The organism is Commensalibacter nepenthis (genome assembly GCF_029953305.1).
Taxonomy (GTDB): Bacteria; Pseudomonadota; Alphaproteobacteria; order Acetobacterales; family Acetobacteraceae; genus Commensalibacter; species Commensalibacter nepenthis.
The window spans coordinates 1,020,172-1,072,500 of sequence record NZ_JASBAN010000001.1; the positions used below are offsets into that span (position 1 = coordinate 1,020,172).

At 38.1% G+C, this 52,329-nt stretch carries 44 protein-coding genes, 2 tRNA genes, 2 rRNA genes and 1 riboswitch (2 of these 49 cut by a window edge); of the genes, 16 read left to right on the forward strand and 32 right to left on the reverse strand.

Annotation, left to right across the window (positions count from 1 at the left end):
- A protein-coding gene (gene mtaB, locus QJV33_RS04705) for a tRNA (N(6)-L-threonylcarbamoyladenosine(37)-C(2))-methylthiotransferase MtaB (protein WP_281462229.1) crosses the window boundary here: on the reverse strand, positions 1 to 812 show its 5' portion. 448 nt of this gene lie to the left of the window's left edge; only the first 812 of its 1,260 coding nucleotides appear in the window; it begins with the start codon at positions 810 to 812; its stop codon lies off the left edge, out of view.
- Positions 809 to 1,633, reverse strand: a complete 825-nt coding sequence (dapF, locus tag QJV33_RS04710) for a diaminopimelate epimerase (RefSeq protein ID WP_281462230.1) — start codon at positions 1,631 to 1,633, stop codon at positions 809 to 811. Before dapF ends, mtaB begins: the two co-directional genes overlap by 4 nt.
- Before the next feature lie 75 nt (positions 1,634 to 1,708).
- Between dapF and QJV33_RS04715 the strand changes: the two genes are divergently transcribed.
- Complete coding sequence (locus tag QJV33_RS04715) at positions 1,709 to 2,344, forward strand: class I SAM-dependent methyltransferase (RefSeq protein ID WP_281462231.1); 636 nt, start codon at positions 1,709 to 1,711, stop codon at positions 2,342 to 2,344.
- Positions 2,345 to 2,476: 132 nt separating this feature from the next.
- Here the strand turns inward: QJV33_RS04715 and QJV33_RS04720 are convergent, their stop codons facing one another.
- A complete protein-coding gene (locus QJV33_RS04720) occupies positions 2,477 to 3,160 on the reverse strand; it encodes a D-lyxose/D-mannose family sugar isomerase (protein WP_281462232.1) in 684 nt (227 codons plus the stop codon).
- A 285-nt stretch (positions 3,161 to 3,445) separates the two neighbouring features.
- On the opposite strand from QJV33_RS04720, the gene QJV33_RS04725 reads away from it, so the two are divergent.
- A complete protein-coding gene (locus QJV33_RS04725) occupies positions 3,446 to 5,371 on the forward strand; it encodes a DEAD/DEAH box helicase (RefSeq protein WP_281462233.1) in 1,926 nt (641 codons plus the stop codon).
- A 605-nt stretch (positions 5,372 to 5,976) separates the two neighbouring features.
- Here the strand turns inward: QJV33_RS04725 and QJV33_RS04730 are convergent.
- The 3 genes from QJV33_RS04730 to cobD all read right to left on the reverse strand — a co-directional run bounded on the left by QJV33_RS04730 (position 5,977) and on the right by cobD (position 8,431).
- A complete protein-coding gene (locus QJV33_RS04730) occupies positions 5,977 to 6,429 on the reverse strand; it encodes a hypothetical protein (protein ID WP_281462234.1) in 453 nt (150 codons plus the stop codon).
- Positions 6,430 to 6,552: 123 nt separating this feature from the next.
- Positions 6,553 to 7,047, reverse strand: coding sequence for a BAR domain-containing protein (locus QJV33_RS04735; RefSeq protein WP_281462235.1), 495 nt, complete (start codon positions 7,045 to 7,047; stop codon positions 6,553 to 6,555).
- Between the two features lie 337 nt (positions 7,048 to 7,384).
- On the reverse strand, positions 7,385 to 8,431 hold the full coding sequence (cobD, locus tag QJV33_RS04740; protein ID WP_281462236.1) for a threonine-phosphate decarboxylase CobD: 1,047 nt from the start codon (positions 8,429 to 8,431) through the stop codon (positions 7,385 to 7,387).
- Between the two features lie 37 nt (positions 8,432 to 8,468).
- Here cobD and cbiB point away from each other — a divergent pair, with 37 nt between their 5' ends.
- On the forward strand, positions 8,469 to 9,488 hold the full coding sequence (gene cbiB / locus QJV33_RS04745) for an adenosylcobinamide-phosphate synthase CbiB (RefSeq protein ID WP_281462237.1): 1,020 nt from the start codon (positions 8,469 to 8,471) through the stop codon (positions 9,486 to 9,488).
- Between the two features lie 318 nt (positions 9,489 to 9,806).
- Here cbiB and QJV33_RS04750 read toward each other — a convergent pair whose 3' ends face one another.
- Genes QJV33_RS04750 through cobU form a run of 3 tightly spaced genes read right to left on the reverse strand, consistent with a single transcriptional unit; the run spans position 9,807 to position 12,385 of the window.
- Positions 9,807 to 11,264, reverse strand: coding sequence for a cobyric acid synthase (locus QJV33_RS04750; protein ID WP_281462238.1), 1,458 nt, complete (start codon positions 11,262 to 11,264; stop codon positions 9,807 to 9,809).
- Complete coding sequence (cobO, locus tag QJV33_RS04755) at positions 11,264 to 11,872, reverse strand: cob(I)yrinic acid a,c-diamide adenosyltransferase (protein ID WP_281462239.1); 609 nt, start codon at positions 11,870 to 11,872, stop codon at positions 11,264 to 11,266. Before cobO ends, QJV33_RS04750 begins: the two co-directional genes overlap by 1 nt.
- Before the next feature lie 12 nt (positions 11,873 to 11,884).
- Entirely contained in the window at positions 11,885 to 12,385 is a 501-nt protein-coding gene (gene cobU, locus QJV33_RS04760; RefSeq protein ID WP_281462240.1) for a bifunctional adenosylcobinamide kinase/adenosylcobinamide-phosphate guanylyltransferase, read from the reverse strand.
- A gap of 116 nt (positions 12,386 to 12,501) precedes the next feature.
- On the opposite strand from cobU, the gene QJV33_RS04765 reads away from it, so the two are divergent.
- Positions 12,502 to 13,434, forward strand: coding sequence for a 2-hydroxyacid dehydrogenase (locus QJV33_RS04765; RefSeq protein WP_281462241.1), 933 nt, complete (start codon positions 12,502 to 12,504; stop codon positions 13,432 to 13,434).
- A 199-nt stretch (positions 13,435 to 13,633) separates the two neighbouring features.
- Here the strand turns inward: QJV33_RS04765 and QJV33_RS04770 are convergent, their stop codons facing one another.
- Both QJV33_RS04770 and QJV33_RS04775 read right to left on the reverse strand, forming a co-directional pair.
- Positions 13,634 to 13,801, reverse strand: coding sequence for a hypothetical protein (locus QJV33_RS04770; protein WP_281462242.1), 168 nt, complete (start codon positions 13,799 to 13,801; stop codon positions 13,634 to 13,636).
- A 158-nt stretch (positions 13,802 to 13,959) separates the two neighbouring features.
- Positions 13,960 to 14,349: a hypothetical protein gene (locus QJV33_RS04775; protein ID WP_281462243.1), complete on the reverse strand. Its 390-nt coding sequence runs from the start codon at positions 14,347 to 14,349 to the stop codon at positions 13,960 to 13,962.
- A gap of 90 nt (positions 14,350 to 14,439) precedes the next feature.
- A riboswitch (cobalamin riboswitch) is annotated at positions 14,440 to 14,619 on the forward strand.
- 101 nt (positions 14,620 to 14,720) lie between these two features.
- On the opposite strand from QJV33_RS04775, the gene QJV33_RS04780 reads away from it, so the two are divergent.
- Entirely contained in the window at positions 14,721 to 15,755 is a 1,035-nt protein-coding gene (locus QJV33_RS04780; RefSeq protein WP_281462244.1) for a HoxN/HupN/NixA family nickel/cobalt transporter, read from the forward strand.
- A 51-nt stretch (positions 15,756 to 15,806) separates the two neighbouring features.
- Here QJV33_RS04780 and cobJ read toward each other — a convergent pair whose 3' ends face one another.
- Genes cobJ through cobW form a run of 8 tightly spaced genes read right to left on the reverse strand, consistent with a single transcriptional unit; the run spans position 15,807 to position 24,153 of the window.
- Complete coding sequence (gene cobJ, locus QJV33_RS04785) at positions 15,807 to 16,559, reverse strand: precorrin-3B C(17)-methyltransferase (protein WP_281462245.1); 753 nt, start codon at positions 16,557 to 16,559, stop codon at positions 15,807 to 15,809.
- Between the two features lie 5 nt (positions 16,560 to 16,564).
- A complete protein-coding gene (locus tag QJV33_RS04790) occupies positions 16,565 to 17,278 on the reverse strand; it encodes a precorrin-2 C(20)-methyltransferase (protein WP_281462246.1) in 714 nt (237 codons plus the stop codon).
- Between the two features lie 4 nt (positions 17,279 to 17,282).
- The gene (locus QJV33_RS04795; protein ID WP_281462247.1) at positions 17,283 to 17,918 is read right to left on the reverse strand and encodes a precorrin-8X methylmutase; all 636 of its coding nucleotides are present in this window, start codon (positions 17,916 to 17,918) and stop codon (positions 17,283 to 17,285) included.
- 15 nt (positions 17,919 to 17,933) lie between these two features.
- Positions 17,934 to 19,139: a precorrin-3B synthase gene (cobG, locus tag QJV33_RS04800; protein WP_281462248.1), complete on the reverse strand. Its 1,206-nt coding sequence runs from the start codon at positions 19,137 to 19,139 to the stop codon at positions 17,934 to 17,936.
- A 3-nt stretch (positions 19,140 to 19,142) separates the two neighbouring features.
- On the reverse strand, positions 19,143 to 22,484 hold the full coding sequence (gene cobN / locus QJV33_RS04805; RefSeq protein ID WP_281462249.1) for a cobaltochelatase subunit CobN: 3,342 nt from the start codon (positions 22,482 to 22,484) through the stop codon (positions 19,143 to 19,145).
- Between the two features lie 34 nt (positions 22,485 to 22,518).
- Entirely contained in the window at positions 22,519 to 22,836 is a 318-nt protein-coding gene (locus tag QJV33_RS04810; protein WP_281462250.1) for a hypothetical protein, read from the reverse strand.
- Positions 22,837 to 22,885: 49 nt separating this feature from the next.
- A complete protein-coding gene (locus tag QJV33_RS04815) occupies positions 22,886 to 23,074 on the reverse strand; it encodes a hypothetical protein (RefSeq protein ID WP_281462251.1) in 189 nt (62 codons plus the stop codon).
- Between the two features lie 47 nt (positions 23,075 to 23,121).
- Positions 23,122 to 24,153 (reverse strand): cobalamin biosynthesis protein CobW, encoded by a 1,032-nt coding sequence (gene cobW / locus QJV33_RS04820; protein ID WP_281462252.1) that lies wholly within the window; start codon positions 24,151 to 24,153, stop codon positions 23,122 to 23,124.
- A 755-nt stretch (positions 24,154 to 24,908) separates the two neighbouring features.
- Between cobW and QJV33_RS04825 the strand changes: the two genes are divergently transcribed.
- Positions 24,909 to 26,363, forward strand: a complete 1,455-nt coding sequence (locus QJV33_RS04825; RefSeq protein ID WP_281462253.1) for a carbohydrate porin — start codon at positions 24,909 to 24,911, stop codon at positions 26,361 to 26,363.
- 66 nt (positions 26,364 to 26,429) lie between these two features.
- Here QJV33_RS04825 and QJV33_RS04830 read toward each other — a convergent pair whose 3' ends face one another.
- Positions 26,430 to 26,588: a hypothetical protein gene (locus tag QJV33_RS04830; protein WP_281462254.1), complete on the reverse strand. Its 159-nt coding sequence runs from the start codon at positions 26,586 to 26,588 to the stop codon at positions 26,430 to 26,432.
- 742 nt (positions 26,589 to 27,330) lie between these two features.
- On the opposite strand from QJV33_RS04830, the gene QJV33_RS04835 reads away from it, so the two are divergent.
- Together QJV33_RS04835 and yiaY are read left to right on the forward strand one after the other, a co-directional pair.
- Positions 27,331 to 28,773 (forward strand): catalase, encoded by a 1,443-nt coding sequence (locus QJV33_RS04835; RefSeq protein WP_281462255.1) that lies wholly within the window; start codon positions 27,331 to 27,333, stop codon positions 28,771 to 28,773.
- Positions 28,774 to 28,886: 113 nt separating this feature from the next.
- The gene (gene yiaY, locus QJV33_RS04840; RefSeq protein ID WP_281462256.1) at positions 28,887 to 30,035 is read left to right on the forward strand and encodes an L-threonine dehydrogenase; all 1,149 of its coding nucleotides are present in this window, start codon (positions 28,887 to 28,889) and stop codon (positions 30,033 to 30,035) included.
- A 122-nt stretch (positions 30,036 to 30,157) separates the two neighbouring features.
- Here yiaY and QJV33_RS04845 read toward each other — a convergent pair whose 3' ends face one another.
- Both QJV33_RS04845 and QJV33_RS04850 read right to left on the reverse strand, forming a co-directional pair.
- Positions 30,158 to 31,102, reverse strand: a complete 945-nt coding sequence (locus QJV33_RS04845; RefSeq protein WP_281462257.1) for a 2OG-Fe(II) oxygenase family protein — start codon at positions 31,100 to 31,102, stop codon at positions 30,158 to 30,160.
- Between the two features lie 147 nt (positions 31,103 to 31,249).
- Positions 31,250 to 32,095 (reverse strand): class I SAM-dependent methyltransferase, encoded by an 846-nt coding sequence (locus QJV33_RS04850; protein ID WP_281462258.1) that lies wholly within the window; start codon positions 32,093 to 32,095, stop codon positions 31,250 to 31,252.
- A 113-nt stretch (positions 32,096 to 32,208) separates the two neighbouring features.
- On the opposite strand from QJV33_RS04850, the gene QJV33_RS04855 reads away from it, so the two are divergent.
- Entirely contained in the window at positions 32,209 to 33,003 is a 795-nt protein-coding gene (locus QJV33_RS04855; protein ID WP_281462259.1) for a hypothetical protein, read from the forward strand.
- A gap of 33 nt (positions 33,004 to 33,036) precedes the next feature.
- Here QJV33_RS04855 and pgmG read toward each other — a convergent pair whose 3' ends face one another.
- From pgmG to QJV33_RS04875, 4 genes are all read right to left on the reverse strand, one after another.
- Positions 33,037 to 34,425, reverse strand: a complete 1,389-nt coding sequence (gene pgmG, locus QJV33_RS04860) for a phosphoglucomutase/phosphomannomutase PgmG (protein ID WP_281462260.1) — start codon at positions 34,423 to 34,425, stop codon at positions 33,037 to 33,039.
- Entirely contained in the window at positions 34,425 to 35,309 is an 885-nt protein-coding gene (galU, locus tag QJV33_RS04865; RefSeq protein ID WP_281462261.1) for a UTP--glucose-1-phosphate uridylyltransferase GalU, read from the reverse strand. Before galU ends, pgmG begins: the two co-directional genes overlap by 1 nt.
- A gap of 288 nt (positions 35,310 to 35,597) precedes the next feature.
- Positions 35,598 to 37,868, reverse strand: coding sequence for an NADP-dependent malic enzyme (locus QJV33_RS04870; protein ID WP_281462262.1), 2,271 nt, complete (start codon positions 37,866 to 37,868; stop codon positions 35,598 to 35,600).
- A gap of 95 nt (positions 37,869 to 37,963) precedes the next feature.
- A tRNA-Leu gene (locus QJV33_RS04875) sits at positions 37,964 to 38,049 on the reverse strand.
- Between the two features lie 73 nt (positions 38,050 to 38,122).
- Here QJV33_RS04875 and lipB point away from each other — a divergent pair.
- On the forward strand, positions 38,123 to 38,806 hold the full coding sequence (gene lipB, locus QJV33_RS04880) for a lipoyl(octanoyl) transferase LipB (protein ID WP_281462263.1): 684 nt from the start codon (positions 38,123 to 38,125) through the stop codon (positions 38,804 to 38,806).
- On the opposite strand, the gene QJV33_RS04885 is transcribed toward lipB, so the two are convergent.
- On the reverse strand, positions 38,799 to 39,419 hold the full coding sequence (locus QJV33_RS04885; protein WP_281462264.1) for a LolA family protein: 621 nt from the start codon (positions 39,417 to 39,419) through the stop codon (positions 38,799 to 38,801). The genes lipB and QJV33_RS04885 overlap by 8 nt on opposite strands.
- A 279-nt stretch (positions 39,420 to 39,698) precedes the next feature.
- Here QJV33_RS04885 and QJV33_RS04890 point away from each other — a divergent pair, with 279 nt between their 5' ends.
- From QJV33_RS04890 to QJV33_RS04900, 3 genes are all read left to right on the forward strand, one after another.
- Positions 39,699 to 40,289, forward strand: coding sequence for a J domain-containing protein (locus tag QJV33_RS04890; protein ID WP_281462265.1), 591 nt, complete (start codon positions 39,699 to 39,701; stop codon positions 40,287 to 40,289).
- A gap of 64 nt (positions 40,290 to 40,353) precedes the next feature.
- Entirely contained in the window at positions 40,354 to 41,370 is a 1,017-nt protein-coding gene (locus QJV33_RS04895; protein WP_281462266.1) for an AAA family ATPase, read from the forward strand.
- A 19-nt stretch (positions 41,371 to 41,389) separates the two neighbouring features.
- Complete coding sequence (locus tag QJV33_RS04900; protein ID WP_281462267.1) at positions 41,390 to 43,285, forward strand: cobaltochelatase CobT-related protein; 1,896 nt, start codon at positions 41,390 to 41,392, stop codon at positions 43,283 to 43,285.
- A gap of 121 nt (positions 43,286 to 43,406) precedes the next feature.
- On the opposite strand, the gene QJV33_RS04905 is transcribed toward QJV33_RS04900, so the two are convergent.
- Positions 43,407 to 44,615, reverse strand: a complete 1,209-nt coding sequence (locus QJV33_RS04905; protein ID WP_281462268.1) for an aldose 1-epimerase family protein — start codon at positions 44,613 to 44,615, stop codon at positions 43,407 to 43,409.
- Between the two features lie 28 nt (positions 44,616 to 44,643).
- Positions 44,644 to 46,278: a tetratricopeptide repeat protein gene (locus tag QJV33_RS04910; RefSeq protein ID WP_281462269.1), complete on the reverse strand. Its 1,635-nt coding sequence runs from the start codon at positions 46,276 to 46,278 to the stop codon at positions 44,644 to 44,646.
- Between the two features lie 270 nt (positions 46,279 to 46,548).
- Here QJV33_RS04910 and QJV33_RS04915 point away from each other — a divergent pair, with 270 nt between their 5' ends.
- The 3 genes from QJV33_RS04915 (at position 46,549) to QJV33_RS04925 (ending at position 49,868) form a co-directional block, all read left to right on the forward strand.
- Positions 46,549 to 47,754, forward strand: a complete 1,206-nt coding sequence (locus tag QJV33_RS04915; RefSeq protein ID WP_281462270.1) for a pyridoxal phosphate-dependent aminotransferase — start codon at positions 46,549 to 46,551, stop codon at positions 47,752 to 47,754.
- 18 nt (positions 47,755 to 47,772) lie between these two features.
- Positions 47,773 to 48,999, forward strand: coding sequence for a pyridoxal phosphate-dependent aminotransferase (locus tag QJV33_RS04920; protein WP_281462271.1), 1,227 nt, complete (start codon positions 47,773 to 47,775; stop codon positions 48,997 to 48,999).
- 65 nt (positions 49,000 to 49,064) lie between these two features.
- Positions 49,065 to 49,868: an integrase core domain-containing protein gene (locus tag QJV33_RS04925; RefSeq protein WP_281462272.1), complete on the forward strand. Its 804-nt coding sequence runs from the start codon at positions 49,065 to 49,067 to the stop codon at positions 49,866 to 49,868.
- A gap of 40 nt (positions 49,869 to 49,908) precedes the next feature.
- Here the strand turns inward: QJV33_RS04925 and QJV33_RS04930 are convergent.
- From QJV33_RS04930 to QJV33_RS04940, 3 genes are all read right to left on the reverse strand, one after another.
- Positions 49,909 to 49,985: transfer RNA gene (locus QJV33_RS04930), tRNA-Met, on the reverse strand.
- 281 nt (positions 49,986 to 50,266) lie between these two features.
- Positions 50,267 to 50,382, reverse strand: a 5S ribosomal RNA gene (rrf, locus tag QJV33_RS04935).
- A 107-nt stretch (positions 50,383 to 50,489) separates the two neighbouring features.
- Positions 50,490 to 52,329 (reverse strand): 23S ribosomal RNA (locus tag QJV33_RS04940); it runs 896 nt beyond the window's last position.

Here is a 52,329-nt window from a genome sequence, read left to right on the forward strand (position 1 = left end):
GCGGTCAGATGACGACGTTTCATGCGTTTTAAAATCATATCTGATCCTGCTTGAACAGATAAATGCAAATGAGGCATTAATCGAGGCTCTGTTGCCAACAATTCCCATAATGTCTCATCAAAACCAATAGGATCAATTGAGGATAACCTTAACCGTTGTAACCCTGGCACGGTTTTTAAAACAGCCTTACATAAATCCCCCAGAGCCAATTGATCGTCTTGATCACTTTTCCAAGAGGCAATATCAACCCCAGTTAAGACAACTTCTTTATAATCTTTCTCAACCAACGCTCTGGCTTGATCGATAACACCTGAAATCGTAACAGAACGTGAAGGTCCACGACCAAAAGGAATCACACAAAAAGTACAACGATGATCGCATCCTTGTTGAACTTGCACAAAAGCCCTTGTTCTGCCTGTAAATTCAGTGACAACTTGAGCAGCTGTTTGTTTAACAGACATAATATCGGATACTTGATGACCTGAAGCAATTGCCTCATTTGTCCAATTTTCTGCCTGTAATTTATCTTCATTCCCCAAGACCTGAACCACACCAGGAAGCTCTGACCATTTTTGAGGGTTTAATTGTGCAGCACATCCTGTGACCACAATGCGCTTTTGGTCATCTTGACGATTTAAACGTCGAATGGCTTGTCGTGCTTGGCGTTCTGCCTCGGCAGTTACCGCACACGTATTCACAACAACAACATCCCCCAACCCGTCTGCGTACTGTCCCATTACTTCACTTTCATAACGGTTTAAACGACAGCCAAAGGTCAGAATTTCAGGTTTTTGCGGTGTCTTATCGCTCATAAAGGATAATTACCCAAATCAAATTGACCTGTGAATGAAAAATGAACAGCACCCGTCATAAGCACATTGTTGGTTTCTTCATCCCATTCAATAATGAGGTTACCACCATCCATTTTGACTTCGCAATAACGATCAGCAAACCCACGACGCACGGCATTCACCACAGAAGCACACGCCCCAGACCCACAAGCCAACGTCAATCCAGCCCCACGTTCCCAAACACGCACGCGCATGCTTTGACGATCCAACATTTGCACGAAACCAATATTCGCACCTTCGGCAAACAAAGGATCTTTTTCCAGCATCTTTCCGGAAAATATAGGATCAACAGTTGATAAATCTTCAACAAAGAATGTCGCATGAGGATTTCCCATAGACACTGCTGCTGGGTCACCAGATAAAGGTAAATTCAATGTATCCACATCACGAGATAATGGAATTTCTTGCCATTTCGTTCTGGGGTGTCCCATATTGACTTTCATCGTATGGTCATCAATGATTTCAACTGGCAATAAGCCTGCATTCGTTTGTAAGATAAATTTCTTACGTTGATATTTATGATGCAACCAGCCAGCAACACAACGTGACCCATTGCCACATGCACCAGCTTCATCACCACCCTCGTTAAAAAACTGGACATAAATATCAGCGTTGCTGTCCTTTGGTTTAGAAAGAACGATTAATTGATCACAACCAATCCCATAACGACGATCACATAATATTTTGATTCGACGTTCACTCAATTCAATATTATGAATAGAATTATCGATAATGACAAAATCATTGCCAATACCATGCATTTTATAAAAAGGAATGTTCATTATTCTTCTAAATACAGTTATAGACTATAAATTCAATTTACCAACAAATTATAAAAAGCGCTAACTTTTTACATCATGAACCACTTAAAAGATTTTCATCCGCGATCTTTCGACATTGCAAGCAACGAAAGTGACCTTCAATATTATACAAAGCACTCTGTTCCTCCTATGCTGGATCAAGGTGGTTATAAGGCAGTCGAAGCCTTATATCACACTCTGATACAAGAAAGCGATACTATTCTTGACCTAATGTGTGGTGCGGACAGCCATTTACCAACAAATGCGACCTATCAAAACCTCATTGGTATTGATTTAAATCCGCAAGCATTAAAAGAAAATACTGCCCTAACTCGCAAAATTACACAAGATATTAACGATAAAACAGATCTGCCTTTGAAAGATAATAGCGTTGATTATCTTTGTTTATGCTGTGTATTTGAATATCTGCGTCATCCGTTTGCCACACTAGAGGAATGCTTACGCATCTTAAAACCTAGTGGTCGGATCATTATTTCTTTTACCACCCGATTTTTGCCTTTACGTGCCACGGCTTTGTGGCAAGCGTTAGAGAGTCAAGATCGTCAAGGGTTGGTCAAAGTATTGTTGACCCGCGCAGGCTTTACCGACTGCGACCAAGGTGAAGTCTATCCACCCGAAGATCAAAGCGTGTGGAAAGATCCGATTTATAGTGTGGTGGCGAGGAAAGCTTAAAACTCATATTATGAAAATGTAAGAATTGATCGCGTTGTTTACAGTGATATGGAATATTACTGTAAACAACGCGATCAATTCTTACAAATAAGAAAAGCTCTTTTTAATCAGGGCTTTTCTTTTGTTCAATATTTATTTAGCGTTGGGATATTCTGTGCATAACAAACGATAAGGTGCTTCGTCCTCTTCAATTTTTGGAAAACGCCCCATTTCTTCATAAAAACGATTATCATGTTCATCATCATTACACATGGAAACTTCGCCAAGTAAAACAGGCCCCGTTCCTTTTTTAATCTCAAAATCATGATACATATAAGGATAAACAGTAATGCTTTCCCCTGGTGTTAATTTGACCTGAGAACCTGCTGGAACTTCTCTTTCACGACCATCACAGTGAACTTTGACTGGATTGACTTTATCCAATTCTCCATCTTTGGTAGAATTATACACACGAATTAAGACATTCCCACCACCACGATTAATAATGTCTTCCATCTTGTTCCAATGGAAATGCATAGGGGAATATTGACTTTCTTCTAAATAAAGTAATTTCTCTGCATATGTTTTCGTATATTTTTTATTTTTTAAATTACCATTCCGTAATGTTATTAATGAAAAGCCAATCTTGTTAAAATCCCCTTTGCCATAATCTGTGACATCCCAGCCTAATAAATTATCGCGAATCTCATCATATTCATGGTTTTTATCCGCCCAATCTTTGGGGGTAAAATGACAAAATGGTGGCAAAGAAAAGCCAACTTTTTCAATCATTCCTTCCATTGCTTTGATCGCACGATTAATTTCTGAGCGTTTCATTGGGGTTACTCCTTGATATTTCTTTAAAAAAAACTTATTATGTAGTAATATCTACAAAATAATTTAATCTATCACATTTTGGCAAAATCGATTATACACAAAAAAGCCAAAATATTTCATATGACATCTCAGGTTTTAATGTATTTGACTGCTCCCACCCATAATCCTGCTTTTGCATTTGACGATCACCTCTCCTTGGATCATCACTTTTATCATAGTGACTCATCCACTTATGTCTCTCTTTTCTTAAATTTTAAGAATAAATAAACTTTATCGGATTTTTAGATGCCGTTTACACAAATTAATTCCTCACTTGCTCACGCTCTTGAAAATAAGGGTTACAAATCATTAACCCCCGTTCAGCAAGCTGTTTTAGAACAACAAGATCCTCATCAAGATCTGTTGGTTTCTGCACAAACAGGATCAGGAAAAACCGTAGCTTATGGTATTGCTATGGCCCCAACTCTTTTGGGAAACAAAACACATTTTAATGCACCCAGTGCACCTCAAGCGCTGATTATTGCGCCTACCCGTGAGCTTGCGCTACAAGTTCATCAAGAGCTTACTTGGCTCTATGCAGATACAAATGCAAAAATTATTACTTGTATTGGTGGAATGAACGTTCGCAAAGAATCTTTTGCATTGGAACGTGGATGCCATATTGTGGTTGGAACACCAGGTCGTTTATGTGACCATGTTCGTCGTCGTCACCTAGATTTATCTGACCTAAAAGTGATGGTTCTAGATGAAGCTGATGAAATGCTTGATCTTGGTTTCCGTGACGAGCTAGAGGAATTATTATCTGCTTGTGCGAATGAACACAGAACGTTGTTATTCTCTGCAACCATTGATAAAGCAATTGAATCATTAGCAAAACGTTATCAAAATAATGCCATTCGTATTAATACTGTTTCAACTGCACAACATATCGATATTGAATACCATGCGGTTGTGACACACCCCAAAGAGGTCGATAACGCCGTTGTCAACTTATTACGATATATTGACAGCCCAACAGCAATGGTGTTTTGTGCAACTCGCGAATTAGTCCGCCATATGCAATCTGCTTTGATTGAACGTGGATTCTCTTGTGCTGCTTTATCTGGTGATTTGGGACAAGAAGAACGTACCCAAGCTATTAAAAGCCTGCGCACAGGTCAAGTTCGCGTTTGTGTCGCAACCGACGTTGCAGCACGTGGTCTAGATTTACCCACACTAGATTTAGTTATTCATGCAAGTTTGCCAACCAATCATGCAACCTTACTTCATCGTTCAGGACGTACAGGACGTGCAGGACGTAAAGGTGTTTGTGCATTAATCGTTCCAAACAGCCAACGTAACCGCGCCGAACAATTATTACGCAAAGCCAAAGTGGCTGCTACGTGGGAAATTGCTCCGAGCATTACCGCTATTCGTGAAAAAGATAATGAACGTTTGTTAAATCATCCTTCTTTATTAAACAGTAAAGAAATATTGGGTGAAGACCAAGCTCTTATTGACCAACTTGCGTCTCAATTCTCTACGGCTGATTTAGCCAATGCAGTTATTTCTTTGTATCGTTCTACCATTCCTAACCCTGAAGAAATTACTCCAATCTCTCTGGAAAATAGACGATCTTCTGGTTCCGATAGAGAAAGATCAAGAGATGGCAGAAGTCGTGACCGTGATGGTCGTTCTGATTCTCATTCTTTTGAATCTGGCAGTTGGTATGAAATGCCTGTTGGACGCAGTGATAATGCAGATCCAAAATGGTTAATTCCAATGCTTTGTAAAATTGCAAATATTCAGAAAAAAGATATTGGTTCTATTCGTATTTCTGACAGAGCAACCAAATTTGAAATTGCCGCTGATAAAGTTGCTGACTTTAATAAGTCTATTTCAAGAATCAAAGATGATGAAGTCCAAATCTCTCCATCCACCCCTGTTGCTCCTTCTGAAGGAAGAAGAGAGGGTGGTTACAAAGGCCGTGGCGGTAGTGACCGCAGAAGAGATGGCGGCGGCGGGAATGGTCGTAGCGGATACGGTGGCGGCAGAGGCCGTGATAAAGAAAGAGGTGAAAGAGGCGCAGAAACAGGCGAAAGAAGAGAAAGAAGTGGTAGCGGCGGTCGCGGAAGATCAGAAGGTGAACGTTCTGGTAAAAGAAGACCTTCTGCTGCTGCACCATCTGCTGCAAGAGGAAGTGCTAGTTCTTCTAGAAAAAGAAGAAAATAACACTATCTTCTAGCCTTTGAAACCAGTGTTGGTTTCAGAGTTTATCTAATAAAAAAAGCCATCTATAAAAATCTATAGATGGCTTTTTATTTAGAATATTAATTCATCATTAGCACTCTGGTGGCAAATATCCCAAAGGTTAATGATGATATTCTTGTTAAAATAGTGTTTTTCTAAACTATCTATATTATTTATCCCCTGTTCTGCTGTCACTTTTATAAACTGCTCTATATCAGCCTTGGCTTTTTATCTGATTGTTTGGAATATTTTGTTTTACGTTGATGTTATTGCATTCCTATAAAGTCATTAAAATTGGTCTTCATTTGCCTACAATACGTGTTGCATATATATTTTGATCTTGCACAGACATTCGTTTAAATTTTTCTATGTCATACTCACTATTAAAAATTTAGTTTTAAGTCATGAGAACCAACAAAGCTTAATAAAGCAAAAACTACACCGAAAAATATTTTACGATCTACCTAAAAATTTTTATACAAGATATTCATTTTTATCGCTAAAACCCTCATAAAAAAAAGACCTATTTTATAGGTCTTTGAAGCAATATCTATTGATATATTTTGTAATCGTTTGATCTATTTTGGTTATTGTGGTTTCACATTTTGAATTTGCGCACCCATTTGCTGTTGTGCTTTTTCCATATAAGCCTTTTTCTGAGCTGGGGTCATTTTATTAAAACGTTCCATTTCAGCTTTCGCTTTTACTCTTGCTGCTTCGAGAGCTGTTTTTTGTTCTGGCGTTAAATTCTTTGAAATACGATCAAATTGTTCATCAGCTTGTTTTTGAGCTTTTTCCATATAGGCTTTTTGTTCTGCTGGGGTCATTTTATTAAAACGATCCATTTCAGCTTGAGCTTTTGTCTGAGCTGCAACAAATTCTTTTTGCTGTTCTGCCGATAGTTTAGGCATTTGTTGTTGCTTTGCAGAAGGAGAGGAAGAGGATTCTTGACTCTGAGCTTGAGAAGAAACGGTGCTAATAGTTACAAAAGCACTGAAAACACCAGCTAGAAGTATCGCATGTTTTGATAACTTTGTCATAAACAATTACCTTATAAAGTAGAATGAGAACAAAAATTCGAAATGAATATCAGATCAGCTTTATTGAAAAACCTTGTTCTTTCAATAGAAAAATAAGGTTTTTCAAATTTTATTTCTGTATAACTAGCGACCAAAAGGACTTGATAGATCTTTAACATCACGTTTTGTGTTATTTTTCAAATCTTTCCATTGTTGACGTTGTTCTTTTTGTCTTTGTAAAGATTGTTCTTTTCTATCTTCCATATTTTTTTTGAACTGATTTTTCTTATCTTCGAATTGCTTTTTTTGATCTTTTAATGGATCTTTATAATGATCTAATTGTTCTTGTCTTTGTTTTTTGTCAGCTTCAAGTTTATCTTTGAATTCTTTCTTTTGATTTTCTAAACGCTCTTTTTGATCTTTACCCATGTTCTTATAACGATCTATTTGATCTTGCTGCTTTTGCATACGATCTTGAACGTTTTTATTATGTTCTGTCATTTTATTATGTAGATTATCTTCTCTTTGTTGTAAATTTTGTAATACACCTTGTGCCTTTGCTTGAGAAGCAGCACCCACAGCAATAAATGCACTAAACAGGCTTGCTGATAATATAATTTTTTTTGATGTCATTTTCATAACTTAAATACCTTATTCTTTAATGAAGTTGTGCCTAGGAAAGTCTATAATTTGGGCGACAATATGGCACTCTTGTAACAAATTCTATAAATTCATATCAACCTATCCAGAACAATTACGATTATAAATTACTAAAGCTGTCTATATTTAAATATGATTCTGCTAGACTATTATTTGCAACATTATTCGTAATGTTCTTTATTTTCTTATTACAGCAAGACTATTTCAATCAAAATCGTATTAATTTAAAATTCTATAAAAACGGTCACATACTCTATACAAATCCAGATAGCAGAGGCGCCTTGACCCATGATGTACAACAACTTTATCTTCAGGATCAGGCCATTTTGAAATAACTTTTGACCGTTTTTTCAACCCTATCCCATTGTTGATAATGGGACAAACCAAAACGCAACCAATGTGTATTATATTCAAATTTACGCACCCAAATCCCTTTATTAGCCAAATATTCCCATAATGCTTGTGAGTTTGCATATTCAATTAATCTAAATAAATGGTTACCACCAATCACTTTACATTGGTGAGTTATAAATAGTTGATCTAACTGTTGTATTTGTTTGGATAATTGTTGTTGAGATTGTAAAAACCAAAATCGATCTTGCAAAGCTTGTAATCCGATTTGTAAAGCGCCTCCACTGACTGCCCAAGGTCCCAACATGTATCGAATTTTTTCTACACGATCAGGATTAGACAATAAAAATCCCAAACGAACCCCCGCCAGCCCGTATGTTTTTCCAAAAGAACGTAAAATCATTAACGCAGGATGGGGTAAAAGACTGCCTGCTCCTTGTCCTTCAAAATCCATAAAGGCTTCATCTAGAATCAGATAATTATTATACTGTGCCCAATAATTTGCAATCTCTAGGATCCGTTGGGTCGAAAATAAACGACCATCAGGGTTATTAGGGTTACAAATGACTCCTACCACTTGTTCTTGTGACGCAAACCGCATCAATTCTTCTAAAGAATAGACTTGATGCACGATCACCCCCGCTTGCTGCCAAGAGTGAATATGTTCCATATAAGTGGGACATAAAACACAAACTTGTTTTGATTTAAAAATATAAGGCAGTAAAGAAATCAACACTTGCGTGCCAGGTGCCGCAACTACATAGCGTTCATTTCTAGCCCCATAAGACTTGGCTGCAACGCTTCTTAACTGGTGTTCGTCATGGATACTCGGTAACTCTGTCCAGCGTTCCATCGATATTGGCGTAAATGGATAAGCATAAGGATTAATCCCCGTTGAGAGATCAACCCAAGGAGATACAGCATCAGGAAATTGTTGTTTGGCTTCTTGCAACTGCCCCCCATGAATCATTATGCTTTGCTCACCTTTTTTATAAAAACCTGATATAGTCACATGATTACCCCTTTTACGTGATGGTTTATCAGATCTAATGAAAAAAAACTTTATTTATTGTATCCAAATATTTCTTTTACGCCATTTAAAAATAATGGCGATTGCTATTTTCATTGATGCAGTATGGGGTGATCCTAAATCAATTTATAATAAAATTCCTCATCCTATTGTTTGGATTGGTAATCTTATCGGATTCTTTGATAAAAAATTAAACCATCCTCACCATACACCTCGACAACAAAAAAGAAATGGTTTCATTACCCTTGGCTTGACCATTGCCACTTCAAGCATTTTTGGTTTTTTTCTACAAAAAATTCTATTTAAATATTTACCCAAACCCATTGCATATCTTACCTCTGGAATAATCGGGAGCATATTTATTGCCAGACACTCTTTATACGAGCATGTTCAAAACGTAGCAGATGCATTAAACTATCCTGACATAAACATTGCCCGCCACACAGTTAGCCAAATTGTTGGTAGGAATACAGAACAATTAGACCAATCAGGAATTGCCAGAGCTGCGATCGAAAGTCTTGCCGAAAATTTCTCGGACGGTGTAACTGCGCCTATATTCTGGGGATGTATTGGTGGTTTACCAGGAATTATTGCCTATAAAGCCATTAATACAGCTGATAGCATGATTGGTCATAAAACCGAAAAATATTTATTTTTTGGGTATGCCGCCGCCAAAACGGATGATTATGTGAATTTTCCAGCATCTAGGCTTTCTGCATTATGGATTGTTTTAGCAGCTAGCAAAAACCCAATAGCTGATTTCCAATATGTTGCTAAAGAGGCGAAAAAACATAACTCACCCAATGCTGGTTGGCCAGAAGCAGCGATGGCAAACTGTTTATCGATTTATTTAGCAGGTCCACGCCAATATCATAATGACATGATTAATACCCCTTGGATAGGCAAAGGAGAGAAAAAAATAAGTAAAAGTAATATAACAAATGCATTAAAAATATTTTCTTTGTCCTGTAATTTATATTATTTACTCATTTTATTATCTGTCTATATATTAAATAAAAGTAAAAATGATAAAAATTAATTTTATTAAATAAGTAATTAATAAATAATTAATAAATATTAATCATTTTTATTACAAAAATATAATTAATACTGTAAAATATTTATTGACAAAATGCAAATAATAACTTTATTTATTTTCTTTATCGAAAAATTCTTATTGCCAAAATACCTAAAATAGAGATATACATAAACAAGGTTGTCATTTACTGGTTTCACGACTAGTAATCACAACCCAAGACTGCTTAGAGATTACCATCTATTTCCTTACTTAATCTCTTTATATTAACTACCTAACTACTTAACTTGACCTCTCTATTTATTTAGGGGGGTTTTTTTATCAAATATAGTGCAATAAAGTTTCTATATCTAAATTCTGTTCGATATGCTGCGCCCACTGATCTAAATTGGCTTCAATCTGTAAAGAAAAATCAAAACTTTGAGCCCTGACACCAAAATAATTCAACAAAGCCCGACGTGCTTCATTATGATGAAAAATTCCGTGTAAGTAAGTTCCTAAAACCCGACCATCGTTTGAAATAACGCCATCAGCTCTTTCTTGCTCTAATTTGATCAAAGGACTATATGCATGATGATGGATTGTTGCTCCTAAATGCATTTCATATCCCGAACATTCTATATTTTCGATACAAAGCTGCCCGACAACGTTGTTCAGTTTTTTAGAGGTTTCTAGGATAGTTGATATATTCACCAAATCTAGTCCTTTGATCTGTGATATATCCCCCTCTATACCATGTGGATCTGTAATCTCTGTGCCTAGCATTTGGTAGCCACCGCAAATCCCCATCACATACCCGCCTTGCCTTACATGGGCTTTGATATCAATATCCCATCCTGTTTCATACAAGACTTGTAAATCTGTAATCGTTGTTTTAGAGCCGGGAATAATAATAACATCTGAATTTTGGGGAATAACATCTCCTACTTTTATAAAATTCAATTGCACATTTTTTTCATACTTCAACGGATCAAAATCATCAAAATTCGCAATCGTAGGTAAAAGCAAAATGGAAATAACGAGCATCCCCTGTGAATGTTGATAAATGACTGATTTTAAATCCGCAGCATCCTCGGCTGGCAATTGGCTTAGTCGTGGGAAACAAGGAAGTAATCCGATATTGCTCCATTGCGTTTGTTGGCTAATCCAGTTCATTGCTTCTGTAAATAAAGAAGGATCGCCTCGCATTTTATTAACAATAAAACCTTTAATAAGTGATAAATCCTCTTGTGATAAAACAGCATGAGTCCCAATGAGGCTAGCAATAACGCCTCCCCGATCAATATCCCCAATCAAAAATACAGGCGCCTTAACTGCTTGAGCAAAGCCCATATTGGCAATGTCATGCTCCCGCAAATTAATCTCTGATGCAGACCCTGCCCCTTCGATTAAGACAATATCTGCTTGCTTGGATAAAATCTCAAAACTTTCCAACACATAAGGCATTAGTTGCGGTTTAATCTCTTGATATTCCCTAGCTTTTGCTTGCCCCCATATTTTCCCTTGTACAATAATCTGAGAGCCAACCTGACTTTGAGGCTTTAAAAGAACAGGGTTCATATGAACACTCGGTTCTACACCACAAGCCAATGCCTGTAATGCTTGCGCACGTCCTATCTCTCCACCCTCTTTGGTAACAGCTGCATTATTAGACATATTTTGAGGTTTAAATGGTAATACTTTGAATCCTCTGTGCCTTAATGTTCTGGCAATTCCAGCAACCAATACCGATTTCCCAACACTAGAACCCGTTCCTTGGAACATCAAGGCACGTGCCATTAGAATTCAACCCCTTTTTGTGCTTTTACCCCAGCTTCGAAATGATGCTTTATTAAATTCATTTCTGTTACTAAGTCCGCAGCGTCAATCAATTCTTTCTTAGCATTACGCCCAGTAATCACCACGTGCTGCATTGCTGGTCTGTTACGTAATCCATCAAGCACAGTTTCCATCGCAATATAATCATACCGCAATGCAATATTCAGTTCATCCAACACCACCAACGCAATACTTTCATCTTGTAAAAGCTTCAAAGCTACATCCCAAGCTTTGGCACAAGAGGCAATATCTTTTTGTTTATCTTGAGTATCCCAAGTAAAGCCTTCACCTAATGTATGCCACTCTAGTAAATCAGGAAAATGGTCCGCCATTTTTCGTTCGCCTGTTTGCCATTCTGGTGCTTTAATAAATTGGACAACCGCACATTTACGACCATACCCTAAGTTCCTGAAAACCAATCCAAAAGCAGCTGTAGATTTTCCTTTACCCGAGCCTGTATGCACCATCACCAACCCTTTGGTTTCTGTTTTAGAAGATACAAGCTCTGTTTGCAGCTCTTTTCTTTTCTGCATTTTCTTTTTATGCAACTCAGCATCATAATCTGTCATTTTTTCCCATCCTTAAGATTTCATTATAATTGGGTAACCAGCCACCATAAATATAAACTGATCGGCTATTTGAGCAATTTGTTGATGTAATATACCAGCATAATTACGAAACGCCCTCGACATTGAATCAGCAGGCACAATTCCTTGTCCAACTTCATTACTGACAATCAAAATATCCCCACCGTAAGATTGCAGCGCATCGATAAATTGTTTGGTTTCTTGTTCAATGTCTCTATTATCCATCATCAAATTAGTTAACCACAACGTTAAACAATCAATTAAAATAGGTGTGTTTTTCGACTGTTTTAAATAATTTGCTATTTGAATGGGCTCTTCAACAGTGACCCACCCCAGCCCTCTACGCTCTTGATGATGTTGTATCTTTTGTTTCATTTCATCATCCCAAGCTCTGCCCGTTGCTAAATATATCCAGGGTTGAACATATTGTGTCATTTGCATTTCTGCATAGTGGCTTTTCCCCGATTTAGCACCGCCAAGAATAAAATGAATCATCACATTCAACTTACTGTTTAATTAAATTTTACAAAGAAGGTCATAATATGCCTATAATTGACCAACATTCAATATGAACAATTTATTCCCTTTAATAGATTAAGGACAAATCTATAATGAAACCTCATATTTTACAACTTGTTCCCATGAACAACTCTATCCAAGAACAAATCAATCAACAATTTACTAATCATATTCATATCGATGAATTACCCTCTGCTGATATTTTAAACAAAGCCGAAGCTATAATTACCAATGGTGTCATTGGTGCGCCGACTAAAATGTTGGATAAATTACCTAACTTAAAGCTCATTACGGTACATGGGGTTGGGTATGATAATGTCAACATAGAACTGATTAAACAAAGAAATATTAAACTAAGTATTGCAACCAATGCTCCAACACAAGACGTTGCAGACATGGCAATTGGTTTATTACTGGATGTAGCGCGTCAATTAACGTTGCGAGATCAGTTTATCCGTGCAGGGCGATGGGAAAGCGAACGTTGTGCTTATCAAGGGACTTCTGTTTCCAACAAAAAGATCGGCATTATGGGAATGGGGCCGATTGGCAGAGCTATTGCACAACGAATTGCTGCATTCGATAACGAAGTTTCCTATACGGCACGTCATCAGCACACAGATGTACAATGGAATTTTGTGCCATCTTTACTAGACTTAGCTAAACAATCAGATATCTTTATTATCGCAGCCAGCGGTGGGGATAACTCTCGTAAAGCAGTCAATAAAGAAATTATCGAAGCCATTGGGGAGCGAGGATTTTTAATCAATATTGGTCGTGGTGTCACTGTTGATGAAGAGGCACTGATCCAAGCTTTACAAAACAAAAAAATAGCGGGTGCTGGACTGGATGTGTTTGCCAATGAACCCCATGTCCCACAAGCATTAAAAGACTTGCCCAATGTTATCATGGCGCCACATTCCGCAGGGGCAACTTATGAAACATCCAAGAAAATTGCAGAAAAAATATTAAATTCATTGGAATTATTCTTTGCTGGGAAACCATTACCTGATGAAGTAAAATTATAATTAAATTGTAATACTCAGTATAAAGATTTAATATTTTTATAAAGCCATCTAAACTTACAGGTGGCTTTTATTCTATGACCCTTTCTTCAAAAACAATCGGATCAACATAAACTTTAAATACTGCCTCAAGCAGGCTCTATCCTTTTAATACGAAAAGCAAAATTAGTATAAAAAATACCTGAATAATTTTTAAGAGACATTAATATTGATCTTGAAACCCTTGACTTGTTGGATATTGAGTAAAAAAATAAATTTGATTATCTTGAGGAATAGACAGATTAAATATTCTCATTTGGCTATCTTTTAAAACCAAATCATATCCTATGTAAATTTTTGCCTCTACTTCACCAAGCAACGTAAATGCCATATCTGCGACAATACTATTTATTCAACAATGAACACTATAAGTTCCTCAGGAAAAGAATATTCTAAAAAATCTGCACGAAAATAATATTGAATATCACCTTCTTTTTGATAGTTAATTTTAGCATATACTTTTTGTGTAGTTAAAAAATATATAATCTATCATAATCCATTCTTCTCTTTACGGCATTGGTCAAAACCACCTGCATATTTCTGATTAAATGATAATTTTATAGGATGCTCATTTAAATCTGCTGAATTATTCCATAGAATATGGTTAGTCACGTCATATTTAATCCAACCAATAGAAACAAAACTAGAATTATCTGGTTGTGGTATGACATCATAAACCACTTGTGCAGTAATCATATTGGGTTGATCGTCATCAATCAGTAAATTGATCTTATTGTTTGTAACGTCACGCACAGGAAAATTACTGTTGCGAACCATCTCTGTTAAATACCCATAACAACGAGCGGATTCTTTTGCTGTGGCTGTTGTCGTTAATAATAATGTTACTATTCCTGTTACCAATATTCGTTGATAAATCATCACCTTACCCTTCACCAAAAACCTTCTTTTCGATATATCACACCCTTTAAAAATTATAAAATCAATATAGTCTTTTCAAGCAATTGAGGTTATAACAGCTCCCTTGATGGTTCCGTTGGAATAATAGGGAATATAGTGTAAATCTATAGCTGCCCCCGCAACTGTTAATAGTTGGTTATTTCTATATCTCACTGGAATATATATTCTGGGAAGGGTGAAATAATGTGTATACTATGAAGTCAGGAAACCTGCCATCATCATTCGTCAACGTGAAAACATTGGGCGGGGTGCCTCGATGCGATAAAAAAGATGCCATTGTTGCCTCTTTTTTCTTTTCATAATGACATGAACATTACCGTAAGGCACTATTCATGTTTACCGCTATTAAACAACTTTTTGATGAGAGCTCACCTAATTTAAAAGCACGCATCATTACCATTTATGTCATCTTGGCCATTATTAATATTGGGGCTTGGGTGTGGGCATTTATTGCCTTTTATGATAAACCCACATTACTTGGGGTATCCTTAGTGATTTATGGCCTTGGATTACGCCATGCTGTGGATGCAGACCATATTGCTGCCATTGATAACGTTACCCGTAAACTTATGCAAATGAACCAACGTCCTGTAACTGTTGGTTTTTTCTTTGCTATGGGACATTCAACTGTTGTCTTTATCGCTGCCACTTTAGTCGCAATTGCTGCAAACACATTAAATAGCTTTGGAAAATTTCAAAGTGTTTCTGGTATTATTGGAACATTAGTCTCTTCAACTTTTTTACTGGCTATTGCTATTATGAATATATTCATATTCATATCGATCTACAAAACATATAAAAGAGTTAAAGCTGGTGGTAAATATGCAGAAGAAGACTTAGATATTTTATTAAATAACCGAGGCTTTTTATCACGCTTGTTCCGCCCGATGTTTAAATTAGTCACCAAAGGGTGGCACATGTTTCCTCTAGGATTCTTATTTGGACTAGGCTTTGACACCGCAACCGAAGTCTCTATGTTTGGGGTCTCTGCTGCTCAAGCTAGCCAAGGGGTGCCCATGACTTCTATTCTAGTTTTCCCTGTTCTCTTTGCGGCAGGAATGTCTTTGGTAGATACATCAGACGGCATCATGATGCTCAAAGCTTACGATTGGGCTTTTGTAAAACCTATGCGTAAATTATTTTATAATATGTCCATTACCCTTGTCTCAATCATTGTCGCCATTTTTATCGGCGGCATCGAAGCTCTGGCATTACTCGCAGATCAGCTCCAATTAACAGGTTTTTTTTGGGACGTTATCAGCGATTTAGGAAATAATTTTAATGATTTAGGTTATGCTATTATTGGATTATTTATCTTAGCTTGGTTGATTTCTTATGTCATTTACAAAAAACAAAATATAGAATAATCAATCAACACTTATACAGGATAAAGGCTACTTTACCCTGTATAAAATCATTTATAATTTTAAAGACCTTGGCGTATAAAACCATATTTTTTGTTGTGTGGTCAGTAATTGACTATACCGACTGCCAATCAATACAAGCGTTTGCATATTCCCCATAGAAGCTTTGGCATCTTTCAAATTGGTAATCTCAATATGCTCATTTTCTCTGGAAATTGCCTGACAAAACGCAACGGGAATATCCAAAGGCAACTCCTCTCTTAACAACTCAAAAGCCGTATCAAGCTGCCAAGGACGAGCTTTGGAAACAGCATTATAAAGCGCAATCACAAAATCCGCCTGTGCAGCTAATCTAAGGCGTTTCAAAATGACTTCCCAAGGTTTTAAATTCTCTGACAAAGAAATCGCACAAAAATCATGTCCTAATGGCGCACCTAGCCGAGAAGCCGCCGCAAACATTGCAGAAATACCAGGTAAAACCGATACTTCAATTTCTTTAAATGAGGGATCACCGTGGTCAATCGCTTCGAAAACCGCACTCGCCATCGCAAACACCCCAGCATCTCCAGAAGAAACCACCCCAACACGATGCCCTTGCTGTGCTAAAATTAACGCATGATTTGCACGATCTAATTCTTCACGATTATCAGAACTATGTTTGCGAATAGTATCAGGAACCTGAACCCGTTGAACATAAGGACCATATCCAACCAAATCCGTCAAAGTTGGTAAAAGATGCGCGACCTCAATCGTTTGTAAATTTTGATCCCCAGGACCCAGACCAATGATATAGATATGTCCGTTCATAATTATTATGACCCTGCGATAAGAATTAAAGAAAAATACGGCGCTTTAGATTCTGTATATTGCGTCAATGGCATCTTTTTTTCTTCCATTTGAGTGCCTCGCTCAACATAAATCGCTTTGTCCAACAAGCCTGTTTCTTGCAATGCTTGCTTTACCTTGGATAAATTACGTCCCATCTTCATAATCACAACTGCATTACAAGAACGAAGTTTCTCAATTAATGCTTCCAACGGTAAGGTTGCAGGTAAAATCGTCAGGGTCTGTTCATATTTCACAATCGGCAATTGTACATTACTCCAGCATCCACTCATCGCTGTAATCCCAGGAACAATCTGTGTTTCGTAATTGGATTGTAATCGCTCTAAAATATACATAGCTGAACCATATAATAAAGGATCACCTTCACATAACAACGCCACATCTTGTCCATTTTGCAAATATTGTTCTATCGTTGCCGCAGATTGATCGTAAAACAAAGAAATGGTTTGTTTATATTCATCACTTTGATGAGGGATTTCGGTTGTTATGGGATATTCAAAACGTAACTCTTGATGACTTGCACTAAGCATATCATTTGCAATTTTCCTTGCATGCCCCATTTCCCCTTTTTTGGCAAAATGAGCATAAATCAATATTTGTCGTAAAACACGTTCTGCCTTGCGCGTTACAAGCTCAGGATCCCCAGGTCCCATCCCAAGAATATATAAATGCCCACTCATACCGTTATAATTCCTGCTTTTGTGCCAAAGCATTAATCGCAGCAACCGCCATCGCGCTGCCACCTTGACGTCCCTTGACAATCAAGTAAGGGATTTTTCCCCACTCAACCAAAGCATCTTTTGATTCCATTGCTCCAACAAACCCAACAGGAACACCAATAATGGCAGCAGGATATGGAAGTTTTTTATCTTCTAATAAATTAATTAAATGAAACAACGCGGTTGGTGCATTTCCAATGACCACCACCGCTCCTTCTAACGCGTCTCCCCATAAATGAATAGCTGCCGCAGAGCGCGTATTTTGTAAATTTTGTGCAAGTATTGATGTATCAGGATGGTTAAGCATGCAAATAATTTTATTATTTTGAGGCAATCTTCGTTTCGTAATACCATGTGCTACCATCTCTGCATCACAAAAAATCGGTTTTCCTTGCTGTAATGCAGCCTCAGTTGCCGTAATGACATCAGGGTGAAAAACAAGTTGTTCGGTAATTTCAATACGACCACACGCATGTATAATCCGCACAGCAATCCGTGCTTGATCTTCGGTAAATTGAGATAAATCAGCCTCACGACGAATAGTCGCAAAAGATTGCTTATAAATCGCTTGTCCATCATGGATATAATCATATAAAGACATCAACAACTGCTTTTCTTAATGAGAAGAAAGAAACCCTGTTTGTAGCAAATTGATGATTTCTGTCAATTTCAGATTTTGATACGGGGTCTCATAATCGGCTTTACCATTTAAAATCAAATGATACCCTTTGGCAGTGCCACATAACGCTACAGCATTAATCTGGGGCGAAGCACACCCTTTAGCACATCCAGATACATGAAGCATTTTTGTTTGATTTTTCCAAACTGGTAAAAGTAAAGAAGCATCTTCCATGGTTTCCTGTTGACCTTGAGAGCAAAGAGGCTTTCCAGGACATACACTCATATATAATCTTGGATCGTCTTCAGTAACGATGAATTCAGACAGAATAGACAACCCCTCTTGAGAACAATGAGGTAAAATAATACTACGCCACGGTGTAAATCGAATGGTTCCATTCCCAAATCGATCAGAAATATCTGCAAGATGCAATATCTGGCTTGCTTTCAACAATCCAAAAGGAACACCAATATGAACAATAGGTGCCATAGGCAATTCAATATATCCAATCGGTAAACGCTTTGGAGAAGGAGGATTAATATATTCAACGGTTGGATACACAACATGTTGTAAATATCGCCTTGCATTCTCAAGATTTAATAATCGTTTTAACTGATGGTCCATACAAAATCGTATAATGTCTACTGCAATTTTTACTAAATCTTGTCGATTACATACAATAACCTGCTTATCACGTCCCAGTTGAATGATCCAATAAGGAGGATAAAATCGAATATTCACATCTGCATATAAATCTTGCAATCCATAATACTCTCCCCCATCAATTAAAAAGCTAAATTTTGCTGTTAAAGGATGAATGTCTTGATGATCTTGCAGTGCTGTTTGTAACTCATAAGCAATCTTATACACTTCTGAATGATGTAATGGATCAATATCCCATAAAGGGGAAATCATAATATTACGCTTTTCTTCCATCATCGCATCATCTGACCCTAACTGTGCTTGAATGACTTGAGGAACAACGACGTCTATCGTTTCACGTATAAAACCACGTAATTGTAAATTCCCTTTTTGAGAAAGATTACTATATCCATTCCCATATTGCTGAGATAACTCTGCAATAAAACGTGCCTGATCGCTTGTAATCGAAGAAAAGAAAGGCTTAATACGACATAAAAACCCATCCCCAGTCTCCATAGGTTTAAATAAAGAAGGACACCATCCTCGACGAATAGCATTCATTACTTATTCCTCATCCAAGATCATTGCCGCACTGTTTGAACGAGGATGCCATAACCCACGATCTCGTGCTTCTTTAAAACGATTTTGAATAGAAAGCTTTGCGTCATTATTGGCTTCTTTCAAAAAATGATGAATTTCATCATTTCCTAACGTTGCGTCGAACACTAAATTAAATTGTTGATCGAAACGATGTGATAACGTCGCTGCAAATGCAAACAAAGCATCAACGGAACGTGCGATCTCAGCAGCCCCTCGATAAGAATGTTTTGTCATAGAGTTAATCCATACAGGATTGGCAACGCGTCCGCGTGTGATACGATTGACTTCTTCAACCAATAATCGGATTTTTGGCGTTTCGGCTTTAGATGTATCGGCATGGTATAAAGCTGGTTCGTTATCAAATAACGCAGCAGCAGCGGCAAAACCACCTTCATGAGCGGCATAATCAGGACTGTCCAGTAAATCAATTTCAGCATGATCTTGGCTATGGAAAAAAGCTTGCGTTGCTTTCAAACGATCGGTAAGCCCCTCTTGATTATATTCACCTGCTTTATCTCGACCGTACGCATAAGCTGAATTCTTTACCCATAATTCGCCTAATTCCTTTTTATCTTGCCAATCCCCAGTCGTCAGAGAATGTTCAATCCCTGTCCCATACGTGCCTTGAGCTGTTCCGTAAATACGTGTTAACATCTGATCTTTCTGATTATCTGGCATTGTTTGATACAAACCAGCCAATGGATTCCATTCCTCAGGTTCTTCACGTTTGGCAATTGCTTCAACCGTTTGATCAAAATTATTGATTTGCACCTCAAATGCATCTCTGAAAAAACCAGAAATCCGTAAGGTCACATCCACACGAGGTCGATCCATTTCTGGCAAAGGAATAATTTCTATGGCATGCACTCTGCCTGACGTAGGGTCCCATAATGGTTTTGTACCCATCAAAATATAAGCCAGTGCAAGATCTTCTCCACCCGTTCTCAGGTTTGTGCTGCCCCATAAATCAATAACAAGATGACGTAAATGATCGCCATTTTCTTGCATATATCTTAACAATAATTGATCTGCTGCTTTTTGAGCTAACAAATAAGCGGTTTGGGTTGGAATAGATCTGGGATCAACTGTATATAAATTACGCCCTGTTGGTAAAACGTCTAGCCGTCCACGCGTCGGCGCACCTGCAGGACCTGGTTCTATAAATTGCCCCGATAATGCGTTTAATAACGCAGATTTTTCTTGCTCTGCACAATTATCAAGTTTTTGTTCCAATTCCCCTATTTTATCAGGAGCATAGGCTTTTATATTCTCTAAAAGTTGCTGTTTTTTAACAAGAGACATGCCAAAAATATGCAGCCCTTCTCTGATCTGTAAATCTTTGACATCACATAAATAGGCATCCAAATGACTTAACGCAATTTCATCGCCTGTTTCTTTACGATTAATCCCTGTTTCAGCCAATAAACCACAAATTTCTGCTTTATCTAAAATCGCACCAATCAAGAGCTGGCTACGTCTACGATCTAGTCCATCGGCCTCTGCATAATCATCAATTAACCGTTCCAACTCTGCCGCTGGTCCACTTAAAACCGCTTTGTTCACTGGAGGCGTTAAATGACCGATCGTTACAGCCCCTAATCGTCGTTTGGCACAAGCTGCCTCACCAGGGTTATTCACAATAAATGGATAAATCACGGGTAATCCACCCAATAACACCGCAGGCGAGCAATCTTCTGATAACGCCGTTGCTTTCCCCGGTAACCATTCCATCGTGCCATGTGTCCCTAAATGAATCATGGCATCAACATGTTGTTTGTATCGTAACCATAAATAGGTCGCAATATATCCATGGGATGGTGGTGTATCTGGATCATGATATAAAGATTTGTGATCGTTCAACTCACCACGTTCAGGTTGGATGGCAATCGTAACATGCCCAAGGATTATATAACGTAACGTAAAATATCCATCCTGAATGGTTTCATCATCCTCAATCTTCGGCCAGTTTTTTAAAACTATTATTTGAAATCCAGTGGGAAGTTTTGCAAAAAGCTGTTTATATTCATCAATACTAAACGTAGGCGAAGATTCTTTTTTACATAAGCTCTGCGTTAATTCAGAGATCAATGGAATAGTCTCTGAAACTTTATATTGCTCTTCTTTCAGCCATTGTAACATATGATACAGGCTAGCAAAACTATCCAACCCAACAGCATGTCCTTCTTGCCCACCAACCCCAGGATAATTCGATAAAAATAACGCTATTTTTTTATCTTGATTACGTTTTATAACAAGATTAATCCATCCCATGACACGATCAACAACAAGTGCTATGCCTGCGGGATAAGGTTCATATTGAATTTGATTGTTTAGCTCTTTTTTAAACCCAATCGCCGTTGTTAATAACTTACCATCCAACTCTGGCAAAACCACCTGCATCGCAAGATCAGTTTGCGATAACCCACGAAAACTGCTTTCCCATAATTCTTTGGTATTGCCAGGTTGCAAGATTTGTAAAACAGGCACATTGATGTGTTTAAACAGAGAATATTGAACCTCTTGTTGAATCGAAAAATACGTTGCATTTAAAATAATGGTTGGATTTATTTTCGCGAAAAAATCAGCAACCCAACAAGAAACAACAGGATCTTTTAAAGAAGAAACATAAACGCCTTTGATATTCATATTTCTTTGTGAAAGTTGAGATGCCAACGCGATGATTGGATTGATATTATTGGCAAGCAAATGGGTGCGATAAAATAACAAAATAACCGTTGGCTGATTGGCTTCTTCAGGGTGTAAAAAGTGATATTCACCAACCATGGGTAAATTTTCAGGATCAGCTTGGTAAGATTCTTGTGCTAGATAATGCGTTGTCAGTTGTAAAATATGCGTAAAATTATCAACACCGCCTTCATAAAAAAACTTTTTATATTGTGCTAATAATAAAGAGGAAACAGTGCAAAGCCTATCCAGCTTTGGATCTTCGTACCCTTCACCCGAAAGAACCAGCAAAGGGATATGATGCGCCTTACAAGTAGCGACAATTTCCTCGGTTCCATACCGCCAATATTCAATCCCACCCAATAAGCGCAGGATCACAAATTTTGCTTTTTTTAAGGTGTCTTCAATATAAATATCAACGGACATGGGATGACGAAGCCGTTGTAAAGGAACCAATCGAATGGAAGTCTTTTGGAATTCTGGCTTTTCCAAGCAATGCGCCATAATATTCAGGTCACTGTCTGAAAAAGATAAAAACAAAATATCCGCTGGCTCGTGTTGCAAATCCTCAGCAGGCGCTTGTTCATCCAAAGTTTTAATTTCACGAACCAGTAAATGCATTTAGGGGTCTCTTTTAAAATATTGAATAATTCATTTAGAAAAATGTCCAACCTTTAATAGTTTCAAATTGAATGTATGGTTTTATTTTCTCTTCGAGCTTTGTAAGGCTTTCTTTAAAATTTTTTCTGGCATCGTTAGCTATTTTTTCAAGATTTTGAAATTCTGGTATATCATGCGAATCTATGACAATCGTTTTAGTGTTATCTAAGCTTTTAAGAACCATTTGTTTATCATCTGAACTTATGACCTTATAATCGTTTCTATAAAGTTCATGTTGAAGAACACAATCACAATGGCTCTTCATTTGTTTTAAAATTTCATGAATACCACTATCCTCTTTAAAGAGAAACATCGCTTCTCCACATGATTCTATGAGTTCGAATTGACACTTGAGTATTTCTTTAAATATCCATTTTATGACATGCTTGATAGCAACTCAACGCAGTCATATACACGTTAAAACGGCGTTCATATAAATCCAGTTTTACTTTTGCACTCGCTATTTTCATCTGAGAATAAGCAATAACACACGTAATAATACCAATAAAACCCGTCGAAATAGCTACGGATAAAGTGACATAATTAGTCATTTTCTAAAACCTTACTTATCTTAATCATCACGAAATATTCTAAAATCTTATTGCAATGAAGATTGAATCGCCTCTTGATCGATCCCAGTTTCCCCAATAATAATCAATTTACTCTCACGACTTTCATCTGCACGCCATGCGCGATCAAAATGGTAATTAAATCGCTGACCCACGCCGTGGATTTCTAAACGCATAGGTTTATTCGCAATATTCACATACCCTTTGATGCGTAAAATATCATATGTATTTGCAACTTGAATTAATTTTTGCACAAGGCTTTCTGGATCATTTGCGGTTGGGATCGTTACCACAAAACTGGTAAAGTCATCATGTTCATGATCTTCGCCTTCCCCATCATGATGAGAAGGACGAGACTGTAAATCATCTTCTGCTCCCGCATTAATTCCTAAGATAATTTCAGGATCAACTTGTCCATTCGATGCTTGAATAATTTTAACCGCTTTAGGAATTTCCTTTTGAATATCTTGCGTTAATTGTTGCGCTTGTTCTGGTGTAATTAAATCGACTTTATTTAAAATAATCAAATCCGCAGAACAAAGCTGGTCTTCGAACACTTCATGCAAAGGATTATCATGATCCAAAGAGGGATCAGCTGCTCGTTGCTGCGCCACTGCTTCAGGATCATCCGCAAATCGCCCCGCCAATACTGCGGGAGAATCAACCAAAGTCACCACACCATCAACCGTCATTCTGGTTTTAATACTGGGCCAATTAAAGGCTTTGATTAACGGTTTGGGCAGTGCTAACCCAGAGGTTTCAATAATAATATGTTCTGGTGGGTCTTTGCGATCTAACAGAGCCTCCATCGTTGGCAAAAATTCATCCGCAACCGTGCAACAAATGCATCCATTCGCAAGCTCTACAATATTATCCTCGGTACAACCAGGAACCCCACAATTTTTAAGAATATCGCCATCTATGCCTAAAGAACCAAATTCATTCACAATAATTGCAATTTTTTTATGCGTTGATTTTTCCATCAAGGAGCGAAGCAGCGTGGTTTTTCCTGCACCTAAAAAACCAGAAATAATAGTAGCGGGAATACGAGTCGATTGCATCTGTTTATCCTGTTTTGTCAGTAAAAATTAATAAGACAAGTTTACTATTTTTATATCAGGAAGAAAAGAGAGGATTATGATATGATTTTTTAATGAATTCATATGCCAATATTCATTCTGGCTTCTCCCCTACGAGACAGTCAAAAACAATGTAATGGGATAATTCCTCGATCCATTTCCAAAGACAAATTTAATAATATTCACTGGTTTACTCATTATTCCCCTGAATATTTATTAAACTCAATTACTTATCTTCCTCTTGAGTAACATTGGAATAAAAAAACGCTCTTTTTTGGCAATGACAATACAACCCCATCGCCATGCTTTATGAAGATAATAAAATTAATGAGATTTATTACAGAATGGATGTTCGATCAAAGGATATTCTGATTATACTGCAAGACTATTCAAATAAAAGATAATGAATATATAATCATTCAATGTTAGAGACATGCTTTAAAAAAAATAATTATAACGAGATCATAGATTGATGCGTCAATAATATTACTTGAACCCAACTCATACATAATAAACAAATCTTTTATATGTAAATAGTAAATTGTTTAATAAAAGATTGTTATATTAATTACCTTATTAAAACGTAATTATAGCAATTATATTACTATAAATAAAAAAATTTAAAATTTCAATAAATGTGTTTTAAAGAATAATAGTCAAATGTTACTTTTTTTATAGGAATATTCCTCCTAATTACTTGCTGCAAAAATTAACATTTTCATTATGGGTTGATCTGTATGGTTACTAAATATTGTCTGAGAACTGTATATATATATTCTGCTTTTCTATTAAGTTGTCATTTAACTACCACCGCGTTTGCAAAAACAGATTATGCGACCAATAAAGACAACATAACTGGGGCACAATCTTCAAAAGATAAAGAATCAATTATTAAAGCCAATACCACCGTGCCAGAACCGATACCTTATCATATTGATACATCTTTTGACCCAGACGAAGAGCTATTTTTTACAGGGGCAAATAAATATTTAGAACAATATGGCGTGCAATTTGGGTTAAATTACATCAGTGAAACAGTTGGCGTGGTTCGTGGTGGCAAGAAAAAAGGTGCTGATTACGCGCACGAAGTTGAATTCGCACTGGATATGGATTGGGAAAAAATAATTGGTTGGAAAGGATTTTCAACCCATTTGATTTTAATGAATCTTGCGGGACAAAATGCCAGTAAAAACTATGTTGGCGATCCCTTTATGCAAGCCCAAGAAATCTATGGCAGCAGTAATGATCGCTTTTTGCGTTTATATAATTTATATGCAGAACAAGCATTATGGAACAATAAGATCAACCTAAAAGTAGGACGCTTTAATCCAGGCGATGATTTTGCTGTCAGCCCTTTTGCCTGTGAATATGTCACCGCCTCGACCTGTAATCAGATGACCAGTATGGGCTCTCAACAAGGCTATTCCGCATGGCCAAACAATGTATGGTCTGGTCGAATCATATATAATTTTTCCGAACAATTCAGCTTGGCAGTCGGCGCCTATGAAAGTACCCCCTTTGGCGACACAGGACAAGGTGGACCGGCAGGTTTCTCATGGGGAACCAAACATGCAACAGGGGCATTTATTCCCATTGAATTCAGCTATATTTCTAACTTTGGCAAGAAACAATTAAACGGATATTACCATGTCGGTGGGGGATATGATACCAGCAAATATGATACATGGTCATCTCAAGTCTTGGAAACTGGTAAAAGGGATAATGCTTCGCAATATTGGTTCATGTTCGGACAAATGATCTACAGAAACGACCCAATGGAGAATCACGGTTTATATATATTGGGCAACTGGAACCATCAATCTCCCTCTACAAGCAGTTTTAAAGACTTTTATAATATTGGTTTACTTGATCGTGGTTTTTGGCATGCGCGCCCTTATGACCAAATTGGGTTTATGATGACTTATTATACCATTCCACGCTCCTTAAGACGTGCGCAACGTTTTCAAATGTCCCAAGGCAGCACCTTTATGGAAAATGGCACATTCAGCTTGTTAAATAATGCCGAAGCCGCACAAACAAATGCAATGGTATTTGAAGTAAACTATGGTGCCGCAGTATATAAAGGGATAAAAGTAATGCCTGTTTTTGAATATTTTCACAAAGTCGGTGCGTATAAAAACCTTTATAATGATGCTGTCGTATTGGGTGTTCACGTAAACGTCGTCTTTTAATACAACAAGTCGGTTTCATCACGGTTAAGATAAGCAAAATATATTCTCTCTTGTTTATCTTAACTTTTATTTTGATTGTGGGTAATTATTCATTCTTTGAAATAAACTGACTCTGCTTTCTAAAACATCCCGCTTTAAATAAGAATCTGTTTTAAAATGTCCTTTTTCCAGTTCTATTTTCCCAAGCATGTATTTAGTCCCTGTATCATCAGATATATGCATCATGGGTAACAAATAATATTACCCCAACATCATAATATTTTTATCTAATATCTGAATGGCTTTTTGATACTGTTCAGCCTCTAGCAAATTATTCGCCTTTTTCAAATCGACAACTATTCCAAGGAATTGCTGACAAGTTTAAGTGTTTTGAAAGGGATTGAAACAATAGACGGTCGGGGAACAGAATCAACATAGTAAATTAGTGTGTAATCCATAATATTCCTTTGTAAATATTATTAAACATGATCCGTTTAACCAAGAACGCTTCTCATCTTTCAGATAAAAAATATACAAACTGTTACTATGTATCATGAACACTTAAACTAATTTTATATATCACAGAATTATGCCTGGCTGCGTAAAAGAATCTACATCCTCAGATCTTTATTACATACAAAAATATTATGCATCATTCTGAGAGAATAAAACGTCAAAACCAATTCTATTATAAGCACTTTTAATAATCAGATTTTTCATCCATTGCAGATGTGTTCATCAATCGCAGGTTGATTAAAAGACAAGAATACGATTTAATCAAAAAAGATATATTTTATAATAATTACATAACAGTAATATATAAAATATATTTATTACAGATACATAAACAACGATTCTTATCGTGATCGTCGATAATCTATATTTATTTTTTTCGTTTGATTAAACAAAACAAAACTCTATCATCAAAGAGATCAAGAAATACCTACCAACTGCTTTCTTAATGAAAATCAACCTAAGGAGCTTATCAATGAGTAAAAAACTTACAGGTGCCAATGGTGCCCCAATCGCAGACAATCAAAACTCTCGCACAGCTGGTCCTAGGGGTCCAGTGCTTATCGATGATTTCCACTTGCTAGAAAAACTGGCTCATTTTAACCGTGAAAATATTCCCGAACGTCGTGTTCATGCCAAAGGTGCAGCCGCACATGGAACCTTTACAGTTACAAAAGATATTACACAATACAGCTCTGCAAAACTGTTTGATACGATTGGCAAACAAACACCAATCCTTTTAAGATTCTCTACTGTTGGTGGTGAAAGAGGCTCAGCCGATACCGCGCGAGATCCACGTGGTTTTGCGCTGAAATTTTATACTGAAGAAGGCAATTGGGATATTGTTGGAAACAACACACCTGTATTCTTTATCCGTGATGCGATTAAATTTCCAGATTTTATTCATACCCAAAAAAGAGTTCCTCAAACAAACCTTAAAGACCCAAATATGATGTGGGATTTCTGGTCTCACTCTCCCGAAGCATTACACCAAGTCACAATCCTGTTTTCTGATCGTGGTATTCCTGATGGTTTCAGATTTATGCATGGTTACGGCAGCCATACCTATAGCCTTATTAATAAAAATGGTGTCAGAACATGGGTAAAATGGCATTACAGAACCCAACAAGGGATCAAAAATCTAGCTCCTGAAAAAGCCACTGAATTAAATGGCAGCAATCCAGATTACGCAACTGAAGATTTATTTAATGCGATCGAAAAAGGCGATTATCCTAAATGGGGCGTATATATCCAAATCATGACCGAAGAACAGGCCAAAAATTATAAAGAAAACCCTTTTGATGTGACTAAAGTATGGTCTCAAAAAGAATTCCCTTTGCATGAAGTCGGTTTCTTTGAGCTCAACCGCAATCCAGAAAATTACTTTGCAGAAGTTGAGCAAGCAGCATTCGCACCAAGTAATGTTGTTCCTGGCACAGGTCTATCCCCAGATAAAATGCTTCAGGGTCGTGTATTTGCTTATGCGGATGCACAACGTTACCGTATTGGTACAAATTATCAACAATTGCCAATTAACGCACCCAAATGCCCTTATGCCAATTATCAACGTGATGGTGCGATGCGCCTAGATAGTAACGGTGGTTCTGGTCCAAATTATGAACCAAACAGCGATACAAATACACCCAAACAAACCAACAATCCAGAACCTTTGTTCCCTGCTGACCTTTCTGGCGCTGCTGGAATATATGACCATAGAACTGACGGAGATTATTACAGCTGTCCCGCAGCATTATTCAAATTGATGAATCCAGATCAAAAAGAACTGCTAATCAATAATATCGCAACCTCTTTACAATCTGTAAAAAGAGAAACCGTGGAACGTGTCTTGGCACATTTCATCAAAATTGATCCAGAATATGGTCATGGAATTGCCAAAAAACTGAACATATCGCTCTAATAACTCATACCTGTTTAGAATATATGAATCAAATTTTCGTATATTCTATAAAACTATCTAAATATGTTATATAATAGTCACGTGACTTAGAAATTACATAAGGACAAATATCTATGAGTACCACATTTTTTATCCCTTCAGTTAACGTTATTGGGGAAAATGCTTTAAGTGATGCTGTATCCCATATTCAAGGGCATGGCTTTAAACACGGTTTGATTGTTACAGATTCTTTCATGAATAAATCTGGTGCTGCTCAGCAAGTTTCTGATTTGCTTGGCAAAGTTGGCATTAAAACATCAATCTATGATGGCACAAATCCAAACCCGACCATTACCAACGTTAATGATGGATTAAAAATTCTTAAAAGCAATAACTGTGATTGTGTTATTTCTCTGGGTGGTGGATCTCCTCACGATTGCGCAAAAGGTATCGCGCTGCTTGCAACAAATGGTGGGGAAATCAAAGATTATGAAGGTCTAGACATTCCTAAGAAACCTCAATTACCCTTAATTTCTATTAATACAACCGCTGGAACAGCCAGCGAAATTACACGTTTCTGTGTTATTACGGACGAAGTACGCCATATTAAAATGGCAATCGTTACGCCTATGGTAACGCCGATTCTGTCTGTAAATGACCCAGCATTAATGGCTGGTATGCCTCCTGGGTTAACAGCTGCAACAGGTATGGACGCATTAACCCATGCTGTTGAAGCCTATGTTTCTATTGCGGCATCCCCAATTACCGATGCTTGTGCATTAAAAGCAACGACCTTGATTTCTGAAAACCTACGCACTGCTGTGAAAGACGGTAAGAATATGGTTGCTCGTGAAAACATGGCTTATGCACAGCTTTTGGCAGGTATGGCTTTTAACAATGCTTCTTTGGGCTATGTTCACGCAATGGCTCACCAATTAGGTGGTCTTTACGGTCTTCCTCATGGGGTATGTAATGCGGTTCTTCTTCCTCATGTTGAAGAATATAACACACCGAAATGCGCTGGTCGTCTAAAAGACATTGCCAAAGCAATGGGTGTAAATGTTGATAATATGAGCGATGAAGAAGGCGCAAAAGCATGTATTGCTGCTATTCGTGCATTGTCAAAAGATATAAATATTCCAGCAAACTTAACCGAACTTAAAGTAAAAGCAGAAGATATTCCAACACTAGCAACAAACGCATTAAAAGATGCTTGTGCAGTAACCAATCCTCGCGTTGGTAACCAAGCAGAAGTCGAAGGCATCTTCAAAGCTGCTATGTAATTTATTTAATTACATAAGGTGATAAAAAGCGTCATATTCGAAAGAATATGGCGTTTTTTTATGGCGTTTCGATGACACCGAAAACGATTATGTCATAAGTAAAAGATCATTTCTTACAAAAACTAGTCCCCATAAGCTGTTTTAAACCGTTTCAATAACCAATCTCGACAAGTAACAGGTGGATATTTAGGTGGGTTTTGTTCATCAGAGCATTGAGGCAGGCACTGAATAAGTTGATTTGGATGAGGTTCTGTAAAAAACGGCATTGAAATACGATTTTGACCAATATTAAGCACTCTGTGCGAGGTACTTTTGTAGCGGTCATTCGTCCACATTGCCATCATATCGCCGATATTAACAACAAAGCCATCTTTGATCGGAGGCACATCAACCCATTGATTATCCTTACTTTTGACTTGTAACCCACCAACGTCATCTTGATGTAAAATGGTTAAAATCCCATAGTCGGTATGCGCTCCACAAACAACCCGATTATGTTGCTCTGGCAATCCTGGATAGTGGATGACCCTGAACGTGCTTAACGATTCAAAAAACATATCATTGAAAAAATTCTCTTCTAACTTTAAGCTCAAAGCAATAATTCGAAATAGAACTTTAGCAAGTTCGGTCATATTGCTGTAATGTGTTTCAAAAATATCTGTCCAGCCCGAAATTAAATGTTCTGGATGCTGATTGGGGCCCCTGAAAGGCTCTTTTCTTTGCACTTCAGGATGAGTATTATCTAGAGGATACCCCATATCAAACATTTCTTTGTAATCAATACTATGCTGAGAATCTAGCTGTTCCATTTCATGACTGCTATATCCTCTATAAATATGATTATTTAAAATATTAATAGTTTGTTTTTCTGCCATCGGAAGGCTAAAAAACTGTCGTGCAAGCCTTTTAACGCATTGGATATCTTCCTGTAAAATATGATGTCCTGTAATACAAAAAAAACCTGAATGACGACACGCCTCATCAACACGCTGAGCGATATTTAAATATTTACTTTTATCACTTTGATAGATATCAGAAATATCAATAATAGGGATATATTCCTGCATTCTCTAGATATCCTTTGCATGAAGAGACAATGTAAAGAATATTATATGCATTACTTCTCTCTATTCAACAATAGATAAGAATATCCACAGCCTGATGACATAAAATTATATATAAATTTTTGATCAAATCAAAATGACAAGCTAACTTTAATTTTTTAAAGCATCTTCCAATGAAACAGAAAACTGTCCTGGCTGTAAAGGTTGCGATTGTGAAGAATCAGGTCCCCATCCTGTTAATACTGCAAAATGTAGCGGAACTGATAACTCCCCTTGCTCTTGCAGCTTTGCCATACAGCTGGCCATAAATGATCTGCTCGTAAAAGTTTCTTGTTGTTCCATCAACGCATTGGTTTCACCAGAAAACCGCAAATCTTGCATTAACATCATCGCTGAGCGATAGACCAAAGGCAATGCCTCTTTATCAACGACGGGTAAAGCAAATCCAGCACGTTGCATTAATGTAGCACAAGCTCGCAAATCCGGAAAAGGTGATATTCGAGGGAAAACCCTGCCACACAACTCAACCTCTTCCTCTGCCATTATATGACGTAACATAGACAATGTTGGTAATATCGGTACAGTGGCTAAAAATAACCCATCTGGACGCAGAATTTTCCTGATCTGCAATAATGTGCCAGGCAAATCATTGACCCAATGTAGATTAAAATTTGCAATGACTAAATCAAAACTATGCGCCTGAAAAGGAAAATATTCTTCATCCATACAAACAGAGGGAACAGAATTTAAAGAAACCAATCGATGCGATAAATCAGCTGAAACAACATTCATCCCTTTGGATTGCAACATAGGAGCAATAACACCTCTGCCACCAATTTCCAACACATTCATAAAAGAACGCTGTATATCATCTAAGCGATCTACTATTCTATCCGCACAAATCTGAACAATATCTTGAATTGTTTGATGATGTAATGCTGCCCTGTCACGATGATATCGAACAAGTTTACGATTAAATATAACAGGAACAGTCATTTTTATAAAAACTCACAATCTTTTTTATCAAGAATAAACTAGTATTATCATATTAATAACGATTAATATGTAACTAATACAACTTGCATATAATCATTAATAGATAATAGCCCATGAGTTCAGTTACATCCATAGCCAATAAAGCAAAACAACCACAAGGTGGTTATTTACCATTAAAAACTTTTCAGAAAATATCAATTCCAGCGCATAACTGTTTGCAACCAGATGAGAATATACATGCTAGCCTTATTGGAATGACCGTTCACAACTTAACACATTTTATCCTCAGCTCATGTTTAGATAGTGCATTTTATACTGCCGAAGAAGGTTCTTATTTATTATCACTTTACTCTAAGAATAACAAATTAGATGAAGCGTATAAATTAAAAAATAAAATTAGAGGATTAGATGACAAGTCCATCATAAATGCCTGTAAATTAGCTGGATATGAATGTATATATAGGGCAGGAATACATACATATAAACCCATCAATGAAATAAATCCAAATAAGACAACTATTCATAACATCAGAACGATGGTTGAAAATAATTTGAGGTTTTTTACAATTTACGGACCTTTGATTGGATGTGAATATGACTTTCAAGGCGGATACACACAGACGATCACTAAAGGAAACTGCGACTTTGTAACAGACGATGGGATATGGGATATCAAAACGAATAAAACGCCACCGACAAATAAACACAGTTTACAAATACTGATATATTATTTACTTGGTATTCACTCGGACAACACAGCACTACATCAAATATCCAAAATAGGAATCTATAACCCAAGGCTTAATAATGCTTATATTATAGCAATAAAAGATATTCCAAAAAACATCATTACATCCGTTGAGCAAGATATAATAAAACGTAAATCAATAAAGACGCAAGATTTATAACTGCGCCTTTATTATAAATCATCTAAATCAAGTTTAGACTTCTGGCAATTCGACTCCAGAAGCACTCAGTTGAGATTTTAGTGCACTCTTGAGATTTTCAAGACCGTCGCCTGTTGTGCTTTCAGCTCTTGCAACCAACGATGCCTGAGTATTAGAAGCCCTTAATAACCACCAACCATCAGGCGTGTTCACACGAACACCATCAATTGTCACCACATCTGCATTTTCAGCTTTTAGACGTTCTGCGACCTCGTAAACAACACTAAATTTACGATCATCTGGACAATCAAAACGAATCTCTGGTGTAGAAATTGCTTTTGGCAAAGATTCAGTAATTTCAGAAAGAGGTCCTTTTAAACGGCTCACGATATCCAACGTTCTGATCGCAACATACAGCGCATCATCAAAACCATACCATTTATCAGCAAAGAAAATATGTCCTGACATTTCCCCACCCAATAATGCTTTGGTTTCTGCCATCTTTGATTTAATCAAAGAATGCCCCGTACACCACATTAATGGATTACCACCAGCTTTTTTGACTTCTTCAAATAAAATTTGGCTTGCTTTAACATCTGCAATAATTGTTGCACCTTGATTATCAGGCAAAATGTCACGGCTATAAACGATCATTAACTGATCGCCCCACAAAATATTGCCCTTATCATCAATCACGCCAATACGATCAGCATCGCCATCAAAAGCAATCCCAATATCCGCTTGACGTTTAGCAACCTCATCTTGTAATTGCACTAAATTCTTTGGTACAGTAGGATCTGGACTATGCGCAGGGAAATTCCCATCAACAGTACCATTTAATACAATATGCTCACCTGGCAATTGTTGGACTAATTTCGTTAAAACTTCACCAGCAGCACTATTGCTATTATCCCAAACCACTTTTAGCTTACGCTCAGTAGCATCAAAATCTTTTAGAAGGCGAGTAACATACTCATCGACAATATCGACCTTACGAACACTGCCAATTCCTTCTGGAACAACATCACCCTTGGCAACTTGCACACCAAGCTCTTGGATTTGCTTACCATAAAAGGATTTGCCCGCCAGCATGAATTTCATGCCGTTATATTCTTTGGGGTTATGGCTGGCTGTCACCATCACTGCACCGTCTGCTTGCATTGTCGTTGCAGCATAATATAACATCGGCGTTGGACCACGACCAATACGAATAATTTCTAATCCGCATTTTTTCAATCCATCAACCAAGGCAGCTTCTAAATCAGGTGAGCTGACACGTCCATCATAACTCACAACAACTTTTTTACCATTATTACGAACAATCAGACTGCCAAAAGCACGCCCTATTGCGTAAGCGTCTTCAATGAAAAAAGTTTTATCGTAAATGCCACGAATATCGTATTCACGCAAAATGCTGGCATCAATATTTCTTTGATGTTCCATTATTTTTCACCTTCATGGGCATATTTTCTTAAAATTTGACGCATAGAGGATTGCAAATCTGGACGTTGCAAAGCAAAAGCGATTTGAGCTTCTAGGAAACCAGCTTTGCTGCCACAATCATAACGAGTTCCTTCATAACGCAACCCGTGAAACGGCATCTGACCAATTAGTTTTGTCATAGAATCGGTTAACTGCACTTCATTACCTGCACCACGCTCCATTTTAGACAAATGAGTCATAATTTCTGGTGCTAAAATATAACGCCCAATCACAGATAAATTAGAAGGCGCATCTTCTGGTTCTGGTTTTTCAACGACACCAGATACTTTGACTAAGTGCCCATCATCGGAAGCCACATCAATAATACCATAACTTGAGGTTTTTTCTTTTGGCACTTCTGAAACGGCGACAACGTTACCGCCATATTGATTGTATACTTCTACCATCTGAGATAAACAACCACGTTCACTAAGAATTAAGTCATCTGGCAATAACACAGCAAATGGATCATCTCCTACGAAAGTACGTGCGCACCACACAGCATGCCCTAATCCCAAAGGATCCTGTTGGCGCAATGCGGTCAAAGAACCTGCTTGGATACTTGATGGTTGTAACGCTTCCAAAGCGTCCTTTTTCCCTTTTTGACGTAATGTATCTTCTAATTCATATGCAATATCAAAATAATCGATCAAAGAATCTTTGCCACGTGCGGTAATCAAACAAAATTGTTCAATGCCAGCGGCTCTTGCTTCGTCGATTGCGTATTGAATTAATGGACGATCCACAACAGGCAACATTTCTTTTGGCATAGATTTCGTCGCAGGCAAGAAACGCGTACCAAATCCAGCAACAGGCAATACAGCCTTACGTAGAGGTTTAATCACAAAATTTTACCTTAATTTAGTTTTCATTCATGTTTAGCTATACCAAAAACTGTTCATAGTTTAAAGTATTTTACTTTCTACTTATTTAATAAATAATATATCATAACCATATCTTATATCAAAAAAATAATAAAATACCTTAATCTCCACTGAAAATTAGCAGTTCTATCATGATTTTCACAGGACGATATTCATACATTATGAAACCAATATGCTGAAAATATATCTTTAAAAACACCCTATTTCCTTATTTAAATAGATAGAAAATAGAGCGTTTGAATATAAGAGTTATAACGATTGTTTAATGGAAATCATTGCCAAATTAACAATTCCGCGTGCCGTTGTGCTTTCTGTTAAAATATGTAATGGCTTTGTTGCACCAAGCGTTATTGGACCAATTTGCAACGCATCACCAACAACACGACTCAAAGAAAGACCAATATTCGCAGAGTCTAGACAAGGCATAATTAATAAGTTGGCATTACCTGTCAAAGGAGAATCATCAATCAAACGATTACGCACCGTTGGGCTGAGCGCTGCATCCCCTTGCATTTCACCATCAATTTCTAATTGAGGATTTTGACTTTTAATCATTTCCAACGCTTCACGCATTTTTTGAGCAGAACCAGATGTACCAGTTCCAAATGAAGAGTAAGACAATAATGCTGCACGTGGGGGAAGCCCAAATTTAGAAACAGCTTCAGCAGCTAACAAAGTCAGCTCTGCAATTTCTTCTGCAGATGGGCTTAGGTTTAAATAAGCATCCCCCATAAATAGTACGACATTGGATTGAATTAACGCAGAAATTGTATGGAATTTTTTCACATCAGGACGTCTTGGGATAATACCTTTTAAATATTTAAAATGTCGGTACCATTCACCATAGCCACCAATTAATGAGACATCAACATGTCCCTCTCTTAACAGCATCGCTGCCATTACAGATTTACGACGATAAAGCTGTTCATAAGCCAAAGATGAAGGAATCCCTTGCCGTTCAACTAGTTTTTTATAGGGTTCTTCCAAAGATTGTAATAACGGATCATTTCTGTTTGGTTCAAACACACCCACATGCTCATCAACCCGCAAACTTAACCCAAGACTATTAATCTTGGCTTGAATACGTTCCTTATTCCCAATAACATAGGGCTTGGCAAGCTTATCATTTACTAATGTTTGTATTGCACGTAATACACGACCACTTTCCCCTTCAGAAAAAACAATCTTTTTCAATTCTGGTTGTCTGCGCACCGCTTCAAAAACCGGCTGCATCACTTGGCTGCTACGGAACACAAATTCTTGCAAATGATCTGTATAGGCTTGGAAATCTTCAATCGGTTGTGTAGCAGCCCCACTATCCATCGCAGCTTTGGCTACTGCTGGGGCAATATGTAAAATCAATCTTGGATCAAAAGGTTTTGGTAAAATATATTCTGAACCAAAAGAAGGCGCATCCCCACCATAGGCAGCAATCACCGCTTCATTTGCCTCCAAAGTTGCTAATTTTGCCAAGGCGTATACAGCAGCATGTTGCATTTCTTCATTAATTTGTTTGGCACCAACATCCAAAGCACCACGAAAAATAAATGGAAAACATAAAACATTATTCACTTGGTTCGGATAATCTGAACGTCCTGTTGCAATAATTGCATCCGTTCTGACCTTTTTAACCTCATTGGGCGTAATTTCTGGCTCTGGATTAGCCAATGCCAAAATAATCGGCTTTGGCGCCATATGCTCCAAATATTCTGGTTTCAATACACCTGCTGCGGATAATCCAAGGAATATATCTGCCCCGTTAATCACCTCGTGTAATTTACGAGCATTGGTTTCTTTGGCATAGCGTGCCATATTTTCTGGCATATTTGGATCGCGACCTTTCCAAACCACACCATCTATATCGGTTAAGGTCACATTCTCGACCTTGAGCCCCATACCAACCATCAAATCAACACAAGCCATTGCCGCAGCACCCGCACCAGAAGTCACCAGCTTTACGTCTTCTAGTTTCTTATTTTGAATGCGCAAAGCATTGACCAATGCTGCGGTTACAACGATTGCGGTTCCATGTTGATCGTCATGAAATACAGGAATGCTCATTCTGGATTGAAGATTTTTTTCAATTTGGAAACATTCTGGTGCTTTAATATCTTCCAGATTAATCCCACCGAATGTAGGCTCTAATGCAGCAACGACATTACAAAAATGTTCGGGATCCGTTGCGTCGACCTCGATATCAAATACGTCGATTCCAGCGAATTTTTTAAATAAAACCGCTTTTCCTTCCATCACAGGCTTGCCTGCCAATGCACCAATATTGCCCAATCCCAATACGGCAGTACCATTGGAAATAACAGCAACCAGATTGCCTCTGGCGGTATATTTACTTGCTAATGAAGGATCTTTTTGAATTTCTAAACATGGAGCCGCCACACCAGGGGAATATGCTAAAGACAAATCACGTTGTGTTGCCATCCTTTTCGTTGGCGTGATCGTTAATTTCCCTGGTTTTGGGTATTGATGATAATCAAGTGCTTCCTGTTTAAATTTTTGATCCATGTCTTCCTCTGTCAATGGTTAATTTTAAAGCATTACTATATCTTAAAACAGATACAATAAAAAGAAAATCTCTCTTTTTTGACAATTGAAACATATGGTGCGGTCGAGAAGACTCGAACTTCCACGGGGTTACCCCCACAAGCACCTCAAGCTTGCGCGTATACCATTCCGCCACGACCGCACATGACAACCATTCTGTATGATGGTATCATCAAATATGTTAATCTCTATAACCGATCAAAAGATTTCATGCAATGGCATTTCATCCGATATTTATACAAAAAAGTAAAAAACCTATTTCATATCCCAGTGCGTTACAGCATATGGAACACTATGTACAAGAAATTTATAATGAAAAACAACCAGAATGCCTATGGTTTCTTGAACATCCCCCTTTATATACAGCAGGAACCTCAGCCAAAGATCATGATTTAATCAATACCCAAAACTATTCCACTTTTTATACAAACCGAGGTGGTCAATGGACTTATCACGGTCCTGGACAACGTATTATTTATATCATGATGGATTTACGAAAAGATCATCATACTTTCCCCGCCAGAGACATTCATGCGTTTGTCAATGCAATTGAGGATTGGATTATTTTAACTTTGAAACAATTTAATATCCATGCCGAAAAGCGCAAAGATCGTATTGGACTATGGGTTGTTGATCCCATTACCCAAAAAGAAGAAAAAATTGCAGCCTTGGGAATAAAATTAACTAAATGGATCAGCTGGCATGGAATTGCACTCAATATATCCCCTAATCTCAACGATTATTCTGGTATTATCCCTTGCGGATTGGCTGAATATGGCGTTACCAGTATGGAAAAATTAGGGGGTCATTATTCTATGGATGAGGTGGATCAAGCTTTACTTGCACAATGGAGCCATATTTTCCCTCACCCTTTACAAGAAAAAGATTTATTTACTTAATCGCTGCCTGCTCATCAGGATAAGCAAAATATGTTACAGGTACGTGGATACCCTCGTGCACGTTTTCAATATCCATAATGCTGCGCCGTTTTCTGACATCCACCGCTTGCATTTGCCGCAAAGTTAATTTGCCATCAGCCTCCGTGAATAATAATGTTAATAGCCCTTGTGATGGATTATCTGAACTGGCTAATGAGATTTGCAGCAGTCCATTTTTATGCTGGATATTGGTTACTAAAATAGGGCGAGACAAATGAACAGGTGTTTTTAACATTAATCCCAAAGGATTACGAGATAACCCAATATGCGTCACAGATTGATTGCTGAAATCTTTTGCCACCATACGCTTGTCTTTGGCCACCACAACCATCGGCGCAGGATAGTCATAATTTAATCGTAACTTGCCTGGTTCGTAAATAATACGCCCTGTAGATTTACCACCATCAGGCCAAGTCTGAGTAAATTGCCCTGTAAACCCTTGAGAATTATTTAAATTAGCCTCTACTCGCGCAATTGCTGTTAGTTCACATGTTGGACGCAACTCTTGTCCACCATGACAGGCTGCCAATAAAATTGGCAACAAAAAAAATAGGCTTCTTCGCATCCACTTCATGTTTTTCCCTTTTTTATTATTCAATCAATATAGTCAAACATTATAATAGTGCCAGGAATAATAGCTATAATTCATCGAAAGCTAAACAATTTTGATTATCTTGAATATTTCTTTCGTTTCTAAGCGAAATAAAAATAAATTTTATCGAATAATATAAAAGGCTTACCATATTTCATTCATGATGAACATGGTATTATACATATTGTTTTTTAGAATTTAGATATAATATGATAATATTACTCTCCTTTGCTTTATTGAAATCTGATATTTCCTTATAAAATGACTGCTCATAAAAAACGTTTCCGTGCTTTTGATCCTAATCCTGATTGTCCCGACAATAAATATTGTGACATGCCCAGTTGCGACCAACCCGCAGGATATAAAGCCCCCAAATCACGCCAACAGTTAAATGATTATTACTGGTTTTGTTTAGACCATATCAGAGAATACAATAAGAAGTGGGATTATTGTAAAGGCATGACGCCTGCGCAAATTGAACAGCACCTCAGAAATTCGACCGTATGGGATAAGCCTTCTTGGAAATTAGGACAATTGGGTAAAACAGATTTGCTCAAAGAAAAATATTTCAAAGATTCCTTGGGGTTATTTAAAGACCACCCAAGATTCAAAAATAATAAAACCAACCCGACAGTACCTCAAGCCCCCAAAGAATTACAACATTCCTTACAAACCTTGGAATTAACGTGGCCTGTTTCCTTACAAGATTTAAGAAAACAATATACTATATTAGCACGCAAATTCCATCCTGATACCAATCACGGGGATATAGCCCTGACAGAGCAATTTAAAAATATTAATGCTGCTTATACAAAATTACGTACGCATTTAATGAATTCTGTTGAAATATAATCTAACTTATACTTCATTATTTATATGAATGACTGAAAAAACCACTCAAAAGGATCTTTAAAGAATGACTGAAAAGCCTGCACAGCCAATACAAGACACCAACGCTGGACTTCCCCCCACTTCTATTCTTTCTGAACCCGATGTTAACTATAACGTCAGAAAAACATTTAATATTGATCTAGATATGGAAGTTCCTGGTTTTTCAGTTAAAACATCCTTGGTACCCGATCTGGATGCCAGCTATTGCTTTGACAAAGAAATTACTCAAGCCATTTTGGCAGGTTTTCGTTATAATCGTCGTGTGATGGTGCAAGGATTTCACGGCACTGGAAAATCCTCTCATATCGAGCAAATCGCAGCCCGTTTGAACTGGCCTTGTGTTCGTATCAATCTGGACAGCCATATTTCTCGTATTGATTTGATTGGTAAAGACGCCATTGTTTTAAAAGACGGTAAACAAATCACCCAATTCCAAGAAGGGCTATTACCTTGGGCATTGGAAAACCCTTGTGCATTAATCTTTGATGAATATGATGCGGGTCGTCCTGATGTGATGTTTGTTATCCAGCGTGTGCTTGAAGCCGAAGGAAAATTGACTTTATTAGACCAAAACAGAGTCATTCGTCCCAACCCTTATTTTCGTTTATTTGCCACCGCCAACACAATTGGTCTAGGCGACACGACTGGTCTTTATCACGGCACCCAACAAATTAACCAAGGACAAATGGATCGTTGGAGCATTGTTGCGACCTTAAATTACCTGCCCCACGAACAAGAGTCTAATATTATCATGTCTAAAATGGGAGTTACCAAAGACGATCACGAATCAACTCAAATGATTAATTCAATGGTTGCACTCGCCAACCTAACACGAACAGGATTTGCAACAGGTGAACTCTCAACCGTCATGTCCCCAAGAACCGTCATTACTTGGGCAGAAAATTTTGAAATTTTCAAAGATTTATCTCTGGCTTTTCGTCTAACTTTCTTGAATAAATGTGATGAAGCAGAACGCCAAACGGTTGCTGAATATTATCAACGTTGCTTTAATGTTAATCCCTTAATTACTGATTTAATTTAATTTATCAAAGGAGGAACTTATGTCAGAAGAGTCCAAAACACCCAAATCTTCCCCTCAACTTCCTCCTGAAAAAAACGAATATAATTCTGAACGGTTTAAACAAGCGACCATCGGGGTTATTCATGCACTCAGTGGTCGCCAAGATACGAATATCCATTTTTATTCTGGATCTTCTTTACGCAATCATTCTCCACAGAATACGATTAACCCAAGCTCTGTGCATTTACCGACACCTCCTGAAATTCATGATCCCATCATGATGAACCAATTACGAGGTGCCGCAGACGCAATCGCACTGCGCTTGAAATATCATAATCAAAAAATACACAAAACAATGCAACCCACCATTACCGACGCCAAAGTTGCTTTTGATGCGTTAGAACAAGTCCGCGTTGAGGCTTTGGGAAGCCGGTATATGCAAGGTGTAGCTGCTAATTTACGTTCTGTTCAAGAATATAACAGCCATGCTGAAGGACATGCACGCATGGACAAAGCAGAACAGCTTGCTCCTCAAACGGCTTTGGCTTTATTAGCCAGAGAAAAATTGACAGGTGAGCCTGTTCCAAAAGCCTCTCGACGCATTGTCCAACTATGGCGTAACCGCTTAACCAAAAGCGGTGAAGACGCTCTGGATCAAATGTTACAGCATATTAATAGTCAAAAAGAATATGCCGCTGCATCACAACAATTATTAACAGCCTATCAACTTCTGGAAGATTTAGAAGAAAAAGAACAAGATTCTTTTAATAATCAAGAAAACGAAGATCCAGACTCTCCTGAAACATCAGACAATCCATCAGAGGAAAACACCCCAGAAAAACAAGAGCAAGAACAACCAGAAGAGCAATCCCCTCAAGTCACCCAAGGAATGGATAGTAATGAATCTTCTGATGCTGATGAAGGTGAAGGTTTTGAAACACAAGACACACCTGCTGGTCCCAAAGAAGGTGAACTCCCTCCTTTAGGTGAAGTAGAAGATTCAAACTATCATATTTATACAAAGCAATTTGATGAAACGATCTCTGCCGATCAAGTTTGTAATGCCGAAGAGTTAGCCTATTTACGACAACAACTCGATCAGCAACTTCAAACCATGCAGAATATTATTGCAAAACTTGCCAATCGCCTACAACGAAAACTTATGGCACAACAAAGAAGACGATGGAATTTCGATCAAGAAGAAGGGTTATTAGATGCCAGCAAATTGCCACGTATTATTACGAACCCGATGTATTCACTCAGCTATAAATATGAACAAGAAACAGAGTTTAAAGATACAATTGTCACTTTGTTAATTGATAATTCTGGTTCTATGCGCGGCAAACCCATTACGATTGCAGCCATGTGTGGAGATATTTTAGCCAGAACCTTAGAACGCTGTGCAATCAAAGTTGAAGTTTTAGGCTTTACCACCCGAGCATGGAAAGGTGGGCGCAGTCGTGAGGACTGGCTGAAAAATGGCAAACCTGCACAACCAGGGCGTTTAAACGATTTGCGCCATATTATTTATAAATCCGCGGATCAACCTTGGCGACATGCCCGTAAAAATTTGGGATTAATGCTACAAGAAGGGCTACTCAAAGAAAATATTGATGGTGAAGCCTTACACTGGGCTTGGCAACGCCTGCGCGCTCGTCCAGAAAAGCGTAAAATCCTGATGATTATTTCTGATGGGGCACCTGTCGATGATAGTACTTTGTCCAGTAATAATCCAGATTATTTAGAAATGCATTTACGCCGCATGATTGCTCGGATTGAATCCCAACCTGACATCGAACTGACCGCTATTGGCATTGGACATGATGTAACGCGATATTACCAGAATGCCGTCACCATCACCAATGCTGAACAATTAGGGGGAACAATGATGCAAGAATTAGCAGCGTTGTTTGATTCTAAAAAACACTTAATATAAATCAAAAGATGTAGGAATGGATCGCGCTGTTTACAGTAATATTCCATATCACTATCACTGTAAACAACGCGATCAATTCCTACATATAAATACATACACATCATATCCAATCGTTTCTTTGTTATTCTTTGGCAATCGGAGTATGTACAAATGTTGTTTTTTGCGCTCCTTGAATATCGGCAACTGCTTTTTTTGCTTTATCAACAGCTTCTTTATTCATTAAAGCACTATATTTAATTTTAAAGTGAACGGTTTGTTCTGACTCAATTTGTCGAATGCGTCCTTGTTCGCGTTCGATACTAGTTGCATAAGCGTAATTGGTTCCTGGTTCAATTCCTGTTACATAGCCTTGTTTTTCAGTATCTGTATTTTTCCATAACGTTAAATAGGGCAATTCTTGAATATTAAATTCAATCGTAACACCTTTACTGCCGTCCTTATTATGGAGTGCAGCAAGGGTTGAACCATCATTTTTTGCAAAAGGAACGATATTGAAAACCATTTCATCGAAATCTTTGGTAGGTTCTAAGTAAGTCGCCCAATCTTGCAAACCCTTGTGTGCGTAATCATTAAAAGGGCTAATTTCTTTGATGGGAGCGACGAATTGTGCGTCTTTTTCCAATAAAGGTTTGCTGAAATTACTGTGATACATAATTTGATAGTCACGAGGATAATCTGAATGATTGGTTAAACGATCATGAATCGTAAAACTGTAAGTATCAGGAATATAGCAAATTTCTGCGACGGTTTGTAAATCAGCTTTTTTAAAGGTGCTTTCTTTGATTAAGCCTCTGATTTTGATTTCATAAGGTGCAATTTCACTGATCTCAATTTCGACTTTAGAGGCTGGGGTATTGCCTGCTTTACCATGTAAAGTGCGCATTTCTCCGTTTTCAATCCCTGGATGACCAGCCCATTCAAAGCCACAGCGAACCATCATTTCGTTAAATCCTTCCAGCCATCCAGCACCATTGCGGCTCTCTAGGTTGATAAAAGTGGGGTTCACGACTTCTTTGACAGGGGAATCCCATCCAAAACGTATATCTTGACCTGTTACGTTCATAATGCTCATCCCTCTGGTTGGACTGAGGGTAATGGTCAACCCATTGGGGCTGGTCAGTATAATAATTTTTGAGCCTTCTTGTTTGCCGCCATGGAGTATTTTTTGCTCGATTGAAAAAAAACTATCGATAATGCCTAGTTGTGTGCTGTCGATTTTCCAGTTGCCGACCTCAATATTATGTTCTGTGCTGGACAACGTAAATATTCGTGCATTGGCTTTGGTAGCGTATAATGCGGGGGAAACACTGGCAGCTAAAAATTTATTCATTATATATTCCTTTATGTTTACATAACATTTAATGAATTAACTGTTGTAAAACCTCATGAAAATTATCAAGATCAATAACACCTTCATGATTATAAAAATCATCTTTTTCCCCAATAATATGCGATAAAAGAAAAGGTGGGTTATGATCGATATCCGTAACGCTTAGTGTATTCCAAAATGGCTTGATGTAATAGTCAAAAGCTTGAACAAGGGCACATTGATCGATACACCAATTGAGAGGATTCTTTGGATCATAGGCATAATTTACATATTGTTTTAAGAATTGCAAAATAGCTTTGGTTTTCTCCAAATCCCCGAGATATAAAATGCCAGCCCCTAGGCACCAAGGCTCGCCAGAGATTTGATTGCCGTAATGGTCGAAAGCATAAATGCGTAAGCCAAAATCATATTTATTTTTGATGTTTTTTAGCCTTGAATAAAAATCTGAGTAAGCAAAAGCATCAATGTCAACAATAAATGTTTGCGTAGGATAAAGCGTAAATAATTCTGGAGCAAATAAATAACGGACACTCGCAAAATAAGCCCCATCTTGATAAGGGCATAATCCATAACCGAATGTTAAATAAAAATAAGGAATATGGAGATGAATATATTCTGCAGTCTTACGTAAGAATTTTATTTGCTCGGGGGAGGGATTATCAAGACATATACTGATAACTGTTTTTTCTTGATAATTATTTTGTATATGCGCTTTAATTAATGAAAAAAGAAATTTAGGGAAATATCTAAAATATTTAAAATCACAACCCAAGATAATAGAGATGTCAGGATGATTTTCTTTGAGATCAGCATAAAACCATTGCCACATTTTAAGTTGAAATGGATCTTGATCCTTTTGAAGTTGTGGAAGATTTTGGATTTCTTCATCAGATAGCCACGTATAAACGCCACAATCCCCTGTGGTGAAAATGATGTTTTGTTTAATAGAGAGTTTTTTGGCTTGTTTAAAATGGAAGTCGGCTTGTTTTCGGTCGTGTAATATCCAAGCAAGCCTGCCCATACATAAATGATACCAAGGGCTAGAGCCATTTACATCATATTCAATCGCTAATAATGTTGTTAATTGCCCATTATCTACCCACTTTAATGTATTACAAAACATCACAAAATAGACGCTGTAATAATATTGTATCATTTGATCTTTGTTGGTTAGATCATAAGGCAATATAAATATGTTAAATTCTCTTTGAGTCAGAGGCAAATTAAATTCTTTTAAGAGGTTATCTATAAAAAAAATACAATGTTTTTTAAAATTTTCATCTTGGAGACGATTTAGAATATGCTTTTTTTGAGTCTCAGAGGTCTGCATGATCTGTAACATTTTCTCGATTGCAAGCATTGTGGCGGGAATATTGTTTTGTTTAAAATAAAGGATAGCTTGAAAATAATGATATTCATGTTGATGAGGATATAATTCTGTTGCCAAGTCTAGTAATTGAATTGCAAGCGGATAATTTTTATAAAAAGCACAATATTTAGCCAGCTTCTTGAGGTTTATGAGCGTATGAGGGGTGTGTTGAAACGCTGTAATAACAGGGGGAGTATCTTGTAAATCTTGATCTAGCAATACTGGTGGGGCAGTATCTTTATGAGAAACAACAAAGTTAATAACATTTTCGGTCAAGTTGGTAATGTCGGTCACAGAGCTACTCTTTGGGTTCGGAAAATATATTTAGAATTTGAATATATCATATCTTTATAATGATATATTTTATATTTAGAGTTTACTTATCTCTTTATATGATAGACCAAAATATAATTTCATTATTTACTTTGTCTAGTTGATGAAAATTAAGAATTTATATAGATTTAACTTTTTACTGTTTTATACTAAAAAGCAGGGATATTAGAAAAAACTTTTCTTGTAGTCAGATTACATACAAGATTTATTGTTACATTTGGAATGGTTAGAATGGATATTATATCAGATCGTCTAAAACAAATACAGCCGAGTCAAACATTGGTTATTTCTGCTAAAGCACGTGAAATGAAGGCAAAAGGACGTGATATTATCAGCCTTTCTGCAGGTGAGCCTGATTTTGGTACTCCCGAGAATATCAGCCAAGCGGGGATCAGAGCCATCCAAACTGGGCAAACAAAATATACGGATGTTGAGGGGACTTTACAAGTTCGTCAAGCCATCGCTAATCGCTTGAATAAAGATTATGGTTTGGATTATACAGCCGAAGAAATAGCGGTTTCTTCTGGGGGTAAGCAAGTTATTTTTAATGCCATGATGGCCAGCATTAATCCCAAAGATGAAGTGATTATTCCGACACCTTGTTGGGTATCGTATCCAGATATCGTGACATTGGCTGGTGGGAAACCCGTTATGGTGGTTTGCGATGAAAAAACGACCGGATTTAAATTGCAACCTCAATTATTAAGAGAAGCAATTACAGATAAAACAAAATGGTTAATTATTAATTCACCTTGTAATCCAACGGGCGTGACTTATTCCAAAGAAGAGTTACGAGCATTATGTGATGTATTATTAGAATTCCCACAAGTGTGGATTCTAACAGATGATATTTATGCGAAATTGACTTATGATGGCTTTGTGGCTTCTACAATTGTGCAAGTAGAGCCAAAATTAAAAGAACGTACTGTAACCATGAATGGTGTATCAAAAGCCTATTCTATGACAGGGTGGCGTATAGGCTATGCTGCTGCTCCAGTAGGGTTCATCAAAGCAATGATGAAATTGCAAGGGCAATCAACGACAAATGCTTGTTCAATCAGTCAAGCTGCAACGATTGAAGCGGTATCTGCGTCACAAGAATTTGTGCAAGACATGGCGAGTACATATCAAAAACGCCGTGATATTGTTTTGGGACAACTTAATTCTACTCCTGGGCTCAGTTGTATTAAACCAGAGGGCGCATTTTATCTATTCCCCTCTATCCATAATTGTATAGGCAAAACATCAAAAAGTGGCGTAAAGATCGTAGATAGCGAGTCTTTCGTAACAGCGTTACTTGAAGAAGAAGGTGTTGCTGCAGTTCATGGGGCTGCCTTTATGATGGAAGGCTATTTTCGTATTTCTTATGCGACGAGTACTGAATTGTTAAAAGAAGCATGCACACGGATCAAACAATTTTGTATGAATCTTCAATAAAACGAAATAGGTTTATCTATGGCTATTACTTCTTTACAAACCGAGCCTAGTCTTTCTTTGAAAATGGAAGGGTTTCAAGCTCCGGCAACGATTGCAATGTCAATGCGCGCTAGAGAGTTGGCTGCACAAGGCAAAGATGTTATTTCCCTTGCTTTGGGACAGCCCGATTTCTTTACCCCCAGAGTTGCTTGTGATGCGGCTTATGAAGCGGCACTGGATGGTAAAACCAAATACCCACCAATTGATGGGATTTTATCGTTAAAACAAGCCGTGCAGCAGAAATTCAAACAAGAAAATAATTTAAATTATGCTTTAGATGAAATTATGGTGGCGAATGGTGCTAAACAAATTTTGTTTAATGCGTTTATGGCGACTTTGAATGATGGGGATGAAGTTGTAGTGCCCGCACCTTATTGGACAAGTTATCCAATTATGGCACGCTTCTTGGGTGGCATACCCGTCGATGTTATTTGTTCAGAAGAAAATAATTTTTCTTTGAAGGCAGCAGATTTACGCAAGGTTTTAACGGATAAAACCAAATGGTTAATCATAAATTCCCCAAGTAATCCAACAGGTGCCGTTTGGTCAAAGCAAGATTTATTAGAGATTGCTGAAGTCTTACGCGATTATCCTCAAGTTTGGGTGTTCGCAGACGAGATTTATGAACATTTGGTTTTTGATGGGCAAGTTCATTATTCCTTGGCAGCGTTAGCTCCGGATTTAAAGGATCGGATTTTAACCGCGAATGGTGCGTCTAAAACCTATGCCATGCCTGGATGGCGTATTGGGTATGTTGGTGGAACAAAAATTTTAATCAAAGCGATGATGAAGATCCAAAGTAATTCAACTTCTGGTGCATCTAGCATTAGCCAAGCTGCTGCAACGGCTGCGTTACATCATTGTGCAAATGATGTGGAGGAAATGAAAAAAGCCTATGATCGTCGTCGTCAAATGATGAAAGAAGCTTTTTCCAATATGCCAGGTGTGACTTGTGCTGTGCCTCAAGGGGCATTCTATGTATATCCTGGAATTAAAGGATGTATTGGAAAAACCAGTGCAGGCGGACGTAAAATCGAGAACGATCAAGATTTTGCCGAGGCTTTACTAGAGGAGCAATATGTTGCTGTGGTTCCAGGTCATGCGTTTGGGTTAAGTCCCTATTTGCGGATTTCATATGCTGCGGATGATGCGGTGTTGGAAGAAGCCTGTAAACGAATTGCGAAGTTTGTAGAGCAATTAACGTAACGCGATTAAAACTTAAGGTGTAGGAATTGGTCGCGTTGTTTACAGTGATATGGAATATTACTGTAATGAACATACATAGAAAAACGAAGCTTACGTTGTATCATCGAGAGGAGATATGGCGATTATATCATCAAGAGAAAGTCACGATAACGGATCTGGCTAAGCGTTTTATGGTCAGCAGACCTACGATTTATGTTGTATTAAGGCGAGCTCGGTTGCAATTATTTGTGCCGATGTCCAGCACAAATGAACGTTATAAAACAATCAAATATGGCATTAAACGCCTTGCTAAGATTGAAAAAACACTTGAGGACAAGCTCAGACGGCAAGCCAAAAAATATAACAACTCTTATCCTGGGGAGATGGTGCATGTTGATACAAAACGGCTTCCTTTGTTAAAAAATGAGACTAAACAGCAAACTCGGGAGTATCTTTTTGTAGGTATTGATGATTTTTCTCGAGAACGCTATGCAGGGATTTACAACGATAAATCTCAGTTTAGTGCAGCTCAGTTCCTACAAGACGATGTGCAGGTTCAATGCCCTTATACGATCGAATGTGTTTACTTTGACAATGGCAGAGAATACCAAGGAACGCTTGAACATCTGTTTGTTAAATCTTGTTATACCAATCGGATTAACCAGAAATTTACCAAGCCAGCTTGCCCTCAAACCAATGGCAAAGCAGAGCGCGTCATTCGCACACTCATGGAAATGTGGCATGAGCGTGAATTGTTCGTCAATGCTCAGGATCGAAAGTTAAAGTTGAAACGATTTATTAATTATTATAACATTGTTAAACCTCATAAAGGCATTCAAGGAAAAACACCCTATGAGGTTTTAGATGGTTATTTTAAACAAAATCTGTAAACGACGCGATTAATTCTTACAGATTATACATGTATTTGATTGGGAGCGGGGAGAGGATTTGAACCTCTGACCTTCAGGTTATGAGCCTGACGAGCTACCGGGCTGCTCCACCCCGCAGGGGTGTATATGCCTTTGTAGTTGAGGGATGCATGATTTCCCTATTGGCATATGAGAACTGAATTAACATGAATTGAGTTAATCTCAGTTAATTTTAGATCTGAGAGTTATCGTTCTTTATTTTGAAGGATAGTTCAGATCGTTATTTTCTTACTCTGCGAGGTATATTGGACAGAGTATAAATGATAATCCTATTTTATTTATAATAGTAATAGAAAGTTTAAACTGAGTGTTTAGTTTAATGGGGATTATTTTATATTTAGAGGGGGGTATATTAGAAGACCTGGCGGCGACCTACTTTCCCATGCCTTAAGACATAGTATCATGGGCGCTGGGGGTTTTCACGGCCGAGTTCGGGATGGGATCGGGTGGTTCACTCCCCGCCATTGCCACCAGGTCATCTAATATACCCTTGTGTGTTGGTTGGTATTGTGAGTGTATGGTTGGTTAATTGGAATTGGTTATTTTATAAGAGTGACTGATATGAGTGTATGTGTGTTTTATAGTGTAAGTGCAAGGGCGATTAGTATCAGTTAGCTGCACATGTTTCCATGCTTTCACACCTGACCTATTAACGTGGTGGTCTACCACGGCCCGTAATGAGACCTTGTTTTGAGGGGGGTTTCCCGCTTAGATGCTTTCAGCGGTTATCCTTTCCATACTTAGCTACCCGGCGGTGCTGCTGGCGCAACAACCGGTACACCAGAGGTATGTTCACCCCGGTCCTCTCGTACTAGGGGCAAATCCTCTCAAGTCTCGACATCCACGGCAGATAGGGACCGAACTGTCTCACGACGTTCTAAACCCAGCTCACGTACCACTTTAATCGGCGAACAGCCGAACCCTTGGGACCTGCTCCAGCCCCAGGATGTGATGAGCCGACATCGAGGTGCCAAACCTCCCCGTCGATGTGGACTCTTGGGGGAGATCAGCCTGTTATCCCTAGAGTACCTTTTATCCGTTGAGCGATGGCCCTTCCACGTGGAACCACCGGATCACTATGGCCGACTTTCGTCTCTGTTCGAGCTGTCACTCTCACAGTCAGGCGGGCTTATGCCATTGCACTCAACAGCCGATGTCCGACCGGCTTGAGCCCACCATCGCGCGCCTCCGTTACTTTTTGGGAGGCGACCGCCCCAGTCAAACTGCCCACCATGCAGGGTCCCAATCCAGGCTTACTGGATATGGTTAGACATCAAAAAAACTCAGGGTGGTATTTCAAGGATGGCTCCACAAAGACTGGCGCCTCTGCTTCAAAGCCTCCCACCTATCCTACACAGCGTTTTCCTGATGCCACTACAAAGTTGCAGTAAAGGTTCATAGGGTCTTTCCGTCTGACCGCGGATACCCCGCATCTTCACGGGGAATTCAATTTCGCTGAGCCGATGCTGGAGACAGCGGGGAAGTCGTTACGCCATTCGTGCAGGTCGGAACTTACCCGACAAGGAATTTCGCTACCTTAGGACCGTTATAGTTACGGCCGCCGTTTACCGGGGCTTCAATTCAGTGCTTGCACACCTCCTCTTAACCTTCCGGCACCGGGCAGGCGTCAGACCCTATACGTCGTCTTTCGACTTTGCAGAGCCCTGTGTTTTTACTAAACAGTCGCTACCCCCTGCTCTGTGCCACCTGATTATGGTTGCCCACAATCCGGTCTTGCTTATCCCGAAGTTACGCAAGTAATTTGCCTAGTTCCTTCAGCATCGTTCTCTCAAGCGCCTTGGTATTCTCTACCAGTCCACCTGTGTCGGTTTCGGGTACGGTCTATCCGCTAGAGCTATTTCCTGGAATAGTCCAAAAGCCAGATCAATCCAATAAGATCTGACAACATATTCTATTCGTCACTTCTAGCAGGTTCAGGAATATTAACCTGATTTCCATCGACTACGGCTTTCGCCCTCGCCTTAGGGGCCGACTAACCCTGCGTGGATTAACCTGGCGCAGGAACCCTTGGACTTTCGGCGACAGTGTTTCTCGCACTGTTTGTCGCTACTCATGTCAGCATTCGCACTTCTGATATCTCCAAAGAGGGTCACCCCATCTCCTTCACAGACTTACAGAACGCTCCGCTACTGCGCATATAAATATGCACCCACAGCTTCGGCAGATATCTTGAGCCCCGTTACATTTTCGGCGCAGAGTTTCTTAATTAGACCAGTGAGCTATTACGCTTTCTTTAAAGGATGGCTGCTTCTAAGCCAACCTCCTGGTTGTTTTGGAATCTCCACATCCTTTCCCACTTAGATATCATTTAGGGGCCTTAGCTGGTGGTCTGGGCTGTTTCCCTCTCGACAATGGACCTTAGCACCCACTGTCTGTCTGCCATGCTCATACTCTTGGGTAT

Bases quoted from the DNA above. Each gene is read 5' to 3' on its own strand.
- dapF (WP_281462230.1), bottom strand. From the start codon at position 1,633: ATGAACATTCCTTTTTATAAAATGCATGGTATTGGCAATGATTTTGTC.
- QJV33_RS04715 (WP_281462231.1), top strand. From the start codon at position 1,709: ATGAACCACTTAAAAGATTTTCATCCGCGATCTTTCGACATTGCAAGC.
- QJV33_RS04720 (WP_281462232.1), bottom strand. From the start codon at position 3,160: ATGAAACGCTCAGAAATTAATCGTGCGATCAAAGCAATGGAAGGAATG.
- QJV33_RS04725 (WP_281462233.1), top strand. From the start codon at position 3,446: ATGCCGTTTACACAAATTAATTCCTCACTTGCTCACGCTCTTGAAAAT.
- QJV33_RS04730 (WP_281462234.1), bottom strand. From the start codon at position 6,429: ATGACAAAGTTATCAAAACATGCGATACTTCTAGCTGGTGTTTTCAGT.
- QJV33_RS04735 (WP_281462235.1), bottom strand. From the start codon at position 7,047: ATGAAAATGACATCAAAAAAAATTATATTATCAGCAAGCCTGTTTAGT.
- cbiB (WP_281462237.1), top strand. From the start codon at position 8,469: ATGAAAAAAAACTTTATTTATTGTATCCAAATATTTCTTTTACGCCAT.
- QJV33_RS04750 (WP_281462238.1), bottom strand. From the start codon at position 11,264: ATGGCACGTGCCTTGATGTTCCAAGGAACGGGTTCTAGTGTTGGGAAA.
- cobO (WP_281462239.1), bottom strand. From the start codon at position 11,872: ATGACAGATTATGATGCTGAGTTGCATAAAAAGAAAATGCAGAAAAGA.
- cobU (WP_281462240.1), bottom strand. From the start codon at position 12,385: ATGATTCATTTTATTCTTGGCGGTGCTAAATCGGGGAAAAGCCACTAT.
- QJV33_RS04765 (WP_281462241.1), top strand. From the start codon at position 12,502: ATGAAACCTCATATTTTACAACTTGTTCCCATGAACAACTCTATCCAA.
- QJV33_RS04770 (WP_281462242.1), bottom strand. From the start codon at position 13,801: ATGGCATTTACGTTGCTTGGTGAAGTAGAGGCAAAAATTTACATAGGA.
- QJV33_RS04775 (WP_281462243.1), bottom strand. From the start codon at position 14,349: ATGATTTATCAACGAATATTGGTAACAGGAATAGTAACATTATTATTA.
- QJV33_RS04780 (WP_281462244.1), top strand. From the start codon at position 14,721: ATGTTTACCGCTATTAAACAACTTTTTGATGAGAGCTCACCTAATTTA.
- cobJ (WP_281462245.1), bottom strand. From the start codon at position 16,559: ATGAACGGACATATCTATATCATTGGTCTGGGTCCTGGGGATCAAAAT.
- QJV33_RS04790 (WP_281462246.1), bottom strand. From the start codon at position 17,278: ATGAGTGGGCATTTATATATTCTTGGGATGGGACCTGGGGATCCTGAG.
- QJV33_RS04795 (WP_281462247.1), bottom strand. From the start codon at position 17,918: ATGTCTTTATATGATTATATCCATGATGGACAAGCGATTTATAAGCAA.
- cobG (WP_281462248.1), bottom strand. From the start codon at position 19,139: ATGAATGCTATTCGTCGAGGATGGTGTCCTTCTTTATTTAAACCTATG.
- cobN (WP_281462249.1), bottom strand. From the start codon at position 22,484: ATGCATTTACTGGTTCGTGAAATTAAAACTTTGGATGAACAAGCGCCT.
- QJV33_RS04810 (WP_281462250.1), bottom strand. From the start codon at position 22,836: ATGTTTCTCTTTAAAGAGGATAGTGGTATTCATGAAATTTTAAAACAA.
- QJV33_RS04815 (WP_281462251.1), bottom strand. From the start codon at position 23,074: ATGACTAATTATGTCACTTTATCCGTAGCTATTTCGACGGGTTTTATT.
- cobW (WP_281462252.1), bottom strand. From the start codon at position 24,153: ATGCAATCGACTCGTATTCCCGCTACTATTATTTCTGGTTTTTTAGGT.
- QJV33_RS04825 (WP_281462253.1), top strand. From the start codon at position 24,909: ATGGTTACTAAATATTGTCTGAGAACTGTATATATATATTCTGCTTTT.
- QJV33_RS04830 (WP_281462254.1), bottom strand. From the start codon at position 26,588: ATGATGCATATATCTGATGATACAGGGACTAAATACATGCTTGGGAAA.
- QJV33_RS04835 (WP_281462255.1), top strand. From the start codon at position 27,331: ATGAGTAAAAAACTTACAGGTGCCAATGGTGCCCCAATCGCAGACAAT.
- yiaY (WP_281462256.1), top strand. From the start codon at position 28,887: ATGAGTACCACATTTTTTATCCCTTCAGTTAACGTTATTGGGGAAAAT.
- QJV33_RS04845 (WP_281462257.1), bottom strand. From the start codon at position 31,102: ATGCAGGAATATATCCCTATTATTGATATTTCTGATATCTATCAAAGT.
- QJV33_RS04850 (WP_281462258.1), bottom strand. From the start codon at position 32,095: ATGACTGTTCCTGTTATATTTAATCGTAAACTTGTTCGATATCATCGT.
- QJV33_RS04855 (WP_281462259.1), top strand. From the start codon at position 32,209: ATGAGTTCAGTTACATCCATAGCCAATAAAGCAAAACAACCACAAGGT.
- pgmG (WP_281462260.1), bottom strand. From the start codon at position 34,425: ATGGAACATCAAAGAAATATTGATGCCAGCATTTTGCGTGAATACGAT.
- QJV33_RS04870 (WP_281462262.1), bottom strand. From the start codon at position 37,868: ATGGATCAAAAATTTAAACAGGAAGCACTTGATTATCATCAATACCCA.
- lipB (WP_281462263.1), top strand. From the start codon at position 38,123: ATGGCATTTCATCCGATATTTATACAAAAAAGTAAAAAACCTATTTCA.
- QJV33_RS04885 (WP_281462264.1), bottom strand. From the start codon at position 39,419: ATGAAGTGGATGCGAAGAAGCCTATTTTTTTTGTTGCCAATTTTATTG.
- QJV33_RS04890 (WP_281462265.1), top strand. From the start codon at position 39,699: ATGACTGCTCATAAAAAACGTTTCCGTGCTTTTGATCCTAATCCTGAT.
- QJV33_RS04895 (WP_281462266.1), top strand. From the start codon at position 40,354: ATGACTGAAAAGCCTGCACAGCCAATACAAGACACCAACGCTGGACTT.
- QJV33_RS04900 (WP_281462267.1), top strand. From the start codon at position 41,390: ATGTCAGAAGAGTCCAAAACACCCAAATCTTCCCCTCAACTTCCTCCT.
- QJV33_RS04905 (WP_281462268.1), bottom strand. From the start codon at position 44,615: ATGAATAAATTTTTAGCTGCCAGTGTTTCCCCCGCATTATACGCTACC.
- QJV33_RS04915 (WP_281462270.1), top strand. From the start codon at position 46,549: ATGGATATTATATCAGATCGTCTAAAACAAATACAGCCGAGTCAAACA.
- QJV33_RS04920 (WP_281462271.1), top strand. From the start codon at position 47,773: ATGGCTATTACTTCTTTACAAACCGAGCCTAGTCTTTCTTTGAAAATG.
- QJV33_RS04925 (WP_281462272.1), top strand. From the start codon at position 49,065: ATGAACATACATAGAAAAACGAAGCTTACGTTGTATCATCGAGAGGAG.